Below are 49,513 nucleotides of genomic sequence, written 5' to 3'. Positions count from 1 at the left end.
TTCATTTTTTATCTGCCCGTGCGGCTCGCACCGTTTTTTGTTCGTCTCACTTTTCCGTTACTACACTCCCTCTAATTGGGAGTAGTCTCCGAATAGGAGAGTATGTGATTGGGGAGAAGATATTTTGTTCGTCTTTTCTCTATCTGCCCGTGCAACTCGCACCGTCTTTTATTCATTGTAGAGCCACTGTAGACCCACTGAAAAGCCTCTCATTGTTCAACTATCTTATAAGCTTTGTATAATCCTCTCCCAATTTCACCATTAACCATTAACCATTAACCATTAATCATTAACCATTTTTTTATCTTTTATTTCTTAAAAATATAGATTTTTCTTATTATAGTTGTACATTTAAAAAAAAGTCGTACTTTTGTCGGTTAATAAATGTCTTTTTTACGCACTAAAATACTCAAAATGAAGTCAAACAAAGTAACTCTTAAAGTTATTGTGAGCTATGTATTGCTCATCTGCGTGTCTATTGTAGCTGGATATGTAGTTTATAAAGAAATACAAAAACTCTCACACCAAGAAGAAATTAACCAGCAAGACAGAAATAAAATTATCCAAATTAGCAAGATACTCACCCTGATGAACGATACCGAAAGCGCAGGAAGGGTCGCTATACGTACCGATGATAGAGAAGCGCTTCAAGTTTTCTTAGAAAAGAATGTTACTTTACAGAATGAGGTACTAAAATTTCGTCGTGATATTACTTCCGAAAGACAGCTCTTAACTCTCGATACTATTACTTCTTTGCTAAATCTTAAAAGTGAAAACTTGCAGGAGTTAAAAGCTTTTCAAGAAAGCGACAGTACTTCTATCATTATTCGCAGTGCCATCAGTAAACTCTCAAGTTTGGAACCTTATTTAGGTTATGAAGTATATAACAAAACCTATTCTCGACGTAAAAATAGAGAATATACCCCTGTTCCCGCTACTGATATTGCTTCTATCTTAAAGAAATATAAGAACATCAAGATTCCAAAAACGTTCAAAAATACCAAATTCGATAAGGTAGTAATGGAAACGCTTACCTTGCTCAATAAGGTAAATGAAGATACGCAAGAGTCTAAAAGCCAAATTAATGAACGAATGCAAAGCCTTTGGCAAAACGATGTGCGTTTATCTCAAAAACTTGACGACCTACTACATAATTTTGAAGAAGAGGTATTGGCTAATTCACAAAAACTAAGTCAAGAGCGTCGAGCTATTTTTGAGAATAGTAAAAACCTATTGATGTTAGCCTTTTTGGTAGCTTTGGGCATTATTGCCATTTCTTCTATTGTGATTATCAATGATTTTGTTACCTCTCAACGTTATCGTCGCAAACTCGAAACCGCTAACCGGAAATCGTATAATCTACTGAAAAACCGTGAGCAACTCATTTCTATGGTAAGCCACGATTTGCGTACTCCATTGAGTTCTATTGTGGGATATTCCGAATTGCTTAGCAAACAGAAAATCTCCGATAAGGGTAAGAATTATCTTTCACATATCAAGTATTCATCAGAATATATTTCTAAATTAGTAGATGAACTATTAGATTATACTCGTATCGAGGCAGGAAAAATATCTGTTGAAAAAGTTCCTTTCAATACCGCCGAAATTATTGATGAGGTAGCCAATAATGTGAAGTCAGCTTATAAAACTAAGGAAATAAACCTTACCTTCACTTTTTCCGAAACGGTAAATAATCTAAACTTTTCAAGCGATGCTTATCGTGTGAAGCAGATATTGTATAACCTCATTTCTAATGCCTTTAAGTTTACCGAACGCGGGAACGTACACATACAAGCCGATGCACGTCCGTTAAGCAACGATGTGTATGAAATAGGTATTGCCGTTACCGATACAGGTATTGGTATAAAGAAAGAACAACAACAACACATTTTCGATGAGTTTACTCAAGCCAACGATGAGATTTCTAAGCGTTATGGAGGTTCTGGTTTAGGCTTGCATATCTCTCAAAAATTAGCGCATCTGCTCAGAGGTAAGATATATTTAGAGAGTAATGAAGGCAAGGGCAGTACCTTTACCTTACGCTTCTTAGCCGAAAAAGTAGTAGAGCGTACCAAAGCACCTCAAATTATAACCTCAAACAAGCCCGCCAATAAGATTTCAATTATAGTAATTGATGACGATTTCTCTATCCTTAGTCTCATTGAAGAACTCTTGAAGCAGAAGGACATTAACGCTATTACATTTAACAATGGTAAAGATGCGTTTACTCAAATGACTAACCATAATTTCGACTTGGTAATTACCGATATACAATTGCCCGAAATGAATGGCTTCCACTTTGTAACGCTCTTTAATGAACAGTATAAGAACAACCCGCTTCCTGTATTAGCCATTACAGGCAGACGCGACGTGCCCGAAAGTTTCTATATGAAGAGTGGCTTCTCCGGTATCCTTCCTAAACCGTTTACTCCTGAGCAGTTTTATGAGAAACTAAAAGTCTTTTTCCCTAAGCTCGACACCAAAGTAGAACAAAAGACAATTATCTTAACCGATAATGCTACCACAGGAGGATATACTCCTGAGGTGTTAGAAAACTTTATGGGAGATGATATAGAAGGTATTGTTAATATTTATCAACATTTCTTAGCCGAAACAGATACTAACTTGGAAAACTTAAAAATCTATGTTGATAATAAGGATTACAAAGGTATTAAGGCAATAGCTCATAAAATGACCAGTATGTTTGCACAGATAAATGCCAAGCGTGAATCCGAAATACTTATCTATTTAAATAAGGTAACTAATGAAAGCATTTCAGATTTACATTCTCAAATTCATAAGTTAGAACAGCTGTTTAACAATGAATGTAAACCAGCTATTGAAAGTTATTTAAAGAAAATAATGCAATAAGTTAAATATAATTAAGTAATAATATTTTAGAATTAAAAACCCACCATACTATGATTAAAGAATCTGAACTTATCTTGAATCCCGATGGTAGTATTTACCACATCAATTTGCGACCTGAACAAGTAGCCGATACCATTATTTTGGTAGGCGACCCTAACCGTGTACCTCGTGTGAGTGCTTATTTTGACAATATAGAATTTAGCACCCAAAAACGCGAATTCTGTACCCATACTGGTACTTATAAAGGCAAACGCCTCACTGTAATTTCCACTGGTATAGGTCCTGACAATATCGACATTGTGATCAACGAGCTCGATGCCCTTGCCAACATCGATTTACATACACGCCAGCCCAAAGAGCAGCTCACCTCGCTCAATATAGTGCGTTTCGGTACTTCGGGCTCTCTACAAGCTGATATACCTGTTGATAGTTTTGTGCTATCTTCTCACGGATTGGGTATGGACAATATGTTTCATTCGTATAAAGATAGTCCTAAGGTACGTGAACTCGCTATGGAAGAGGCTTTTATTGCTCATACAGGTTGGAATCCTCTCAAAGGTCGCCCTTATATCATCGCTTGCGGACAGGAACTCAAAAAACGCCTCCTCACCGATAGAGTATTTGAAGGTATTACAGGTACTGCTCCAGGCTTCTACGGTCCTCAAGGACGCGTATTGCGCTTACCAGTGCAAGACCCTGACCTCAATGATAAACTACACAGTTTTAATCATAATGGGCATCGTATGACGAACCTCGAAATGGAAACCTCAGCTATCTATGGGCTTTCTAAACTCTTAGGACACCAAGCTGTTTCACTCAATGCTATCATTGCCAATCGCCCTACAGGTACTTTCACCAAGGATACTAAAAAAGTAGTAGAAGATTTGATAGTATATGGCTTAGAACAATTGGCAAAATAGTCGCTATATAAAAAGTGAATATGACACCTCTCACAGGTCAAGAACTCCACAATTTAGCAATGAACATTGTAGGTGAAGCCTTACAAAAGGAACTACAATGGGAATTCCTATTGGTAAATAGTGAACTCAAGCGCGACCCTCAGTTTGTATGTGTAGATAAAAACAACCAAAAATACTTCATTATTGTGCGGGCTGTGCCTTATGGCGACGACCCTACCGAGTATGATATCGTATTTATGGAAGTGGTGCGCAAACACGCCGAAAAACACAATGCTCGCACTTTCTACGCTGGTGTAGGGCTTAGCAATGTAACAGATGAAACCCTCCCTCTATATAAAGATGAACCTTATAAACTCAACTTTCAAGGGCTTATCGAAATTTGCTAATTGATAAATTATTCGTATTTTTGCCACTCAAAATAAACTAAGTAACTAATGAAAATAGATGAATCATTGAACGTACATAGTAGCTTACTACAACTCATTGGTAATACGCCTCTTTTGGAATTACATAAAATTACCAAAGGGCTCAAAGGGCGTTATTTTGCTAAACTCGAAGCTTTCAATGTGGGTCATTCTGCTAAGGATAGGGTGGCTAAGTACATTGTAGAAGATGCCGAACGTAAGGGATTACTTAAACCAGGTAGTACCATCGTAGAAACTAGCTCTGGCAATACAGGCTACAGTTTGGCGATGATAAGTGCCCTAAGAGGCTACCGCTGTATCATTGCAATTAGCGATAAATCTTCTCACGACAAAGTGGAAATGCTACAAGCTTTAGGAGCTGAAGTGCATTTGTGTCCTTCAAATGTTGCTCCCGATGACCCTCGATCTTATTATGAAGTCGCAAAACGCATACACAGCGAAATCCCCGATTCAATTTACATCAATCAGTATTTTAATCCACTAAACCCAGAATCTCATTACCAGACAGGTCGTGAGATATGGGAACAAACTCAAGGCGAGATTACTCACGTGGTGGTATGTAGTGGAACAGGCGGTACTATTTCAGGTATTGCCCACTACCTAAAAGAGCAAAACCCAAGAGTGCAAGTATTAGGGGTAGATGCCTATGGTTCGGCTATCAAAAAGTACCACGAGACACGAGAGTTTGACCCTGCTGAAGTATATCCATACAAAATAGAAGGAATAGGTAAAAACTTGATTCCTACTGCTACTGATTTCGATGTTATTGATGAGTTCATCAAAGTAACCGATAAAGATGCAGCACTTATGGCTCGCAAATTAGCACGTACCGAGGGGCTCTTTATGGGCTACACCAGTGGGGCTGCAATACAAGCGGTAAAACAATATGCTGAGGCAGGTAAATTCGACGAAAATAGTATTGTAGTTGCCCTCCTCGCCGACCACGGTTCGCGCTATATGAACAAAATCTATAGTGACGATTGGATGAAAAAACAAGGATTTATAGACTAACAATTATCAATTAACAAAATAAGATAAAGAACGAATGAAAGATTTATTTGAGCATATTTATGCAAATAAAGGAAGTATAGGGCGCTGGTCAGACCACGCCGAGGGGTATTATGTATTCCCTAAATTGGAAGGGGAATTAGGCCCTCATATGAAATTTCAAGGAAAAGAAATCCTCAACTGGAGTATCAACGACTATTTAGGGCTTGCCAATCATCCTGAAGTCCGCAAAGTAGATGCCGAAGCAGCTGCCGAGTATGGTGCGGCTTACCCTATGGGGGCTCGTATGATGAGTGGGCATACTACTATGCACGAAGAACTTGAGAAACGTTTAGCCAAATTTGTACACAAAGAAGCTGCTTATTTACTTAACTTCGGTTACCAAGGAATGGTATCTATTATTGATGCTTTGGTAACTAAGAATGACGTTATCGTGTACGATGTCGATTCACACGCTTGTATCATCGATGGGGTACGTTTGCACTTTGGTAAACGCTATACCTATCAACATAATGATATGGAAAGCTTTGAGAAAAACTTAGAACGTGCTGCCAAATTAGCTGAAACTACAGGAGGCGGTATCTTGGTGATTTCAGAAGGCGTTTTCGGGATGCGTGGCGAACAAGGCAAACTTAAAGAAATCGTAGCCCTTAAAAAGAAATATCCTTTCCGTCTTTTAGTAGACGATGCGCACGGTTTTGGTACCTTAGGCCCTCGTGGAGAAGGAACTGGTGTTCACCAAGGCATACAAGATGAAATTGATGTTTATTTCTCCACTTTTGCCAAATCAATGGCAGGTATTGGGGCTTTCGTAGCTGGAAATGCCAAAGTAGTAGATTATCTTAAATACAACCTTCGTTCTCAAATGTTTGCTAAATCACTTCCAATGATTTATGTAAAAGGAGCTTTGAAACGTTTGGAAATGATGGAAACAATGCCCGAACTACAACAAAAATTATGGGATAATGTAAATCGTTTGCAAAACGGACTTAAAGAACGTGGATTCAACATTGGTAATACCAATACTTGCGTAACTCCTGTATTCTTGCACGGTAGTATTCCCGAGGCAATGGCTATGGTAAACGACCTACGCGAGCACTATGGTATCTTCTTGTCAATAGTAGTTTATCCTGTGATTCCAAAAGGAATGATACTCTTGCGTATTATCCCTACCGCTTCACATAGTAAAGAAGATATCGACCGTACTTTGGAAGCATTCTCAGCGATTCGTGAGAAACTCGAAACAGGCGTATACCGCGCTATGAATGCTGAACTTACTAAAGAAATGGGAGATATGTAATTCAGCTAACAATAATGATAAACTGAATATTTTATATAAAAAATACTTTGCCAAAGTGAGATAGCTTGTGCTACGACTAACTTTGGCAAAGTTTTTGTGTATGCCCACCTTGTTAAATTATTAATTGCCCATTGTTAATTGTCATTCCTACATATAACGAAATTGAAAATATAGAAGCTATCATAAAGGCAGTATTTGCCCAAAGTGATGAGTTTCATATTCTTATTGTAGACGACAATTCTCCTGATGGTACTTCCGATAAGGTACGCGAATTACAAAATATTTACCCTAACCGACTTTTTTTAGAGATACGCACAGAGAAAAAAGGCTTAGGAACAGCTTATATTCACGGTTTTCAGTGGGCATTAGCACGCGACTATGAATATATTTTTGAGATGGATGCCGATTTTTCTCATAATCCCACTGACCTCTTGCGACTTTATGAGGCTTGTCAGCAAGGTGCTGATGTTGCGATTGGGTCGCGTTATGTAAAAGGGGTGAATGTAGTGAATTGGCCCTTACAACGCATCTTGTTATCCTATGGGGCTTCTATCTATGTGAGGGTGATTACGGGAATGAAAATCAAAGACCCTACTGCTGGCTTTGTGTGTTACCACCGAAGGGTATTAGAGAGCATCGACCTGAATACTATCCGATTTGTAGGCTATGCCTTTCAAATAGAGATGAAGTATCGTGCTTACCTCAAGAAGTTTAAAATCACTGAAGTACCTATCATCTTTACCGATAGAACTAAAGGAAAATCAAAAATGAATAAAAGCATTATCCGTGAAGCTATCTTTGGCGTTATCGGAATGCGATTTAAAAAATAAATCAGCATAAAGAATTATGGAATTTATAAGAAAAAGACTCAAAAGCTTACAATATGTATTTCAAGGTTTGTTTTATTTAATAAAGAATGAACCCCCAGTGATGGTACACATCGTTATCTCTTTAGTATGGGTGATTTTAGGCTTTTGTTTCGGCATTACTACCAATGAGTGGATTGTACAACTGTTGTGTATCGCTATAGTGTTATCAGTTGAAGGACTCAATACAGCCGTTGAGAAACTCTGCGACTTCATCCACCCCGATCATCATAAAACTATTGGGATTATCAAAGATGTTGCTGCCGGAAGTGTAGGCTTTGCTGTGATACCTGTAAGCATTGTACTCTGTATCATCTATTATCCTTATGTAATGGAACTCTTTTAATTTTTACTATGAAAGATATAGTAAAAGGGTATTTAGCAGCTTTTATTTCAGCGGTTACTTATGGTATGATTCCGCTGTTTATGATTCCTATTAAGCAGCAAGGTTTTTCGGTAGATGCGGCACTTTTCTATCGCTTTATTACAGCGAGTCTTTTTATTATGTTTTATCTTTTCTACCGAAAAGAGACACTGCGCATTACCCCTCGTGAAGTGTTTATCTTCCTTATTTTAGGATTGCTGTACGCCCTTTCAGCTGAATTTCTCTTTCTTGCCTACGATTTGCTCTCTCCAGGCATTGCTTCTACTATATTTTTTATGTATCCACTAATAGTAGCACTTGCTTTGGGTGTTTTCTTCAAAGAACATATTACTTTTCCTACGATTTTAGCACTTTTTATTGTATTAATAGGTGTTTTCTTACTCAGTGTAAAAGATGTAACAAACTTTTCAATCAACTATGTAGGGGCAGGAGTATCATTACTTGGGGCAGTTTCGTATGCACTCTATATGCTCATTGTCAATAAGTCTAAAATATCGGCTTCAGGAATAAAAGTATCGTTTTATTCTACCTTATTTTCTTCAGTTTATTTTCTTGTAAAACTATGGGTTATAGGCACCCCTCTCCCCATTCCAGAAGTAAAAATGAGTTTACTGCTCACAAGTTTCGGTATAGTAACTACTTTGTTTTCTATCATCACCCTTATTTATGCTATCAGAATGATAGGTTCTACTCCTACGGCTATTATTGGGGTAATGGAGCCCATTGTAGCAGTAGCTATTAGTATTTGGATATTTCAACAAGAAAGTCTTACAACAAATCTTATTATAGGAGTGCTACTCATTATCATTGCAGTAATGATAGATATCTTAAAAAGAAAAAAGTAGAGTTACATTGTATCTCTACTTTTATAATATTCTTATTTTACTTCAGTACCATTAGTAATTCCATCGGCATCAGGATTGATGAAGGTGTATTTGCCTTCGGAATTTTCTACCATTAGTATCATTCCTTGGCTTTCTACACCGCGTAGTTTGCGCGGAGCAAGGTTTACCAATACAGTTACCTTTTTACCTATAATCTCCTCAGGAGCGAAACTTTGGGCTATACCCGAAACGATAGTACGTTTATCAATACCTGTATCTACTTTTAAAACGAGGAGTTTATCTGCCTTAGGCATCTTTTCAGCTTCCAAGATAGTACCAATGCGAATATCCATCTTTGCAAAATCATCGTAACTGATGAGTTCTTTTTGTGGAGCTACTTCAGTTTCAGCATTGGCTTGGGCTTCTTGCTTATTAGCTAATTTAGTGTTCTCTAAACGCTGTAATTGCTTTTCGATAGCGGCATCTTCAATCTTTTCGAAAAGAAGTTCTACAACACCTATGCGATGTCCTGCTTTTAGCAATTCGGTGGCGTTTGTTTTTAGACTCTCCCAAGTAATTGTCCCCAATTGCAACATACGTTTGAGTTTCTCGGAGGTGAAAGGCAAGAAAGGTTCGCTAGCAACTGCCAAAGCTGTTGCAATTTGTAAAGCTATGTACATTACAGTCTTTACGCGCTCAGGGTCGGTTTTGATGAGTTTCCAGGGTTCTTCATCAGCTAAATATTTATTGCCTAAGCGCGCCATATTCATCAGTTCTTGTTGGGCTTCGCGAAAACGGTAACGTTCTAATGATTGTTCTATCTTATCGGTAAGTTCTGTGATTTGACGAAGTGTTTCATTATCTACGTTATTATAAGTATCTGCTTGTGGTACTACTCCTTCATAATATTTCTGCGTTAGCACTGCCACGCGATTGATGAAATTCCCAAAGATAGCCACAAGTTCGTTGTTGTTACGCGCTTGGAAGTCTTTCCAAGTAAAGTCGTTGTCTTTGGTTTCGGGAGCATTGGCGGTAAGAACATAACGCAATACATCTTGCTGATTAGGAAAATCTTGCAAGTACTCGTGTAACCACACAGCCCAGTTTTTGGAGGTAGAGAGCTTGTTGCCTTCTAAGTTTAGGAACTCATTAGCAGGCACATTTGCAGGCAGTATAAAGCTACCTTCAGCCTTGAGCATTGCTGGGAAGATAATGCAATGGAATACGATATTGTCTTTCCCAATGAAATGCACCAATTGGGTATCACTGTCTTGCCAATAAGGACGCCAGTCTTTGCCTTCGCGTTCAGCCCACTCTTTAGTAGAAGAAATATAACCGATAGGCGCATCGAACCACACGTAGAGTACTTTGCCTTCAGCGCCTTCTACGGGTACGGGAATTCCCCAATCGAGGTCGCGGGTTACAGCACGCGGTTTGAGTTCGTCGTCTAACCAACTTTTTACCTGCCCATATACATTAGGTTTCCAATCGGATTTGTGACCTTCTAATATCCATTTTTCCAAAAACTCTTGGTAACGATTGAGGGGTAAAAACCAGTGTTTGGTAGCTTTTAGCGTAGGTTTGCTACCTGTGATTGACGATTTAGGGTCGATGAGGTCGGTAGCGTTGAGTGAACTACCACAACGCTCGCATTGGTCGCCATAAGCCTCAGGATTGCCACATTTTGGGCAAGTACCAATCACAAAGCGGTCGGCAAGGAATTGGTGAGCTTCTTCATCATAGAGTTGTTCTGATATTTCTTCGATAAAATCACCTTGTTCATACAATTTTTTGAAGAAATCGGAAGCTGTTTGGTGATGGATAGGGGCAGAAGTACGCGAATAGTTGTCGAATGAAATGCCAAAATCAGCAAACGATTGCTTGATAATCGCGTGGTATTTATCGATAATAGCCTGTGGGGTAGTACCTTCTTTTTTAGCTTTGATAGAGATGGCTACTCCGTGTTCATCGCTTCCGCAAATAAAGGCTACATCGTTGTTTTTTAAGCGTTGATAACGTGCAAAAATATCAGCTGGCACATATACTCCCGCCAAATGACCGATGTGAATAGGTCCATTGGTATATGGTAGGGCTGCCGTAATGGTATAACGTTTAGACATTTTTTGAGTTTTGAATTATATATTTTTGGGTGGCAAAGGTACGAATAAAAGTGAAAAGTGAAAAGTGAAAAGCGAAAAAGTATATTCTACGAGTGCGAGCGACGCGGGCAGATGGGGGAAAGACGAAGGAATGACGAACAATGAACGAAGAAAAGACAAACAAAAGACGAAGGAATGACGAAGAAAAGACGAACAATGAACGAAGAAAGGATCGGGATAAAGTGAATCTAACGCAAAGATAAGTTGGAGCAAATTTAATGTACTTGGGTCAGAAAAGTATTAAAAATTTGCTCAAATAAAAAAATAAACCATATCTTTGCCTAATGAATATTTGGAGACAAGTCGATTTTTAATAACCTTGAACAGAATTAATGAAAAAACTCAAATTCCCTACCCCTTACACCGTACTGATGCTGGTGATAGTGTTGGCTGCCAGCCTTACTTTCTTGTTGCCATCGGGTTCGTATAGCACTTTGCAATATGATAAGCAACAAGACTCTTTTGTGATACACACTGCAAATAATTCTTATACTGTACCTGCTACTCAAGAACAACTCGACGACTTGGGTATTCATATTCAGTTGATCAAGTTTAAAGATGAAAAGATTAAGAAGCCTATTTCGATACCTAATACTTATGTGCAGAGCATACCTCACCCGCAAGGAGCTAAATCTGTGCTTTTTGCACCTATACGAGGAATCTACGACAGTATAGAGGTGATTCTTTTCGTACTCATATTAGGAGGCTTTATAGGGGTGTTCAACAGTTCGGGAGCACTAAATATGGGCGTAGGCTATTTGGCACACCGACTCAAAGGGCGCGAGGGTATCCTTATCATTCTGCTCACTACCCTGTTGGCGCTCGGTGGCACTTCCTTTGGATTAGCCGAAGAGACGCTTGCTTTCTACCCTATGTTAGTGCCTATTTTTTTAGCAGCGGGCTACGACCTAATGGTACCCTTAGCGGTGATTTACATAGGTTCAAATGTGGGCTCTATGGCATCGACTACCAATCCGTTTGCGGTGATTATTGCCTCAGATGCCGCCGGGGTAGATTGGACGTCGGGGCTTAGCATACGTGTGATAGCCTTAGCGGTATGCGTGCTGATAAGTATTATTTATATCATTCGCTATGCCGAAAAAGTACGTAAACACCCCGAAAAGTCAATTGTGTATGGAGTAGTCCTTCCTGAAATCTACAATGCTAATACCCCAGAAAAGACCACTTCCTTAGAGCTTTCTACTAAAATAGAGCTCTTAGTATTTGCGCTCTCGTTTATAGTGATGATTGTAGGTGTGTCGCAATGGGAATGGTGGTTTCAAGAGATGACAGCTCTCTTCTTGGTAGCTGCTGTTGTGATTGCTATCTTACAACGTAGTAGTGAACAACAGTTTATTAGTCAGTTTATGGCAGGAGCACGCGATTTGCTGAGCGTAGCCTTCATCATAGGGATAGCCAGAGGGGTATCGTTTATACTGAATGACGGACAAATATCGGGTACGATTTTGCATTATGCCACCGATCTTGTACAAGGAATGTCGCCAATGGTCTTTTTGCCAATGCTGATGTTAGTATTTGGTGTACTGAGTTTATTTATAGCTTCTTCCTCAGGAATGGCGGTACTCACGATGCCTATTATAGGGTCACTGGCTTCGGTTGTGGGAGTAGAAGGACACAGTGTGGTGAGTGCTTATCTTTTTGGAATGGGTATTATGGGGCTTATCACCCCTACGGGACTTATCTTACCTTCACTGGCAATGGTGAATATTAACTACAAACAATGGTTGCAGTTTTGTATGCCATTGGTGATTATCTTTGCAGTAGTACTTACTATCTTATTGTGGATTTAAAATATAAAACTTATGAATATCACTTTTATTATCATTCTTCTTGCGACTATAGCAATGAGTTATTATGGATTTAACAATCCTACTTTTTTTAACCGTTATAAGTTCAATGTAGGAGCAGTGCAAAAGGGCGATTATGTGCGATTGGTATCCTCAGGCTTCTTGCACGCCAACTGGGAACACCTCATTTTTAATATGATTTCACTCTACTTCTTTCAAGATGTGATTATCAGTTCTATGGGGAACCTAATGTTCTTGCTTATCTATTTTGGTTCAATGTTCCTGGGGAGTGTGTTCAGTTTATACATTTACAAAAAACAGCCCTATTACTCCGCCATAGGGGCTTCGGGAGCTGTATCGGGGATTATCTTTGCAGCTATTGCTCTATATCCTACAGCATTGAGTGTAAACTTCTTGCCAGGATGGCTCTTTGGAGCATTATACTTTGGGTATTCGGTATTTATGATGTTCAACCCACAACAAGGATATAATTTAGGGCACGCAGCTCATTTAGGTGGGGCACTCTTTGGCTTGGCAGTAGTAATAGTCTACGCTCCTGAGGTAGTGATACGCCACGCTTTCTATTTGGGAATAATGGCATTGCCTTTGGGCTATATGGGAGTACGGTTGCTGAAGAAATGAGGGAATTAAAAGATTAGCAAATCATTATGAGTTATCTACAAGAAGTTATTACCGATGTTTTAGAAAACTATTCTGATAAGATAGAGCGTCTTGTGTTTGTTACTACGGGTAAACGCCCTGCACTCTTCCTCAAAAAACACTTTGCCGAGCAAGTAAAGCACGCTACTATTGCCCCTGAGTTCATCGGGATAGCCGACCTATTTACGCGTATTTCAGGGGTACAGCCTATCAGCAATTTGCCTTTGCTTTTTGAGTTTTACGATTGCTACTCAAAAACTTGTAAAGACACCCCCGATAGCTTTGAAGAGTTCCTCAGCTGGGGACAAACGGCTCTCAAAGATTTTAGTGAAATCGACCAATATTTGGTAAATCCCGATAAGATTTTTCCTTATATCCACGCCCTCAAAGAAGCTGAACACTGGTCGGGTATGGACGAGCTTAGCGAGATGCAGAAAAAGCACTTAGCTTTCTGGAACAGCCTCGGCGATTACTATTTTGCTCTCAACAGTAAACTCACCGAAATGGGTAAAGGTTATGGCGGTTTCATCGCTAAAAAAGCTGTCGAAAAACTCCCCGAATACCTGCAAACACACAGCAATAGTATTCATATATTCGTCGGTTTCAACGCCCTTTCCAAAGCCGAACAGCACGTAATTCAATCTATATTAATGGATATAGGCGGTGAAATTTATTGGGACGGTGATACTTATTTTTTAAACAATCCAGCTCACGATGCGGGTTTCTTCTTGCGTAAATATATAAACAGTTGGCGTTATTACCAAACCCATAAACCTAAGTTTATACAAAGCAATTACGAAAAAGAAAAAGAACTCTATCTCACGGGAGTACCTAAAAGCATCAATCAGGCGCATAGTGTAGCCGAACTACTCAAAAATACGTCTACCAAAGCATTGGAAAAAACCGCCCTCATCATCGCCGATGAGAATCTGCTCATCCCCGTACTGCAAGCTGTACAACCCAAAACAAGTGTGAACATCACTATGGGTTACCCCTTGCAACAAACTCCTCTTAACGACCTTTTTGTCGCCTATTTCCGCTTGCATCTTTCCAAGAGTTTTTACTATAAAGATATACTGAACCTGCTCTCTCAACCTTTCTTGCACACCTTGCTAAAAGAAGAAGTGGTGCGCCATATTTCGCAGTACATCAAAACGTACAACCTCACCTATATCACCCGTAAAAAGCTATTCGAGTCGGTAGATGAAACCGAACACGAGATGCTTACTTTGCTATTCCCCGATGCCAAAGGCAAAGCACTCATTACTACCCTTATCGACAATGCTATTACGCTTATCTATCGCCTAAAAGTACAAATCGACCCTGAGAGCAATACTCACCTACTCAATCAAGAGTATGCTTATCGTTTCTTTCAGTTATTTAATCAGTTGAAACAGTTACAAGAGCAATACAGCTATATCGATTCAGTGAAAACGCTTTATCATTTCTATTTAGATGTCTTACAGAAAAGTTCGCTCAATTTTCGCGGTGAGCCTTTGGAAGGCTTGCAAGTGATGGGAGTACTGGAAAGCCGTAGTTTGGATTTCGACCGCGTGATTATCACCTCAGTAAACGAAGGGGTACTTCCGTTAGGCAAAAGTGGTGATTCACTTATCCCTTACGATGTGAAGTACGAACTGGAATTGCCTACCTACAAAGAGCGTGATGCGGTGTACAGTTACAACTTCTACCGCATTTTACAGCGCGCCAAACAAGTACACCTTTTCTACGATACCGAGATGAATAGTCTGAAAAACAAGGAAAAAAGTAGGTTTATTCTCCAATTGTTGGCAGAGAAAATTCCCACTCACAAGGTAGTGCATCAAATTAAGGCACCTGAGGTATATCCTGCTGTGTTGCGACCTCTTAACATCAAAAAAACGACCTCTGTAATCGATACACTAAAGACACTTGCCGAGAAGGGCATTTCACCTTCAGCACTAACTACCTATATCCGCAATCCACTTACTTTCTACGAGCAACAAGTACTACAGGTATACGAAGAAAAAGAGGTAGAAGAAACTGTTGAAGTACGCACTTTTGGAAATATCGTACACGGCACTTTAGAAGATTTGTACACATCTTTCTTAAACGAAATACTCACCGAAGAGCACATCAAAAAAATGCAACCTTTGGTACTCCCCACTATCGAAAAACGCTTTGAAGAAGAGTACCGAAGTACTGATTTTAGGACAGGTAAAAACTGGCTTATTTTCAATGTAATAGAGAAGTATGTGCGTAGTTTTTTAACTTTAGAACTCAACGAAATAAAAAGTGGTACCGAAATCATTCCTCTGTATTTAGAACAGAAGATAAAAATACCTTTTCAAGCTTCTCACTTGCCTTTTCTTGTTAATTTCAAAGGGATTATCGACCGGGTGGATAGACGTGACGGAGTGTTGCACATCATCGACTACAAAACAGGAATTGTAGAAGAAACCGATGTGCGTATTAAAGATTGGGAGAATCTTATTACTGACATCAAGTATGGCAAAGCCTTCCAACTCCTCACTTATGCTTATATGATTACCCAGCATTTCAAGATTGATGAACCGATGATAGTTGCCAACCTATCGTTTAAGCGTTTGCAAAAAGGATTCTTGCGTTTCCACACCTATATCGACAAGGTAAAAGACTATGATGTAACCGCTCAAACTCTCGCTTTGTACAGTCAGTATACCGAGCAACTATTGCAAGAAATCTTTGATATAGAGAGACCTTTTTACGAGAAACTATAGTATTTATATCTTAAATTCCTTTTATACGTTTATCAGCTTAACATTTTCTGAGCTTTTTTTACAGCTTCTACAAAGGTATCTATTTCTTCAAAGGTATTGTAAACAGCAAAGCTGGCACGAACTGTACCTGGTATACAGTAGAAGTCCATAATAGGTTGGGCACAATGATGCCCCGTGCGTACAGCAATTCCCAATTGGTCGAGAATTACACCTACATCGTAAGGGTGAATGTTTTGTAAGTTAAATGATATAACAGCGGTACGCTTATTCAAATCATCATTACCGTAAAGAGTAATGCCTTCTATATTTTGTAATTTAGCGATAGCATATTCTAATAGTTTGTGTTCGTGTGTAGCAATAGCTTTCATTCCCAGTTGCTGTATATAGTCAATTGTAGCTCCAAACGCAATACCTCCACAAATATTAGGAGTACCTGCTTCAAACTTATAAGGAAGGTCGGCATAAGTACTCTCTTCAAAATGTACTTCTTTTATCATTTCTCCCCCTCCTTGATAAGGAGGTAATTGTAATAGTAATTCTTCTTTACCATACAACGCTCCTACCCCCGTAGGTCCGTACATTTTATGAGCTGAAACAGCATAGAAATCAACATCGAGAGTTTGCATATCGGGTTGCAAATGTGGGGCTGCTTGTGCTCCATCTACTAATACAACTGCTCCTACGCGGTGTGCTTTTTCTATAATTTCTTCTATAGGGTGAATATTTCCTAGGGCGTTCGATACGTGCTGTACACACACTATCTTCGTACGTTTATTTAGCAGTTGGTTATACACCTCTAAGTCCAAAATTCCTTTCTCATTCATCGGGATTACCTTTAGGGTAGCCCCACTCCGTTGACAAGCTAATTGCCAAGGTACTATATTGCTGTGGTGTTCTGAAGCCGAAATAATTACTTCGTCTCCCTCTTGCATCAGTGTGCCATAACCATTAGCCACTAAATTAATACCGTGTGTAGTTCCCGCAGTAAAAAGAATTTCAGAGCTTTTACGGGCATTGAAGTGGCGTTGTAGTTTCTTCCTCGCTTCTTCATAAGCATCAGTAGCTTCTTGGCTGAGAGTATGTACTCCACGATGTATATTAGCGTTTTGGTAACTGTAATAATGCACTATTGCCTCTATCACTTGTGTAGGCGTTTGCGAAGTTGCTCCATTATCAAAATAGATAAGAGGTTTGTTATGAATAGTACGTGAGAGTATAGGGAAGTCCGTTCTTATTTCAAGAATACTTTTCATTGTTCGTTATTTTGGGTGCAAAGATACAACATTTTTATTGTATTACCACAAACCTAAAATCAAACGGATTAAAGTCTTTTATTAACTCAGGAATGAGTTCTTCTCCTTTCATCAAATAGAAATCTGTGAAGTTAGCAAAACGCTCCTGTAAGGCTCCGTTAGGAAAGAGTTCATTTTGTAAAAAAATAGTCTGTTCCAATTCCTCTGCAAACTTCCTTTTCTGGGCCTTTAAGAGGCGTTTTTCCAGTTTGTCTAACCCTTTCAGCTGTCTTACTTCTTGTGCTTTTACAGCGTTCTCAAAAGTAACATCAGTGCGTTTAGCTAACTCATATAAATGTTTAAACTGCTTGTGTAGTAATTCTTTTTCAGGAGTAAAATCTATAGGAAATTCGCTTAACTGTCTTACTTTCTTGTTTTTTAAATCTTCTGGTTTTAGAAATAAGTCTTCTACTGAAAGTTTTAGTTTTTGTAGTTTTTCGGCTTGTCTTTGCGAAATAAGCATTGCTGAATTGCGCAACATTAGTATCGGGAAGGGTACTTTCTCCTTATTGAAAAATCCTTTTAATTCCAGCCAATAGGCTATTTCACCGCCTCCTCCAATATATGCCAAATTGGGTAATATTACCTCTTGATATAAAGGTCGTAAGATTACATTGGGTGAAAATCGTTCTGGATAGGTGTGTAGTTCCTCTAAAATCTCCTCCTCGGAAAAACGAATATCCGTACCGTGTACCTCAAAACCGTCCGCACTGCGCACAAAGCGATGTCTTCCTCCTTCTGTAAGATAAAACATATTCACCTCACGAGGGTTCACTTGCACGGGATAAGAGCTATTTACAGTCTGTAAAACCTTAATACTTTCAGTAACCTCAGTATGTGCTACACTGTGCAGTAAATCATCGCTTATATAAGGGATAAATTGCCTTTTTAGGGCTTTATCGTTGCCATCTATTACTACAACTCCGTATGTTTCGAAGAGAGCATTTACTAAGTAACGAGTGGCAGAGGCTAAATCTTTATTTTTCAGATAACTATCGTGGAAGAGTGTGCGCAAAGTATTAGCATTTTTGCCTAGACCTATGGCTTTGTCAAAAGTCTGAAACACCGCTTCAAGTGTGTCAGTAGCAAAGTTGCCTGTGGCTCCTGTTTGGTCGCTATTCCAGCAAATTGTGCGATTGTTGAAGTGAAAGTGGTTAATCTCCTCAAAATCGTGGTCTTCTGTAGCCATCCAATATACAGGTACAAAGTGCTTATCAGGGTACTTTTCGGCGAGCTGTCTAGCAGTATTAATTACCGAAATTATCTTGAAAATGAAGTAAAGATGTCCTGTAAAAAGACTTAATTGATGTCCCGTAGTGATGGTAAAAGTATTACTTTTGGATAAAAGTTCGATATTTTTAAGTACTTTCGGAGTAGTTTTTACCTCAGCGTATTGTTCTTTTAAACTACTGACCAAAATATGGCGTTTCTCCTCGGTAAAATCAAGAGCTTTTTCTTCTATTTGCTTTTTAAATTCTAACAATGAAGGGAAATTATGATAAAAAGAACGTAATTTTTTATTCTCACCTACATAATCAGTGATGAGTTTAGAGAAAAAACGAATATTTTGATAAGGAATATAAGCGGTAATCATACGCTTTTTAGTGTTTTATTATTCGTCGTCTAGTGAAGAGTCATCAGGTATATCTAAATTGCTTACACTCATATCATCTTCTTCGTTATTCATAAAGTCATCATCTTCGTCGAAGTTTTCCATAGTGTCAGCTAAGCGGGTACTTACTTTCACTAAATATATAGTGTCATCAGTACGGACTTCCAAGGCATCAACTGTTTCATTTTTAGCATTCTTAAAACGAATCACATCTGCATCTGTATACCCTTCGGGGTATTTCTCTACCAACATTGAGAGAATCTCATTAGTTAGTTTGTTGTAGTCTACTATTACACGTTTCATATTAATATTACTTTTCACGGGGCGAAAGTAAGTCAATTTTTATAATTACAAAATAAAAAATCTACTTTTTTTTATTTTGTTGTATCTTTGTCCCGCAATAAAGCCCATTTTTTCTAAGAAAATAAAATTATGAGTATACAATTATTTTTCCACTCCAACCTTCATTCAAGTAGCACAAATTGCTTTTTTGATAAGGAAGAAAGCCAACATATAGTAAAAGTACTGCGCAAAAAAGCAGGCGATATACTCCATATTACCAATGGTAAAGGACTTCTTTTTGAAGCAAAATTAGACTTCGCTACACCTAAACAATGTGAGGTGTCTATACTGAAATGTACTCCTCAGCTTCCCCGTCCTTACTACTTACATTTGGTGGTAGCACCTACCAAGATGAATGAACGTTATGAGTGTTTTTTGGAGAAAGCCACCGAAATAGGCGTTGATGAAATTACTCCTATTATCTGTGAACATTCTGAGCGTACCACTATCAAAGTAGAACGTTTTGAAAAGATACTCCTTTCAGCAATGAAACAGTCGTTGCAATGCTATTTGCCTAAACTGAATACGCCTATTGCATCAGCTCAGTTTTTCAAAACGATGCTGACAGATAGTTCAGCTAAATATATAGCTCACTGTCAAGAAAATGAAAAGCGCTTGCTCTCTCGCGCCCTCAAGCCCTTTCCTGAGCGTATTACCGTGCTCATAGGTCCTGAAGGCGATTTCTCTACTAATGAGATAAACACCGCTTTGCAACAAGCATTTGTGCCTATCTCATTAGGAGATACTCGCTTACGCACCGAGACAGCAGCCATAGTAGCCTGTCATACCGTTGCGGTAATAAATGAACTGACTAACATTAGTTCAACTTAATATCCTCTTAGGTCTGTCATTCCTTCGTCTTTTGTTCGTCATTCCTTCGTCTTTTGTTCGTCATTCGTTTGTTCGTCTTTTTCCTATCTGCCTATGCGTCTCGCTCTATCTGCCTGTCGTGCTACGACCTCGCACCGTCTAAGAGATAAGTAAAAAATAAGATGAATTATAGTTATACTTCGTGTTCGCCTTTGATGTCTCTGTGCTCGTAATCAGCAATCATCAGTTTTTCGTAATCAGTCTTAGTTCCTTTGCCGAAACGTCTGCCAATATTGTCGAAAATAAGGTATACCAAAGGCACTACAATAAGTGTTAAGAACAATGAGGAAATAAGTCCACCTATAATTACAATCGCCAAACCATTGTTCACTTCGGCACCTGCTCCATTAGTAATCGCAAGCGGAATCATACCTGCTACCATTGCGATAGTCGTCATCAAGATAGGGCGCAAACGGGCGTGGTTTGCTTGTATTAATGCAGTTACTGTATCTTCTCCTTCTTGCTTGCGGTGGTTGGCGAAGTCTACTAACATAATCGCATTCTTAGCAACCAACCCGATAAGCATAATGATGCCCAAAAGAGTAAAGATATTGAGTGACATATTAGCCAATGCCAAAGCTACTAAAGCTCCAATGAACGAAAGTGGTATAGAGAACAATACCACAAAAGGTCGTGAAAAACTGTCGTATAATACTACCATTACCATATAAACTAAGAGAATAGCTGCAAAGAGCGATATAAACAAGGTGCCAAATCCTTCGTCTTGCATCTCTTGGTCGCCTGTAAACACAAAGTGTACGTTAGCAGGTTTTTCTAATTGGTCTATCTTAGTTTTCCATTCTGAAACTATAGTACCTGTAGGACGACCTACCGATTGAGCTTTTACGGTTACCGAAGGTGATTTGTCATAACGTTCTAGCTGTGTAGGTCCTGAAGCATAAACAATATTAGCAAATTGTGATAGTTTTACCTGTTGTCCCACTGAGTTGATAAACATCATATTTTCTATATCGTCTATAGACTGACGGCTACCTTCTTCAAACACTATATTAATATTGTATTCTGAATCTCCTGTACGGAACTTACTGTCGTCATTACCATTAAAAGCGGTTCGCATCGTTCCCCCTACAGTAGCAATATTAAGCCCTAACATTGCCATCTTATCGCGGTCTATCTGCACATTTATTTCGGGATTACCAGATTCTGAGGAAAGTTTAATTTCAGTAGCACCTTCAACAGTTTTAAGAAGCTCAGCTGTTTTCTCAGCGTACTGTTGGGCTACTTCCACATTGTCAGAAGTAACTACCAAAGCAATTGGGGATTGTTCGGCTCCCATCATTCCTACCGGTACAGTCTTCACTTTAGCTTCTACTAAATACTGACTCAGTTTGCGTTTCAGCTTTGCCGCAATTACGTTAGTCGATTCATTACGTTCTTTCTTATCAATAATAGTAAGCTGTATTTCCGATTTATAAGGGGTTGCTTGTGAAGCTCCCATACCACTGGTAGACTGTCCTACAGTAGTAATCATACTCTCTACCAAAGGTTTATTGGTACCCTCTACTTTTAAGCTACGAAGATAATTTTCAGCTTTTTGGGTCATAAAGTTAGTCTGCTCTAAGGAAGCATCTTTATTCAATTCAAACTGTACTAAAAACTTTCCTCTATCCATATTAGGCATAAACTCAGATCCGATAAATCCAGTAGGAATCAATGAACAAGAACCTGCAAAAAGGAAAAATACCAAAATAATAGTTTTCCATTTATTGGCAAATACCCATACCAATAAGTCAGAGAAGAACTGTGTAAAGCGTTTGAGGTATCCTTCAAAGCCTATGGTTAGTTTTCCTAAAAATGAATTGGGATTTGCGTGTTCTAATTTTCCAAACCTAGAGTACAACCAAGGGACTACTGTAAAAGACATCAATAATGAAAGCATTGTAGCAATAGCTACAGTCAAACAGAACTCACGCAATACTTTTACTACAATAGCATTACCTAATGAAATAGGAACGAACACTACAACAATTACTAAGGTAATTGCCATTACAGTAAGCACAATTTCCTTAGAACCATCAAAAGCAGCACGCACTTTATTCTTACCCATCTCCATATGGCGGTGAATGTTTTCTAATACTACAATAGCATCGTCCACCAAGATACCTACCACCATCGAAAGGGCAACAAGGCTCATCAAGTTCAGTGTAAAACCAAAGAAATACATACCTATAAAAGTAGCGATGAGAGAAGTAGGTATAGATACCATTACAATAATAGCATTACGTAGGCTGTGGAGGAAGAAGAACATCACTACTGCTACCAATACAATTGCCAATATCAAATCGGACATTACAGAGTTGGCTGCTTCTAAGGTAAACTCACTGGTATCTTCTGCCAATAACATTTTTACACCTTCATTTTTATAAGTCTGCTCTACTTGCGCCATCTTCTTGCGTACCAACTCACTCACCGATACAGCATTAGCATCGGTTTGTTTCAATACTTGTAACAAGAGAGTATTTTCTTGGTCTATACGCGCTATTTTAGTAGCTTCTTCTTCGGTGTCTTGCACATCAGCTACATCCGAAAGTCGTATCTCTACTCCATTCTGTGAAGCAAGTATAAGGTTGCGCAATTGTTCTACATCTTGTAATTTACCAAGTAAACGTATAGAAGTACTATTCTCACGAGTTTTAATTTTACCCGCAGGAATTTCCATATTCGAAGCTGCAATCAATTGTTGTACTTGAGCTATAGAAAGACCATAACCTTCTAGTTTTTTAGCGTCAATACTCACGCGTATTTCGCGTTTGCGACCACCTATTATATTTACTTGTGCTACTCCTGGAACACGTGATAACTCTGGCTGTATTTTTTTATCTACCAAGTCGTACAATTCTTGTGCCGATAACTTAGAAGTTACTCCAATAGACACAATAGGCAAATCGGAAAGAGAGAATTTACTCAATGATGGCTCTTTAGCATCATCGGGTAAATCAGCTCTTATTGCATTAATTTTGCGCTGTGCCTCATTAAGAGTGTTATCTACATTCGCATCGTTAGTAAGTTGTACTACTACCACCGAAAGACTTTCATACGAATATGATTGTATCTTTTTGATATTTTCCAAAGCCGAAACAGCATCCTCAATTTTCTTTGTCACGGTGCTCTCAATCTCCGAAGGAGAGGCTCCTGCATACACAGTAGAGATCGTAACTACATTCACCTCAAACTTAGGAATGAGTTCGTAGTTCAATAACTTATACGAATAGAAGCCGCCAAGTAGCAACAACAAGAGCATCACAATAAGTACACTGGGACGCTTAATAGAAAGTTTAATTAAATCCATCTTTTGTTTGTTCTAAATCGGGGGCAAAGGTACGATAAAAAACTTAATAAACAAAAAAAGTTTCCATATTTCAGGAAACTTTTATTATAAGTAAGTATTTAAATAATTTATGAGACTTACTGTTTTGGAGGATATTTTTCTAATATTTTATTTACGAAATTATTAATAGCTTCTTCTTTGCGTTCTGTTGTTTGAGGTAGGTTACCTATACCTTTACCTTGCCAAATAAGTTCACGTTTATGAGCGTCTATAATTTCAATATAAAGAGAACCTTCTGTACTTCGAGCTACATTATAGGTTGCGCCTCCCCAAAAAGGTCCCCAACCCATTCCCCAGCCCCAATAGTATGGAGAATTGTTATATACATCTACATTTTCTTGTTCACGTGTAAAGATATTTACTAAAACGTCTGGTTTTTCAGAAAGTGTTATTCCTTTAGAAGTTAAATTACGCTCAATAGCTCGTAGAATACGTTTCTTATCTAAATCTGAGATAGGAACTTTATCAATACCTTCTTTAAAGAAAGCAAATGATTTGTATGCAGAAAAATCGGCCTGTTGGTCATAATCTGTAGCTACATATACACTAGCACAAGAACTAAGAACAACAGCCATAATTAGGAGTATAAAAAAAGTTGTTTTTTTCATATCATAAGTTATTTAAAAAGTTTTGAAATCTTGTTTTATAAGCACAAAATCTATACCGTTTTATATTTTTCTATCCATTAATTGTAGGGCAAAAGTTCTGAGGTATTCTCGTTTATCATCTCCTATAGTTATTTTCTCTAATATCATAAGAGCTTTTTGAGTATAATTTTCTATCAGCTGGCGAACTGCTTTGTCTGCATTTGTTATCTGAAAAATCTCTCTTACTCTTGCTATTTTATTATCAACTTCATTTAAAGCATATGCTCTCAATAGTTCTTCACGTTGTTTTTCATTGCTTAGGGCTAAAGATTTTAAATAGAGTATAGTTTTCTTATTCTCTATAATATCACCTCCTATTTTTTTACCAAATGAAGCATCTCCAAAAGTATCCAAATAATCATCTTGTAACTGAAAAGCTATTCCTAAATTTAAACCGAAATTGTACATATTTATTTGGTTTTCCTTAGTGGTTTCAGAGATAATACTACCCATTTGTAAGGCAGCTCCTATAAGAACTGAAGTTTTGTATGAAATCATTTGCATATATACCTCAATACTTACCTCTTGTAGCTTTTCAAAATCCATATCCATTTGCTGTCCTTCACATACTTTAAGGGCTGTTTCACTTAATGTTTTTACTAATTCTTGAAATATTTTTGAAGGATAATCCTCTAATAATTTATAGGCAATGATAAGCATAGCATCTCCTGAAAGTATACCTACATTTGTATCCCATTTTTGATGTACAGTAGGTTTGCCACGCCTTAGAGAAGCATTATCCATAATATCGTCGTGGATAAGTGAAAAGTTGTGAAAAACCTCTATAGCAGTAGCTGCATTAAGTGCTTTGTGATAGTCTTTACCAAAAATATCGGTTGCAATAAGGGTAAGTATAGGGCGAATACGCTTTCCCCCTAAGTTAAGAATGTACTGAATAGGTTCATAGAGGTGAATAGGCTCTTTGGGAGTAAAAATTTTTTCTATATGCTGTAAAAAAGCTGTTTTATACTCTTCAATGGGAAGCATAATAATTTATTATTAGTTTAGAAAGTTAATACTTGTCTGTTTTTTATCCTTTTCTTAAAAGCTCTATTGCGTGATTACGAGCTGATTCGCCACTATTTTTTCCTTCAAGCATTTCTGAGAGTTCTGAAATGCGTTCCTGTTCGGTAAGCATTTTAAGATGGGTAGTCGTCTTACCAGTTATATCTTCTTTAAACACTTTAAAATGATAAGCACCCTTAGCAGCTATTTGCGGTAAATGAGTAATAGCAAAAACCTGTCTGTTTTTGCTCATTTGTTTCATTATATCTCCCATTTTTTGAGAGATTTCCCCTGATACTCCTGTATCAATTTCGTCGAACATAATAGTAGGGAGTGCTGTATGTGCTGCCATTATTGCTTTTACAGCTAACATTATACGTGATAATTCTCCTCCTGAAGCTACTTTCTTTAATGGTCCAAAATCTCCTCCTTTATTGGCAGAAAATAAAAATGAGAGCTCATCATTTCCGTTATTAAAAAAATGTGAAGTAGATGTTAGCTTGATATCAAAACGCCCATTGGGCATTCCTAATTCGTGCATAAAGCTCTCTAACTGTTTAGTGAGAGTAGGAACTACTTTTTCACGAGTTTTGTGTAACTCAGTTGCTTTTTTAGAAGTTTCTGCTTGATGTTTTGCAACTAACTCTTGTTGTTCTTTAAGGTCGAAATCTGCGCTTTCAGTTTTAGAAACAGCCTTCTCTAAACGTTCTTGAATACTCATCAACTCTTCAACGGTTGTTACTTTGTGCTTTTGTTGAAGTGAGTAGATTTTATTGAGTTGCTTAGATATTTCCTCTAAATTTTCTGGGTCTGTTTCTATGTTTTCATCAATGTCTGCTACATCTCTACTCAAATCTTCTAAATCTAAGAAAGCTGAGTCAATGCGTTCGTATAATTCGCGGTATTGCTGTTTGTATTCTGTAAGATTTGAAAAAGCGCGACGCAGTTCACGCAAATTATTCAAGATACCTATATTCTCATCGTTGAGCAAATATAAACTTTCAGCTACACTTTCTTTTATCTCTTCGATGTTAGAGGCTTCTTCATAGCTTTCTTCCAATTCCTCCAAAATGCCTTCTCCTAAAGTAACCGATTTCAGTTCTTTGAGTTGGTGCAGATTGTAATCGTATTCTTTATTAGCTGTCTGTTGGAAATCTATGAGCTTTTGTAGTTTTTTTTGTTCGTTTTTAAGTAGTACTAAAAGGCGTTGGTATTCCTCTAACAAAGATTTATTCTCAGCCATTGCATCTATAATTTCAAACTGAAAAGCTGTGTCACTTAAAGAAAGTGTCTGATGCTGAGAATGAATATCTACGAGTACTTCACCTAAACGTGAAAGCACGTCTAATGTTACAGGAGAATCATTCACGAAAGCTCGAGATTTTCCCGAAGGAAGAATTTCACGACGTATAATAGTTTGAGGGTCATAATCTATTTCCAGCTCATTAAAGAGAGATTGAAATTCATAATTTTGCAAAGAAAATTCGGCTTCAATTACACATTTTTCATCTTTATTCCTCAAAGCAGACATATCGGCACGTTTCCCCAATACTAAGGAAAGAGCGTCAAGCATTATAGATTTTCCTGAACCTGTTTCGCCTGTGATAATAATAAAGCCTTTAGGGAAGTCAACTTTTAGGTCATCAATTAATGCATAATTTTTTATAGATAGAGTGTTGAGCATATTCCTTATTTTATTTCATTCCACTTAGTTACTTGGGTGGGAGCTAATTTCATTAAGGCTTCTTTTAGCATTTTGGTATTAAAAATCATTCCACCTGAGTAAATAGAGGCAATTTCATCAGTTTTCGCATTAAAAAACAATATCATTGCATAGGAGCTCAACCGTAGGCTCGGTATTTTTTCAAGTAAAATAATAGCATTCTGGATAGCTTCTTTTCCGCCTTTCTCATCGGTGCTCATTATATCTAAGCCCAAACGATGGTATTGGTATAAAGCTTTGTGATAATCAGTGTAATTTTCTGAAATGAGCTCATTTATTAACAAGAATCGGTTGTTTTTACCATTATCTGCCCAACCTGTATAACTACTGTTTTGTGCTATATTAGCAATTTGTTGTGCCTTTAAGAAATAAGGTCTCCCTGCATTTTCAGCAAACGTATCAGCATCGAACCCTAATAGCAAATAGGCATAGTAAGCTATTACCGACGTGAGGTTCGACTCAAAGGCATTTTCATTGAAGGTAAGAGGAGCAAACTCTTGATAGTCAAAAGCTATTTCTTTATCTTGCAAGTTAAATACAGGAGATTGATAAGCGGAATTGTATACAGGACGAGAAGATTGCACCAAAAGACTTGCTTCATAATGCGAATTTTCAAACTTATTAATCACCAGAGTAAAACTACAACGGATACGTTCGTTTTCGCGCACTTTTAAATCTGTCCAACGGGTTTGATTGATAAATTCTTGCAAAGATTTTTCTAAGGTCTTAAAGACTGAGCGATTACTTAAATTTACCTGTTGCGTATTGACCGTTACCACGGCATTCAACTCTTGTGAGAAAGAAAATGAGCTGGCAATTAGGGCTAAAAAGAGTGTTATTTTTCTCATAATAATATGTGTCATATAATTATTTCCTATCTTCCCATTCTAATTAATACGGTATCTCTTCCGTAATTTCAAGACCGTAGCCTGACATTCCTACGTAATTAGAGGCATTTTTAGAGTTGGTAAGTAATCGAAGTTTTCTAATACCTAAATCGTTGAGTATTTGAGCTCCCATCCCAATATCTTTGGTATCTTTACCTACTTGAGGAAGAGGGTGCCCTGTTTGGTGTTCTTTGATTTCGGTAATGTGCTGTAACAACGTTTTCGAATAACCCTCTTTATTAATTACTATCACAGCTCCTTTGCCTTCCTCATTAATTTTTCTGAAAATGCGCTCAAGAGGGTTGTCCTTATCTCCTGCTATAACTTCCAGAATATCATTGCTGATAAACGATGAATGAACGCGCGTAAGCACAGGTTCATCTGCTTTCCAATTGCCTTGTGTAAAGGCTAAGTGTATTTGCTTGTTAGTAGTTTGTTCATAAGCGCGCAAGCGGAATTCTCCATAAGGGGTTTGCAACAAGAAATCTTCTTTCTTTATTACAAGTGTATCTTTGCGCATACGATAAGCAATAAGGTCTTCAATAGAAATGATTTTAAGGTCGAATTTCTTAGCTACTTCCACTAACTGAGGTAATCGTGCCATCGTACCATCTTCATTTAAAATTTCTACTAAAATACCCGCAGGTTTTAGTCCCGCAATACGAGTGAGGTCAATAGCTGCTTCTGTGTGTCCTGTACGGCGAAGCACTCCGCCTTCTTTAGCGCGTAAAGGGAATATATGTCCAGGACGCCCTAAGTCGAAAGGAGTGGTCTTTGGGTCTACTAATGCTTGAATAGTTTTTGCCCGGTCGAAAGCTGAAATACCGGTAGTGCACCCCTGACCTTTTAAATCTACTGAAACAGTAAACTGAGTTTCGTGTAGTACGGTGTTGTTTTGCACCATCATCGGAAGGTCAAGCTCAGCACAGCGTTTTTCAGTAAGAGGAGCACAGACTAACCCGCGACCGTTGGTAATCATAAAATTAATCATCTCAGGAGTTACCTTTTCAGCAGCAGCAATAAAATCGCCTTCATTTTCGCGGTTTTCATTATCTACTACAATAACGACCTTTCCTTTTTTTATATCTTCAACAGCATCTTCAATGCTGTTTAGTTTGATATTGTTCATCTTTATCAATTGATTTTATACAAAATGAACACGAGTGTATCACTCGTGTTAAAATTATAAATAGTTATTAATCTTCGTTCAACTTAAAAATTAACTGTAATACGAGCGATTTTGGCACTTTCCTCAATATCTCCTTCTGAGATATTATCGGTAAGGTCAAAAGCTGTTTTAAGAGCCGATTTATCAAAAGTAAAGTAGTAATTCTTTCCTTTTGGAGTAACCATTACGCTACTGATAGAGGGCTCAATTTCTAAATCGGGGTATTTGCTCTTTACGTCTTTAAAAGTACTCTGTAACGAAATCCCTTTTTCGGTAGCGTATTTATCGCACAATATTAATACACTTTCTACTATTTTGTCCCCCTTATCATTGGTAGTGGGAGTGATTTCAAGAAGCTCTTTACCTTCTTTGTCTAAAATAGTAATGCGTTCAGCACTTGCATAACGCAACTCTCCTTCCATAGTCGAGTTTACTATGGAGTCTTTAGCAAAGATAGAATCTAACTTTTGTATGGGAGTGTCTTTTTGGAGGACTCCTACACTGTTATTAGTGATGAGGAACTCATTCTTTTTATTGTTACACGCCACAATAGTTAAAAGAACAGTAATGATGATAAAGTATTTTTTCATTATTTCTTGATGATTTTATTTAATATTCCTAAAACACCTCTCACGAACGACGCACTTGTAACCATTTTTATCAAAGGATTAGTACCCGAACGCTTAGTAGTGGTTTTTTGTGTAGTGGGCTTAGGAGTAGAAGCTTTTTCGGCTTCCTTAGCTTCTTTTTGCTTCTCTTCCTCTTTCCGCACGTCCTCTATTTTCTTATTTAAGATTTCATAAGCGCTTTCACGGTCGATAACTTCGTTGTATTTGTGCACTAACTCCGAACGCCCTACCAACGCTTCAATTTCACTATCACTAAGGATATCCATTCTACTCATCGGTGCGCGCATCATTGTGTCTACCAATGGGGTAGGTATTCCTTTTTCGTTCAGTACTGTTACGAGTGCTTCTCCTGTTCCTAAGGAAGTAAGCGTATCGGTAGTGTCGTAAAATTCTGATGAAGGATAATTCTCTGCAATCAGCTTAATGGCTTTACGGTCTTTAGCAGTAAAAGCACGCAGAGCGTGTTGTACCTTCATACCCAGCTGAGAGAGTACCGCATCGGGGATATCGGTAGGGTTTTGAGTACAGAAAATAAGTCCCACACCTTTTGAACGTATGAGCTTTACAATGTTCTCTAATTGGTTGAGAAGCGTTTTGGAAGCCTCATTGAAAATAAGGTGTGCTTCGTCGATAAAGATAACCAACTTAGGTTTCGACATATCGCCTTCTTCGGGGAAAGTAGTGTAAATTTCAGCCAAAAGACTCAACATAAAGGTCGAGAACATCTTAGGACGGTCTTGAATGTCTGTAAGGCGAATGATGTTTACATAACCTTCGCCCTGTGCATTGGTTCTCATTAAGTCAGCTGGTTCAAAACTGCGCTCGCCGAAGAAAAGTTCAGCACCTTGATGCTCTAATTCCACAATTTTACGCAAGATAGCACTTGTTGAGGACTTAGAAACCGCTCCGTACTCTTTCTCAAAGTCGGTCTTTCCTTCATCAGTGGCATATTGAAGTATTTTCTTTAAATCTTTCAGGTCTAACAAGGGTAGTGCGTGGTCATCGCAGTATTTAAAAACTACTGCCAAAACACCTTCTTGCACATCGCTTAGGTCTAAAATGCGTGAAAGTAACACAGAGCCAAATTCTGATACAGTAGCACGCATACGCACACCCTTTTGCTCCGAAATGGTCAGTAGTTCGGTGGGGAATGCCTGTGGTTGAAAGTCTAAGCCTATCTTACCTAAACGCTCTAAGATAAAAGGCTTTACTTCACCAGATTCAGCAATACCACTGAGGTCGCCTTTTAAGTCCATTAGCAATACAGGAACGCCTTTTTTAGAAAGGTTTTCGGCGATAACTTGCAGAGTTTTAGTTTTACCTGTACCCGTAGCTCCTGCGATAAGCCCGTGGCGGTTAAGTGTTTTTAAAGGTAAATTTACCAATACGTTTTCAATAGGTTGCCCTTCGTAGATAGCCCCTCCTAAGGTAATGTAATCACCTTTAAACGAGTATCCAGCGAGCATTGTTTCTTTAAAAGAATCTATTTTAGCCATTTGTTATTAGTTTTAAGCTGTTAGTAGTGTTTTACTTATTCGATAGGTAGTTGGCATTTTCAAGGCACAAAGGTAGAAAAAAAAGTTGAAAACCCAAAATTTATTAGGTAACAAATTTATTTTTAGTGCAATAAAAAGGTTTGTTAATAACCTTATGAGACTTACAGACTAAGAGCAAACAACGGTCTTTCCTTTCGTTTTACGTCGCTTTATTTCCCTCAAAACTACGGTTTTTTATTAACTCTTAACTCCTCATTTTAAATTATTTATATAGCTATTCTATACCAATCGTCCAAGATTCGTGTATAAGCTTCCTATAAGCTCTCTATAAGCTAACTCCGCTTCCTATAAGCTCTCTATAAGCTAACCATACACATTCCCCTCTCTTAACTCCTCATTTTTAACTATTTACACCCCCTTTCTATACCAATCGTCCAAGATTCGTATAATCCTTTTCTATACCAATCGTCCAAGATTCTGCTTCCTATAAGCTCTCTATAAGCTAACCATACACATCTTCCTATAAGCTCTCTATAAGCTAAGCATACCCTCCTAATAACCTTTTTTCACCAAAGTCCCCTTCAATCATCTTCCGAACCTCTCCGTTATCTTTCGTTTCTTCGTGACCCTATCACTAAGCCATCAATCTCCATTTGCTAATTTACTAATTTTTCACATTTGCTAATTCATTTTTTTTTGCATACCTTTGCACTTGTAAGTAGACCGTAAGTTATGCAAATACCTAACACTTTTAACCTTAAAGTTCAAGCTGAAAAATATATTCCTATCCATAGCGAAAAGGAACTCATCAGTGCGTTACAAGAGTATCACAATCCATTTGTTTTAGGGGGTGGAAGCAATATGCTTCTCACTAAAAATATTACGCAACCTGTGTTTCACATTTTGCTTAAAGGCATTAGCACTGTAAAAGAAACTGATGAATACATATGGCTTAAAGCACAAGCAGGAGAGAATTGGCACCAATTTGTGCGTTATACTTTACAACAGGGCTATGGTGGACTTGAAAATCTTTCGCTGATCTACGGCAATGTAGGTACTACTCCTGTACAGAACATAGGGGCTTATGGGGTGGAAATAAAAGATGTGATGGAGAGTTGTGAGACTATTGAGATTCATACACTGCAAAAACGCATATTCACAAATGCAGAATGTGCTTTTGCTTATCGAGAATCTATTTTTAAGGGGAAAGAGAAGGGCAATTACATCATTACTTCGGTTACTTTTAAACTTACTAAAAAGAACCACCAATTGCACACGCAATACGGAGCTATTCAGCAAGTCCTTTCAGAGCGAGGAATTACCAAACCTACCCCCAAAGAGTTGTCCGATGCGATTATTACCATTCGCGAAAGTAAATTGCCTAACCCTAATGTTTTGGGTAATTGTGGCAGTTTCTTTAAAAATCCAATTATTCTAAAAACTGATTACGAAAAACTACAACAGCAATATCCTGAAATTCCTTGTTATCCAGTAAATGAAACCGAAGTGAAAGTGCCAGCAGGTTGGCTTATAGATCGCTCAGGGCTCAAAGGTTATCGGAAAGGAGATGCAGGAGTGCACAAGCATCAAGCATTGGTATTGGTGAATTATGGTGAAGCTACAGGTGAAGAAATTTTAGCGGTGGCTAATTATGTAAAAGCTCAAGTGCAAGAAAAGTTTGGTATTGCCTTGGAGTTTGAAGTGAATATATTTTAATGGATATACTTTATTTACATACAACTCAATTCAACTCTTGATTCACATTATTTCAATATCTTTATCTAAAAAAATAATTATTGATGAAAAAAGAATATCATAAAGAAAAATTACAAACTATTGTACTTTCTAATAAGGGAGGTATGGAAGTAACCGTACTTAATTTTGGTGGTGTGATTAGCTCTATTAAAGTGCCTATAAAGGGGAAAAAAGTAGAGTGTGTATTGGGATTCGACACGTTTGAAGAGTACGTAAGTGAGGCTTACCGCAAAGAGTATCCGTATCTTGGTGCGATTATAGGGCGTAACGCAGGTCGTATAAAGTACGGAAAAGTTATTATCGATGGCAAGGAAGTACAATTGAACTGCAATTTAGGAGAAAATCAAATACACGGAGGCTCAGTAGGCTTTGATAGTGTCTTTTGGGACGTAGTGGCAGTAAATAGGGGAGAAGATAATTCTTCAATAACCCTACAATATGTTTCTAAAGACGGCGAAGAGGGTTACCCAGGTGAGGTAACGGTGCGTGTAACCTATACGCTTACTTCCGATAACCGTTTGCGCATTGATTATCACGGCACTACCGATGCACCTACTATTTTAAATCTCACTCAGCATACGTATTTTAATCTCAATGAAAGCAATACCGATGTGCTTAACAATACCTTACAAATAAAAGCCGATAAGTACGTACCGTTAGAAGAAGGGTTCTTTACTCCTACAGGTGAACGCCCTCCTGTGGCTGGTACACGTTTGGATTACCGAAAAGGGCAAAAGGTATATGCTCATACTGATAATTCGTTTGTACGTGAGATTCCCTCTGAGGAAGTAATGGCTACACTTACTAACGGAGAAGGTTCATTGGCAATGGAAGTGCGTACCAATCACCCTGTGTTACATATCTATGCAGGATATTATTTACCTGAGTTGCAACCACCTCATCGCAAAACTGTAGGGCAAAACAGAGGGATTTGTTTTGAAGCACAAGGTTATGCCGATGCTACTAAACATCCACAGTTCGATAATGTAGTGTTAAGACCTAAAGAAGAATACAATTTCTTTACTGAATTTAAGTTTATACACCTTTCGTAGAAGGAATATAAGATAGATAGAAGCATAAAAAAAAGAGTCTGATATACAGACTCTTTTTTATGCTATTACCATTTAAAAATTAGCTTTTTTGTTCTTTATTGAAGTACACCAAATAGTAATACATTTGTTTTTCTTCGTCCCAACCTTTCTCAATAAACTTATCAGCTGATTCTGGATTGATAAAGTCCATACGTATCTGGATATTAGTGTCTAAATCAATCACATTTTTAATTTTTTTGCGCACATCCGATACAGCCTTATTAACAATCGGGAAGGTTGATACATCTTCTATTTGGTACTTAGGTCCTTTCTCTACTTTGTAGTGCTTAAACTCTGGTATCAATTCAGGATTTTCAAACACTTCATTCATAAACGAGGTTTCTTCAAAATCATCATTCTTAGCGAAGTAATTAATCGCACGGTTCATAAACAAAACCTCTTCTTTTTTATCTTCAGCAGGCAAGATTACATCTTTGGCAAAGTCTTGGCTGAATTTTAAGTACTTTTTAGTATAGAAATTATCGTCTATTAACGCATCGACATTTAGAAAGTTCTCCAACCAATACTTAGTGTCATAACGATTGCTATCGATGGAAAGTATTTTGTATCCGTCCTCTTTATTCACATTAAAGATAATACAACCTTTATCCAATCGGTGAATGTTCACTCCCTCTTGGATAATCATCTCCAACTGGTTAGCCTGTTCTTCAAACTGCAAAAAGCTGTTCCTCATCTCCGATTTGAAGATACCTACTGCTTTTACCTTTTCATTATCTAAATAACTGTCGTGAAGAAGCGCTACATACACCTCTCCGCTTTTGATATGTGGGTGATTAGACTGATTGTACAAGTGTTGCGCAATCTTCTTAGATTGCTCGTGAATAGAGCTCTCGTCCTCAAAAATAGGAGTTACCAGCTGGTAAAGTTCATTGAACTCAACATCGGTATCGTGTACTAAGTGAAAGTAGTTTTCTTCTTTTTCACGGAAAGGTTTAAAGAAGTATTCTTTCAGTAGCCCTATAATCTCATCGTTTAGTGCATATGGTTTTTCTGAAAGGAATAGAGGTTCTCCTTTGCTTAGATTACCTACCCTGTGAATAGAAAGTGTTTCAATGTTTGTTGTATATAAATTTAGCATAGTTACTTGTTATCTGTTACTATTACGTAATTAGTAGTATTCTTCTTCTTCACTGAAACTTCCATAATCGTCTTCGTCGAGGTCAAAATCGTTAAATTCATCTTCAAACTCATCAAAATCATCAGCTACGAATGATTTCTCGGGAGCTTCAGCAGGAATAGAACCGTGAGCGTATATCAAAGCAGGATAAGAGGCGCCTGTTTCTTCTTCATCAATCTCTACTAATTCTACGAAGAACGTCCACATCGACATAAAGTCGTATACGTACAATAGTTTAGGCTCTTCTTCACTTACTACCGATTCGATGGTTGTCTCTTCCATCAAGCGCATTTCTCCACTTTCTGATACATCAAAAAAGGTGATTTCTTCTCCCTGATTCCAATCCTCGTCGGTAAGATAGAAAGAAGCCATTTCGTCACCAGCAAAGCCAAATGATTGGTTGATTACATTGTGTAAATCTTCCAAAGTAGCTTCTCCTTGAATGATAATATCTCTAAAAACGTCTTCTTTAACGTCGAGTATCACTCTGAATTTGTATACCATTTTTAGTTTTTAGTTATTTTAGTTGTTAGTAAAAAACTTTGTCAAAGGTCGTAGCACGACAGGCTGTTAGAGACTTTGACAAAGTTTGTATATCCTTATTTTCTATACTTATTTAGCTATATCTGTAATTTCAATATCGAAAATAAGGTCGCTATTAGGTGGAATCACATCGCCAGCACCTCTTTCGCCATATCCTAAAGCAGCAGGAATAAATACACGTATTTTATCACCTACTTTCATTGTAAGTAAAGCATCTCTGAAGCCTGGTATAAGTTGTGCAGAAGTGTTGTAAGGCATAGGGAAAGCTTGGTATCCTCCTTGTTGTTCACGTAATGAGTCGTACTTACCATAAGCCTCTTCAATTTCTTTTACGTTAGAATCGAAAAGGGTTCCGTTTTTCAAATAACCTGCGTAGTTTACCATTACTTGATGTGTGTGATTAGGTTGTTTGCCTTTGCCATCAACTAACTTAAAGATTTTTACTCCTGAAGGAAGTGCTTTAGCTTGTGGTTCCTGTACTTTTACTTCTTCTAAGAACTTAGCTGCAGCGGCTTTCGTCTTAGCCTCTCTTTCTCGTTCTCTCTTGTTAATTTCTTTGAAGTAATCTTCAAAAACTTTTACAGCATTGAAGTTTTTAGCATCTTTACCATTAGCAATAATAGTAATCTTATTGATTTTGATATCCTTTTCTGGCTTGTCGTTCATTACTGTTTTAGTATTAGCAATAGCATCTATTACTTCTAAACCTTTCACCGTTTCGCCAAATACTGTGTGACGACCATCTAAATGAGGAGTAGGCACTTGGGTAATAAAAAACTGACTGCCATTGGTAGCTGGTCCTGCGTTTGCCATTGACAAGATTCCTTTTTTATCGTGTTTTAAAGTAGGCACTATCTCATCTTCAAATCGGTAACCGGGTTCTCCCATTCCAGTGCCGGTAGGGTCACCTCCTTGTATCATAAAATCCTTGATTACTCGGTGGAAAATTGTTCCGTTGTAAAACGGTTTACCTTTGTATTCAGCTTTTACGAAAGTGTTTTTACCTTCTGCCAAAGTAACAAAGTTGGCTACTGTTACAGGAGTTTCTTTGTAGTTTAGTTTTACAATAATATTTCCTTGAGTAGTTTCGATATCCGCAAATAAGCCATCGCCTAAATCTTTATAGGCTTTCTTTTGCGAATTGCAACTGAAAAATACAAACATTGCAGAAAGCAATGCGATAAAATTGAGTCGTCTCATATATAAAATTAATTAAAATTTCTACTTATTCAGGTTGTGGTTCTATTTTCTCTTTGTTCTTTTCAATTTTAAAAACCTCTATCTTGGCAATAATAGGCTGGTTGAAAGTTATTTTATCTTTATCACCACGATAACCATAGGCTACGCTCGAGGGGAAAAAGAAAACACCACTTTCTTTCTCTTTTAGCAATTTTAGTGCTGAACGCAACCCTTGGAATACCTCTTCTTTATCTACATTATACTTATAATCACCATCAGGTTTCTCTTGGTAGAGTTCGTTACCCCGCAAATCCGAAAGACTGTAATCATAGGTTACGATATCGCCAAACTGTGCTGTGTAGTCAGTATTAGGATTTTGGTTTAGGTAATAGAATTTAAAACCGTGTTGTGAATCTATAAAGGTGTGGAGCGTATCTTTTTTGATAATAGAATCAATAAGAGCTTCTTCTGAAGCTAATAGCGCTTTATTTTTCTTAGCCGATTCCTTTAAAAAGGTACTTGTTTTCTTGGTTACAGGGTGGCGTGCTTGTCGGTCGGCACAGCTTATGAAAACTATGCCAGCAACCATTATTATTGCTATTTTTTTGAGTATATTCATTGTATTTTAAATATTCTTGTGAATAAAATCTGGCAAAACTTGTTTAAAATAAGTTACTGCTTCTTCCATTGTACCGTCAAACCTACCTCCTGCAGCATTGATGTGCCCTCCGCCATTAAAATATTTGCGTGCAAACAGATTTACATCGTTATTATCTTTGGAACGCAACGACATTTTTATAAAATCACCTTCTTGAATGAAGATTACTGCCAGCTTGGTGTTCTTAATGGTAAGCCCATAATTTACGAAACCATCAGTATCTCCTTTTTGGCAGTCGTATTGTTGTAGTTCTTCGGAACTAAGCGTTGTGTAAGCCGTGTCGTACTCTTTTAAATACATCATATTTTTCAGAACTACACTCAGTAATTGCAATTTGTTAAATGAATTATTATCAAACACATTACTGTTAATCTGACTGTTTTTAGCTCCTTTTTCGATAAGAAAAGCAGCTATTTTTAGCGTATTGCTAGTAGTGGTGGGGTATTTAAAATTTCCCGTATCGGTCATTATTCCTGTGTACAAACAAGTAGCTATTTCTCTATCTATTTGGTTTTTATCGCCCATTGCATCAATAAACGAATATACCATTGCGCAGGTAGAGCTGGCATTGGGGTTAGAGAAAGTTATTTTGGCATAAACCTCAGGCGCTTGATGATGGTCAATCATCACAAACGTAGCTGCCGAGCTTTCTAATAAAGGTGTAAGCCCATCAGCGCGTTTAAGCGAATTGAAATCAAGCGTAAAGATGAGCGTAGAGTTTTCTATCTGTTTTTTTGCCTTTTCAGGAGCATTGTCATAGATGAGAATCTCATCGGCTGAGGGTAACCATTTTAAATAATCAGGAAAATCATTGGGCGACACCACCGTTACATCTTGGTGCAATTGCTTTAAATACAAGTATAGTCCCAAGCAACTCCCTATGGCATCTCCATCAGGGCTTTTGTGAGGAATGATACTTATTTTCAGCTGTTTTTTAAGTAGTAGCTTAACGTTTTCTATATCATATATATTCATAGGGTGCAAAAGTACAACATTAATTTGTTCTTAATGTTTTCATATCTGAAAAATTTTAAAATTGAAAAAGAAATGATTAATTTGCAGGACAAAGGTAGTAATTAATTTTTAATGACAAAAAAATAATTTTGTTTTTTAATGGATATTCGTTGATAATGAACTCTTAGCGATAATAAGTAATTATCAGTTGATAGCAACTAGTTCCGCTGGTGTAACAAATAATTATCAATTGATGATAAAGAGGAAACAGAGTAGGGGATAGGATTATTGTAGAATTACAGAAATATTACACGAAGAACTATTGTATAGTATTCTTTCTGCAAAAGCTATATAAAGAGCCCCACCTAATTATTTATTAGATGGGGCTGTTATTATTTGCTTGCGGAGGCTCTCCGCTATTTTACTTCTTCGAAATCTACGTCTTGAACGTTGTCTGTATTGACGTCTTGTGCCCCACCAGTGTTAGGTTGCTCTTGTGTGGTAGAGCTACCACCTCCTTGTTGAGCTTTGTAGATGTCCTCAGAGGCTTGTTGCCAAGCAGTATTAATTTTGCCCAAAGCAGTCTCAATAGAGCTGAGGTCTTTGCTATCGTAAGCTGTTTTAAGTTCGCTAAGAGCAGTCTCGATAGCGCCTTTCTTGTCGGATGGGATTTTATCGCCAAACTCTTTGAGTTGTTTTTCAGTTTGGAATATCATCGCATCAGCTTCGTTGAGCTTATCTACTTTTTCTTTGGCTTTCTTATCAGCTTCGGCATTGGCTTCGGCTTCGCGTTTCATCTTCTCGATATCTTCTTTTGAAAGTCCAGAAGATGCTTCTATACGAATATTGTGAGACTTGCCTGTACCTTTATCAGTTGCCGATACGTTAATAATACCGTTAGCATCGATATCGAAAGTAACCTCAATTTGTGGTACGCCACGTGGGGCAGGCGGAATGTCATCTAAGTGGAAACGACCGATAGTCTTGTTGTCGTTTGCCATAGGTCTTTCACCTTGCAATACGTGAATTTCCACACTCGGCTGATTGTCGGCAGCAGTTGAGAACACTTGCGATTTCTTAGTAGGAATAGTGGTATTGGCTTCTATCAGTTTAGTCATCACACCTCCCATAGTTTCGATACCCAAAGAAAGAGGAGTAACGTCCAAAAGCAATACATCTTTCACATCACCAGTAAGTACGCCTCCTTGAATAGCGGCTCCAATAGCTACTACCTCATCAGGGTTTACGCTCTTATTAGGTTTTTTGCCAAAGAATTTTTCAACGGCTTCTTGTACGGCAGGAATACGAGTAGAACCACCTACTAAGATTACTTCGTTGATATCACTTACGCTGAGACCTGCATTTTCTAACGCTTTTTTGCAAGGTTCAATTGTGCGTTTTACTAGGTCGTCGATGAGTTGTTCAAATTTAGCACGGCTGAGCTTGCGCACCAAGTGTTTAGGACCTGAAGCTGTAGCAGTGATATAAGGCAAGTTGATTTCGGTTTCAGTAGTTGAAGAGAGTTCAATCTTAGCCTTTTCAGCAGCTTCTTTAAGACGTTGCAATGCCATAGGGTCTTTACGAAGGTCGATTTGTTCTTCTTTTTCAAACTCTTCAGCAAGCCAGTTGATAATTTTTTCATCTACATCATCACCTCCTAAGTGGGTATCACCATCAGTAGCGAGTACTTCAAACACGCCGTCGCCAAGTTCCAAGATAGACACATCGTGAGTACCACCACCAAAGTCGAATACAACAATCTTATGGTCGCTATGGTCTTTATCCAAACCATAAGCCAATGCAGCGGCAGTAGGTTCGTTGATGATACGTTCTACTTTCAATCCTGCGATTTCACCTGCTTCTTTAGTAGCTTGACGTTGAGCGTCGTTAAAGTAAGCTGGTACAGTAATTACCGCGCTTGTTACGGGTTGTCCTAAGAAGTCTTCTGCAGTTTTCTTCATTTTTTGAAGAATCATAGCTGAGATTTCTTGTGGAGTATACAAACGTCCGTCTATATCCACACGAGGAGTATCGTTGTCGCCACGTACTACTTTATAAGGTACACGAGCGATTTCTTTTTCCAATTCAGAAAACTTGTTCCCCATAAAACGCTTGATAGAATATACCGTGTTTTTAGGGTTGGTAACTGCCTGACGTTTAGCAGCGTCACCTACTTTTATTTCGCCACCTTCGGTAAAAGCTACCACTGAAGGGGTTGTGCGTTTACCTTCGGCATTGGTAATCACCACGGGGTCATTACCTTCCATTACAGAAACACAAGAGTTTGTGGTTCCTAAGTCAATACCTATAATCTTACTCATATTAATATTATCGTTTTTTTAAGTTCAACATTATTTTTGTAAGTCTTACGCTTACGTAGTTAGTAGCAGTCAATGATTGTGCCAAAGGACTAAAAACTGACAAATTGTCATTTTTAGTCATTAGTTGTTAGCAAGCGACTAACAACTAATTTCTATTTTTTATCTTCTGATGTTTGATTTCTAAATACCAATTGGTTATCAAAAGCATCTAATAAGATGACAGCATCGCGTTGTACTGTGCCACTCAAAATTTCTTTAGAAAGCTTGTTAAGCACTTCTTTCTGAATGATACGTTTCACTGGACGAGCACCAAACTGAGGGTCAAAACCTTTTTGTGCTAAGTAATCAATAGCCTCATCGGTAGCATCGAGCAAGATACCTTCTTTGGCAACCATACGGAACACTGATTGCAATTGCAAACGCACAATGCTACGGATATCCTTGGCGTTGAGCGGTGTGAACATTATAATGTCGTCTATACGGTTCAAAAACTCAGGGCGTACAGTTTGTTTGAGGAGTTGTAACACCTCGTCACGTGACTCGTCGATAGCGCGCTCGGTATCCTTAGGATATTTTTCAAAAGTTTCCTGAATGATATGGCTACCCATATTAGAGGTCATAATGATAATCGTATTCTTAAAGTCGGCAGTACGACCTTTATTGTCAGTAAGACGACCTTCGTCGAGTACTTGCAACAAGATGTTGAATGTATCGGGGTGAGCTTTTTCAATTTCATCCAAAAGGATTACAGAATACGGACGGCGACGCACAGCTTCAGTAAGTTGACCACCTTCGTCATATCCTACATATCCTGGAGGCGCACCTACCAATCGGCTCACAGCGTGTTTCTCTTGGTATTCGCTCATATCTATACGCGTCATTGCATTTTCATCGTCGAATAGATACTCGGCTAAGGCTTTGGCAAGTTCGGTTTTACCTACCCCCGTAGTTCCTAAGAAAAGGAAAGAACCTATAGGACGACGTGGGTCTTGCAAACCAGCACGACTACGACGTATGGCATCGGAAACTGCCTCGATGGCTTCTTCTTGACCTACTACACGACGGTGCAATTCTTTTTCTAAGTTTAAGAGTTTTTCGCGTTCGCCTTGTAACATTTTAGCTACAGGTATACCTGTCCATTTTGCTACTACTTCAGCGATGTCTTCGGCGGTTACTTCTTCTTTTACAAGAGCATTTTCGTGTGATTTGCTGTCTAAATTCTTTTGCAATTCTACTAACTTGTCTTCCGCTTCTTTGATTTTTCCATAGCGCAATTCGGCTACTTTACCATAGTCGCCTTCACGTTCAGCTCTATCGGCTTCCAAACGGTATTTCTCAATAGCTTCCTTAGTAGTTTGCACTTCATCAATTACGCTTTTTTCACTCTGCCATTTAGCATTGATAGCGTTACGTTCTTCTTTAAGATTTGCCAAATCTACATATAGCATTTTGAGCTTATCTTCGTCTTTCTCACGTTTGATAGCCTCAATTTCTATTTCGAGTTGCATTATCTTGCGGTCGAGTACGTCTAACTCTTCGGGTTTAGAATTGATTTCCATACGGAGCTTGGCAGCAGCCTCGTCCATTAGGTCTATTGCCTTATCGGGCAAAAAACGATTAGTGATATAGCGTTCAGAAAGCTCTACTGCCGCGATAATCGCCTCGTCTTTGATACGCACTTTGTGGTGGGTTTCGTACTTTTCTTTGATACCTCGAAGGATAGAAATTGCACTTTCGGTATCAGGTTCGTCTACCATTACCTTTTGAAAACGACGTTCGAGAGCTTTGTCTTTTTCAAAGTACTTTTGGTACTCATCGAGAGTAGTGGCACCAATGGCACGGAGTTCACCACGAGCTAAGGCAGGTTTTAAAATATTAGCAGCGTCCATAGCACCTTCGCCTCCTCCTGCTCCCACAAGGGTGTGGATTTCATCTATAAACAGAATGATATTGCCATCGGATGAGGTTACCTCTTTCACTACCGATTTGAGTCGTTCTTCAAACTCACCTTTATACTTCGCACCTGCGATAAGAGCCCCCATATCGAGGGAGTAAATTACCTTGTCTTTTAGGTTTTCGGGCACGTCACCTTTTACAATACGGTGCGCTAAGCCTTCGGCTATAGCCGTTTTACCTACCCCAGGTTCACCCACCAACATAGGGTTGTTCTTGGTACGACGTGAAAGAATTTGCAATACACGACGTATTTCCTCATCACGACCAATCACAGGGTCGAGTTTCCCACTATCGGCTAACTGATTGAGGTTTTTGGCGTATTTGTTGAGCGAATTGTAAGTATCTTCAGCTGAAGCCGAAGTTACGCGTTCGCCTTTGCGCAATTCTTGAATGGCTTTCTCCAACTCTTTTTCACTCACGCCTTGGTTTTTGAGGGCTTGGGCGATTTTACTGTTTGATTTGAAGATAGCCAATATAAGGTGTTCTAAGGATACATATTCGTCGTTCCATTTTTTAGCGATGTTAGCAGCTTCGTTGAGCATAGTGTTTGCTTCGCGTGAGAGCCCCATATCGCCACCGCTGACTTTGGCAAAGCCTTGCAAAGCAGTTTCTAACTGTTTATTTAATTGCTCGCGGTTGATATTCAATTTTTTGAATAGGAAAGGCAATACGTTCTCATCTACCTGCTCAATTGCTTTGAAGAAATGTTCGTTTTGCAATTCCTGGTGCCCATACTGTTGGGCTATTTGCTGAGCGGTTTGTACCGCTTCTTGCGCTTTGATAGTAAAGTTATTAAAATTCATATATTTTCAATTTAGTGTGTTCAACATTTTATGATTTGTTCACTCCCAATAGGGCAAGAGTTGTGCCAACAGCTTTTAACTGACAAAAAGACAGTTTTTTAAAAGAATTTTTATACCAAATAGAATATTAAATAGGAATCTAAAAATAATTAACAATCTGATTATTATTTAATAATAACTACTTGATAAGAAATGTGTAACAAGTGACAAAATGTCGGTGACTAATTGAATCTCTGTTCATTAACGGGTAGGTGCTGATACCTATCTATTTTTGAAGCTAAAAAGTAATAGTGCATCTGCTCCAAAACACTTACCGAAAATATGGGGAGGAATGAAAACAGTTACTTGGCAGGTTGGAGGTTTCGGAAGATAACGGAGGGATTCGGAAGAGAAAATTTAGGTAAAAGGTAAAAAACAAGAGGTAAAGTAGCTGTTGAGAGGGTGGAGTCTTAGCTTATAGAGAGCTTATAGGAAGCTTATACGAATCTTGGAAGATAGATATAGAAAGGGTATATAAGTAGTTAATAATGAGGGGTTAAGAATGAGTAGAAAAAAGAGATTTAAGCAGATTTAAAGTAGAATAAAAACGAAAATAAGAGAAAGAAGTAATCTTTTTAAAAGGAGATTGTGGCGATACAAAAATGTGAGATGAGCAAAGGTAAATAGAAAAATAAACATTCTTCAAGAGAAAAAAGTATAGATAGCTATTAGACTAAAAGACAAGGCTTACTAGAAGAAAGCGCAAAGACAAATTTAATACCACAATACCCAAAATACTAATAATACCAAATTAATGACGAGTTGCGAATGGCGAATGACAAGGTTGCAGGGAAGTAGCACGGGGAAACAAAATATAAAGCCTTTATATTGTGAATTGATATTTTTTTGTACCTTTGCACCAAAATATAGACAAAATGAAAGTAGCTGTGGTAATGGGAAGCAAGAGTGATTTGCCTGTGATGCAGGACGCTATTGATATTCTCAAGTCCTTTGGTATCACAACTGTGGTAGACATCGTATCGGCGCATCGCACGCCTGAAAAGCTGATGGAGTTCAGTCAGAACGCTCATAAAAAAGGTATTCAGGTAATTATTGCGGGAGCGGGAGGTGCAGCTCATTTACCTGGTATGGTCGCCTCGATGTCGCCTTTGCCTGTGATAGGTGTGCCGGTGAAAAGCAGTAACTCTATTGACGGTTGGGATTCTATCCTTTCTATCTTACAAATGCCTGGCGGAGTGCCTGTGGCTACCGTAGCTTTAAATGCTGCTAAGAACGCAGGTTTATTAGCCGTGCAAATATTGGCAAGTGCCGACGCTGAGCTCTTGCAAAAAATGATTGATTATAAAGAAAATTTGAAACAAGCGGTGCTTACTGCCGCAGCAACCCTCGACGATGAATAAAGATACTTTTCAAGGCTCACGTCTTTTATTATTAGACTTTGGCTCGCAATACACCCAACTTATTGCACGCCGTGTGCGCGAATTGAACGTGTATTGCGAAATGCACCCCTACAACCATTTGCCTGAGAACTTAGAAGACTTTTCGGCAGTGATACTCTCAGGTTCGCCTTATTCGGTGCGTAGTGCAGAAGCCTTACACCCAGACCTATCAGCACTGAAAGGTAAAATGCCCCTTTTGGCAGTATGTTACGGAGCACAGTATTTGGCACACTTTGGCGGTGGTGAAGTAGCCCCTTCGAACATACGAGAGTACGGGCGTGCTCACCTCACCTATATTAAGCCTAATGAACCTCTTTTTGAAGGGATTGCAGAAGGAAGTGTAGTATGGATGAGCCATAGTGACACTATCAAACAATTGCCTACTGGGGCGGTTTGTTTGGCGAGCACTCCTGATGTGGTGAACGCGGCTTATCGCATAGAAGGAGAAGAAACCTACGCGATTCAGTTTCACCCCGAAGTGACCCACTCAGCCGATGGAATGAAGCTATTAGCTAACTTTCTTTTCAAAATAGCGAAACTTACCCCTAATTGGACGTCCGACAACTTTGTAGAGATGACGGTTGCCCAGCTAAAAGCACAAGTGGGTAATGAGAAAGTGATATTAGGCTTATCGGGAGGAGTAGACTCTACGGTAGCTGCTGTATTACTTAACAAAGCGATTGGCAAGCAATTACATTGTATTTTTGTAAATAATGGACTCTTGCGCAAGAACGAGTTCGAAAACGTACTGAAACAATATGAGGGTATGGGACTGAATGTGAAGGGTGTAGATGCCTCAGCGCGTTTCCTTACTGCCTTAGCAGGCAAAACCGACCCCGAGGAAAAACGCAAAACCATAGGGCGCGTTTTTATTGAAGTGTTTGATGATGAGGCTCATAAAATTACCGATGCTCAATGGTTGGCGCAAGGTACTATCTATCCTGACGTGATTGAATCACTATCAGTAAAGGGACCTTCGGCGACTATCAAATCACATCATAACGTAGGAGGCTTACCCGACTATATGAAATTGAAAGTAGTAGAGCCTTTGCGTATGCTCTTCAAAGATGAAGTACGCAGAGTAGGACGCAGTTTGGGCATCAGTGATGAACTATTAGGCAGACACCCTTTTCCAGGACCTGGATTGGCTATCCGCATTTTGGGAGATATCACTGCCGAAAAGGTAGCTATTTTGCAAGAAGTAGATGCCATATTCATCAATGCATTGAAAGAAAATAACCTATACGACAAAGTGTGGCAAGCAGGGGCTATCTTACTGCCTATCAACAGTGTGGGAGTAATGGGAGACGAACGCACCTACGAACGTGTAGTAGCCTTGCGCGCCGTGGAAAGCATAGACGGTATGACGGCAGATTGGGTAGACTTACCTTATAAATTTCTGCAAAAAGTGTCTAACGATATTATCAATAAGGTGAAAGGCGTAAACCGTGTGGTGTACGATATCAGCAGTAAACCGCCTGCCACGATAGAATGGGAATAGACAAGTAACAATTTAGAATTATCAATTAACACTAAAAAATTAAATCATAAGACAATATTATGAAACAACTTTTTACATTAGCTTTGTTATTGTGCTTAGGAGTTGCCTATGCACAACCGCAAACGTACACAGCAAATAACTATGAAAGTATTGAAAATATAGCTAAAACCTATCGCTTTTCGCCTGCTGACATCTTAAAACTCAACCCAGGGCTTAAAGATGGAGTACAAAAGGGAATGACCATTAATATTCCTATCAGTAAAGTGAAGCATTACAACACCCAACGTCCTGTAGGGTTTACGACTCACTTGGTAAAAGGAGGTGAGACTTTCTTTGGTCTGTCGCAAAAATACAACATCACTATTGATGATTTAAAGCGCTATAATTTAGACCTCTATATAAGAGAGTTACAAGAGGGTGAGCGCATTACTATTCCGCTATTTAGCAAAACAGCTGAAATGGTACAAAAAAGTGTACAAGGACAAAAACGGTACGTAGTAAAACCACAAGAAACACTTTGGCGCATCGCTAAAAATCACAATGTGAGTGTAGAGGAATTGGAAAAGCTGAACAAAAACGAAAAAGGTTTCAACCCTAATAGTATAAGAGAAGGGCAAGAAATCTGGGTGCCAGCCTCTTCTACTGATAGTACAGAGCCTGAACCACCAGCTCGTCCTAATACTAAGAAAGAAGTGGTGCTTTACCTTGTAGAGAGAGGGGAAGGATTTTACAGCTTAGAACGCAAGTTCGGTTTATCGGAAGCTGAGCTTGTAAAACTAAATCCTAGTCTTAAAGATGGATTGAAAAGCGATGCACAAATATGGATACCCAAAGAGAATTATGAACAATATAAAAGTGCTTCACTGAATAATACAGCAAACTACAACTTTCAGAATTCTAACAATACCTTGCGTTCAGCATCTTCACCAGCCAATGTGAAGGAGATATCTTATATTTTACCTTTTAAACTATCGGATGTTAGCACTGGACAAATTGCTATTATAAAATCTCGACTTACAGAAAATAAACTAACTCCTGTGGCTACCGATTTCTATTCAGGAGCCCTAATAGCTTTGGACTCCCTTCAAAAAATGGGATATAAGTTTAAAGTGAATGTATACGATAGTGAAGGTGACTTAAAGAAGATAGCTTCTAATGCCTCAGTACAGAACTCACAAGTGGTAATAGGTCCTTTTACCACCAAATCGTTTAATACTTTAGCGTCATTGGTTACAAGTAATAATACTATATTATTAGCCCCCTTATCTAATAAGAATATAACTCTCAATCCTAATGTGTATCAGACCTTACCGAACGATGAGGTGTTGCAAACGCAAATGATTGACTATCTGAACAAAAACTATTCAGATGAGAATATGATTATCTTAGCTGATAGCAAGAATAGTTCTTTGCGTGAGAAATTAGAGCGTTCATTCCCTAATGCTAAGGTAGTAACCGAAATGTCGGCTAATGGATTTGTTAATGCTCTAAACTACAACAAGGAAAATGTGGTATTATTACAGTCGAATGATATAGGTTACGTGTCGATGGCGGTGCGTTTGTTGCACAATGCGCTTAAATCTAAAAGGAACAACACTTTCCCTAAGATTATGTTGGCGACTGTGGATAGAGGTTCAGTATACGATTCTAATAATCTTTCTAATAACCAGCTATCCGATTTGCGTTTTACTTATCCTACTGTAAATAAATATTCTAATGGTACAGATAGTTTTTCTGCGCGATATTTAAAGACTTATGGTATTCTACCTAATAAGTATGCTATTCGTGGATTTGACCTTACTATGGATGCTGTATTGCGTTTGGGAGTATCGGGCAATCTTACCAGTGCCAATACACGTATAGGAGAGACTTCTTACTTAGAGAATAAATTTGCTTACCTAAAAAATTTCTATAAAGGTGGTGGCTATGAAAACCAAGGCGTATATATTGTACAGTATGACAATATGGAAGTAAAAGAATTAAAATAAAACTAAATTGTAATTAAAATGAGAGTAGCAGTAGTAGGCGTTACCGGAATGGTAGGTAACGTGATGTTAGAAGTGCTTGCAGAACACAAATTTCCTGTAACCGAATTAATTCCCGTAGCATCAGAGAAGTCAGTAGGGAAGAAAATTACTTTTCAAGGAACTGAATATACTGTGATAGGCTTACAACAAGCCGTATCGCTCAAACCCGATTTAGCTCTTTTTTCAGCAGGAGCTACCGTCTCTAAAGAATGGGCACCTAAGTTTGCCCAAGTAGGGACAACAGTGGTAGATAACTCATCGGCGTGGCGTATGGACGACACTAAAAAATTGGTAATTCCTGAAATCAATGCCGATGTGCTTACGAAAGACGATAAGATTATTGCAAACCCTAATTGTTCTACGATACAGATGCTCGTAGCTTTAGCCCCTTTACAAAAGAAATACGGTATCAAGCGTGTGGTAGTTTCTACTTACCAGTCGATTACAGGAACAGGAGTGAAAGCCGTACGTCAGTTAGAAAACGAATACAAAGGAGAAAAAGGCGAGATGGCTTATCATTACCCAATACACCGCAATGCGATTCCTCACTGTGACGTGTTTGAAGATAATGGTTATACCAAGGAAGAAATGAAATTGGTACGTGAAACTAAAAAGATACTCCGAGACGACAGTATTGCAGTAACGGCTACAGCGGTGCGCATACCGGTAGTAGGCGGACATAGTGAAGCGGTGAATGTAGAATTGAAAAAGGATTTTAATATTGATGAAGTGCGTGCGCTCTTAGCACAATCACCTGGAATTAAGGTACAGGATAATACTGATACGAATACTTACCCTATGCCACTGTACGCTCACGGCAAAGATGACGTATTTGTAGGACGTATCCGTCGCGATGAGTCGCAACCTAATACTCTTAACTTATGGGTAGTAGCTGATAACCTGCGCAAAGGAGCTGCTACTAATACCATACAGATTGCTGAGTATCTCATCGCACATAAACTGTTGTAGTAATGATGTATTTGAAAAGTATTAATGCTTAGAAAATATTAAAAAGTGTTACATTGATAATAAGAAAATAAAATATATAAAATTTTACAAATCTTATAATCAACCACTTACTAAAACACATAAAACTTTTTCAAAAAAAATTGTATAAAAATTTTGTAGGTAAATAAAAAGGTTATACCTTTGCACCCGCAAAAG

At 38.3% G+C, this 49,513-nt stretch carries 37 protein-coding genes; 18 read left to right on the top strand and 19 right to left on the bottom strand.

Annotated features, from left to right (window positions below):
- Nucleotides 1-414: 414 nt before the first annotated feature.
- The 8 genes from HMPREF9078_RS00370 to HMPREF9078_RS00335 all read left to right on the top strand — a co-directional run bounded on the left by HMPREF9078_RS00370 (nt 415) and on the right by HMPREF9078_RS00335 (nt 8,620).
- Nucleotides 415-2,871 carry an ATP-binding protein gene (locus HMPREF9078_RS00370; RefSeq protein WP_232305269.1) on the top strand — a complete coding sequence of 819 codons (2,457 nt, stop codon included), beginning with the start codon at nt 415-417 and terminating at the stop codon, nt 2,869-2,871.
- Nucleotides 2,872-2,921: 50 nt separating this feature from the next.
- Nucleotides 2,922-3,791: a nucleoside phosphorylase gene (locus HMPREF9078_RS00365; RefSeq protein WP_009418729.1), complete on the top strand. Its 870-nt coding sequence runs from the start codon at nt 2,922-2,924 to the stop codon at nt 3,789-3,791.
- Between the two features lie 20 nt (nt 3,792-3,811).
- Nucleotides 3,812-4,177, top strand: a complete 366-nt coding sequence (locus HMPREF9078_RS00360) for a hypothetical protein (RefSeq protein WP_009418728.1) — start codon at nt 3,812-3,814, stop codon at nt 4,175-4,177.
- Between the two features lie 48 nt (nt 4,178-4,225).
- Nucleotides 4,226-5,227 (top strand): PLP-dependent cysteine synthase family protein, encoded by a 1,002-nt coding sequence (locus tag HMPREF9078_RS00355; RefSeq protein ID WP_009418727.1) that lies wholly within the window; start codon nt 4,226-4,228, stop codon nt 5,225-5,227.
- Nucleotides 5,228-5,261: 34 nt separating this feature from the next.
- On the top strand, nt 5,262-6,524 hold the full coding sequence (locus HMPREF9078_RS00350) for an aminotransferase class I/II-fold pyridoxal phosphate-dependent enzyme (protein WP_009418726.1): 1,263 nt from the start codon (nt 5,262-5,264) through the stop codon (nt 6,522-6,524).
- A 131-nt stretch (nt 6,525-6,655) separates the two neighbouring features.
- Nucleotides 6,656-7,354 (top strand): polyprenol monophosphomannose synthase, encoded by a 699-nt coding sequence (locus tag HMPREF9078_RS00345; protein WP_009418725.1) that lies wholly within the window; start codon nt 6,656-6,658, stop codon nt 7,352-7,354.
- A 16-nt stretch (nt 7,355-7,370) separates the two neighbouring features.
- The gene (locus tag HMPREF9078_RS00340) at nt 7,371-7,736 is read left to right on the top strand and encodes a diacylglycerol kinase family protein (protein ID WP_009418724.1); all 366 of its coding nucleotides are present in this window, start codon (nt 7,371-7,373) and stop codon (nt 7,734-7,736) included.
- Between the two features lie 8 nt (nt 7,737-7,744).
- On the top strand, nt 7,745-8,620 hold the full coding sequence (locus tag HMPREF9078_RS00335; protein ID WP_009418723.1) for a DMT family transporter: 876 nt from the start codon (nt 7,745-7,747) through the stop codon (nt 8,618-8,620).
- A gap of 32 nt (nt 8,621-8,652) precedes the next feature.
- On the opposite strand, the gene metG is transcribed toward HMPREF9078_RS00335, so the two are convergent.
- Complete coding sequence (gene metG / locus HMPREF9078_RS00330) at nt 8,653-10,719, bottom strand: methionine--tRNA ligase (RefSeq protein WP_009418722.1); 2,067 nt, start codon at nt 10,717-10,719, stop codon at nt 8,653-8,655.
- Nucleotides 10,720-11,090: 371 nt separating this feature from the next.
- Here metG and HMPREF9078_RS00325 point away from each other — a divergent pair, with 371 nt between their 5' ends.
- From HMPREF9078_RS00325 to HMPREF9078_RS00315, 3 genes are read left to right on the top strand one after another with little or no spacing between them, the layout of a single operon-like run.
- Nucleotides 11,091-12,569 (top strand): YfcC family protein, encoded by a 1,479-nt coding sequence (locus HMPREF9078_RS00325; protein WP_009418720.1) that lies wholly within the window; start codon nt 11,091-11,093, stop codon nt 12,567-12,569.
- A gap of 12 nt (nt 12,570-12,581) precedes the next feature.
- On the top strand, nt 12,582-13,208 hold the full coding sequence (locus HMPREF9078_RS00320; protein ID WP_009418719.1) for a rhomboid family intramembrane serine protease: 627 nt from the start codon (nt 12,582-12,584) through the stop codon (nt 13,206-13,208).
- 26 nt (nt 13,209-13,234) lie between these two features.
- Complete coding sequence (locus tag HMPREF9078_RS00315) at nt 13,235-15,964, top strand: PD-(D/E)XK nuclease family protein (RefSeq protein ID WP_009418718.1); 2,730 nt, start codon at nt 13,235-13,237, stop codon at nt 15,962-15,964.
- A gap of 32 nt (nt 15,965-15,996) precedes the next feature.
- Here the strand turns inward: HMPREF9078_RS00315 and HMPREF9078_RS00310 are convergent, their stop codons facing one another.
- From HMPREF9078_RS00310 to HMPREF9078_RS00300, 3 genes are read right to left on the bottom strand one after another with little or no spacing between them, the layout of a single operon-like run.
- A complete protein-coding gene (locus tag HMPREF9078_RS00310; RefSeq protein WP_009418717.1) occupies nt 15,997-17,217 on the bottom strand; it encodes an aminotransferase class V-fold PLP-dependent enzyme in 1,221 nt (406 codons plus the stop codon).
- A gap of 34 nt (nt 17,218-17,251) precedes the next feature.
- Nucleotides 17,252-18,850, bottom strand: coding sequence for a bacillithiol biosynthesis cysteine-adding enzyme BshC (bshC, locus tag HMPREF9078_RS00305; protein WP_009418716.1), 1,599 nt, complete (start codon nt 18,848-18,850; stop codon nt 17,252-17,254).
- 18 nt (nt 18,851-18,868) lie between these two features.
- Nucleotides 18,869-19,171 carry a hypothetical protein gene (locus HMPREF9078_RS00300; protein ID WP_002671767.1) on the bottom strand — a complete coding sequence of 101 codons (303 nt, stop codon included), beginning with the start codon at nt 19,169-19,171 and terminating at the stop codon, nt 18,869-18,871.
- 129 nt (nt 19,172-19,300) lie between these two features.
- On the opposite strand from HMPREF9078_RS00300, the gene HMPREF9078_RS00295 reads away from it, so the two are divergent.
- The gene (locus HMPREF9078_RS00295; protein WP_009418715.1) at nt 19,301-20,041 is read left to right on the top strand and encodes a 16S rRNA (uracil(1498)-N(3))-methyltransferase; all 741 of its coding nucleotides are present in this window, start codon (nt 19,301-19,303) and stop codon (nt 20,039-20,041) included.
- A 172-nt stretch (nt 20,042-20,213) separates the two neighbouring features.
- On the opposite strand, the gene HMPREF9078_RS00290 is transcribed toward HMPREF9078_RS00295, so the two are convergent.
- From HMPREF9078_RS00290 to HMPREF9078_RS00255, 8 genes are all read right to left on the bottom strand, one after another.
- Nucleotides 20,214-23,390, bottom strand: a complete 3,177-nt coding sequence (locus HMPREF9078_RS00290) for an efflux RND transporter permease subunit (protein WP_009418714.1) — start codon at nt 23,388-23,390, stop codon at nt 20,214-20,216.
- Nucleotides 23,391-23,506: 116 nt separating this feature from the next.
- Nucleotides 23,507-24,037: a DUF4136 domain-containing protein gene (locus tag HMPREF9078_RS00285; RefSeq protein ID WP_009418713.1), complete on the bottom strand. Its 531-nt coding sequence runs from the start codon at nt 24,035-24,037 to the stop codon at nt 23,507-23,509.
- Between the two features lie 60 nt (nt 24,038-24,097).
- A complete protein-coding gene (locus HMPREF9078_RS00280; RefSeq protein WP_009418712.1) occupies nt 24,098-25,063 on the bottom strand; it encodes a polyprenyl synthetase family protein in 966 nt (321 codons plus the stop codon).
- Between the two features lie 43 nt (nt 25,064-25,106).
- Nucleotides 25,107-26,765 (bottom strand): DNA repair protein RecN, encoded by a 1,659-nt coding sequence (recN, locus tag HMPREF9078_RS00275; RefSeq protein WP_009418711.1) that lies wholly within the window; start codon nt 26,763-26,765, stop codon nt 25,107-25,109.
- A gap of 5 nt (nt 26,766-26,770) precedes the next feature.
- Nucleotides 26,771-27,667: a DUF4835 family protein gene (locus HMPREF9078_RS00270; RefSeq protein ID WP_009418710.1), complete on the bottom strand. Its 897-nt coding sequence runs from the start codon at nt 27,665-27,667 to the stop codon at nt 26,771-26,773.
- A gap of 28 nt (nt 27,668-27,695) precedes the next feature.
- Nucleotides 27,696-28,820 (bottom strand): 3,4-dihydroxy-2-butanone-4-phosphate synthase, encoded by a 1,125-nt coding sequence (gene ribB / locus HMPREF9078_RS00265; protein WP_009418709.1) that lies wholly within the window; start codon nt 28,818-28,820, stop codon nt 27,696-27,698.
- Nucleotides 28,821-28,903: 83 nt separating this feature from the next.
- The gene (locus HMPREF9078_RS00260; RefSeq protein ID WP_009418708.1) at nt 28,904-29,449 is read right to left on the bottom strand and encodes a hypothetical protein; all 546 of its coding nucleotides are present in this window, start codon (nt 29,447-29,449) and stop codon (nt 28,904-28,906) included.
- A complete protein-coding gene (locus HMPREF9078_RS00255; protein ID WP_009418707.1) occupies nt 29,449-30,984 on the bottom strand; it encodes a helicase HerA-like domain-containing protein in 1,536 nt (511 codons plus the stop codon). Before HMPREF9078_RS00255 ends, HMPREF9078_RS00260 begins: the two co-directional genes overlap by 1 nt.
- Nucleotides 30,985-31,716: 732 nt before the next feature.
- On the opposite strand from HMPREF9078_RS00255, the gene murB reads away from it, so the two are divergent.
- A complete protein-coding gene (gene murB, locus HMPREF9078_RS00250; RefSeq protein WP_009418706.1) occupies nt 31,717-32,700 on the top strand; it encodes a UDP-N-acetylmuramate dehydrogenase in 984 nt (327 codons plus the stop codon).
- 83 nt (nt 32,701-32,783) lie between these two features.
- A complete protein-coding gene (locus HMPREF9078_RS00245) occupies nt 32,784-33,791 on the top strand; it encodes an aldose epimerase family protein (RefSeq protein ID WP_009418705.1) in 1,008 nt (335 codons plus the stop codon).
- A 79-nt stretch (nt 33,792-33,870) separates the two neighbouring features.
- On the opposite strand, the gene HMPREF9078_RS00240 is transcribed toward HMPREF9078_RS00245, so the two are convergent.
- From HMPREF9078_RS00240 to clpB, 7 genes are all read right to left on the bottom strand, one after another.
- Nucleotides 33,871-34,929 carry a nucleoid-associated protein gene (locus HMPREF9078_RS00240; protein ID WP_009418343.1) on the bottom strand — a complete coding sequence of 353 codons (1,059 nt, stop codon included), beginning with the start codon at nt 34,927-34,929 and terminating at the stop codon, nt 33,871-33,873.
- A gap of 30 nt (nt 34,930-34,959) precedes the next feature.
- Nucleotides 34,960-35,472, bottom strand: coding sequence for a hypothetical protein (locus HMPREF9078_RS00235; RefSeq protein WP_009418704.1), 513 nt, complete (start codon nt 35,470-35,472; stop codon nt 34,960-34,962).
- Between the two features lie 108 nt (nt 35,473-35,580).
- Nucleotides 35,581-36,711: a peptidylprolyl isomerase gene (locus tag HMPREF9078_RS00230; RefSeq protein ID WP_009418703.1), complete on the bottom strand. Its 1,131-nt coding sequence runs from the start codon at nt 36,709-36,711 to the stop codon at nt 35,581-35,583.
- A 25-nt stretch (nt 36,712-36,736) separates the two neighbouring features.
- On the bottom strand, nt 36,737-37,309 hold the full coding sequence (gene gldI, locus HMPREF9078_RS00225) for a gliding motility-associated peptidyl-prolyl isomerase GldI (RefSeq protein WP_009418702.1): 573 nt from the start codon (nt 37,307-37,309) through the stop codon (nt 36,737-36,739).
- A gap of 6 nt (nt 37,310-37,315) precedes the next feature.
- On the bottom strand, nt 37,316-38,323 hold the full coding sequence (locus tag HMPREF9078_RS00220; RefSeq protein ID WP_009418701.1) for a bifunctional oligoribonuclease/PAP phosphatase NrnA: 1,008 nt from the start codon (nt 38,321-38,323) through the stop codon (nt 37,316-37,318).
- Nucleotides 38,324-38,718: 395 nt separating this feature from the next.
- Nucleotides 38,719-40,623, bottom strand: a complete 1,905-nt coding sequence (dnaK, locus tag HMPREF9078_RS00215; RefSeq protein ID WP_009418700.1) for a molecular chaperone DnaK — start codon at nt 40,621-40,623, stop codon at nt 38,719-38,721.
- A 152-nt stretch (nt 40,624-40,775) separates the two neighbouring features.
- Nucleotides 40,776-43,382 (bottom strand): ATP-dependent chaperone ClpB, encoded by a 2,607-nt coding sequence (gene clpB / locus HMPREF9078_RS00210; protein ID WP_002671804.1) that lies wholly within the window; start codon nt 43,380-43,382, stop codon nt 40,776-40,778.
- 914 nt (nt 43,383-44,296) lie between these two features.
- Between clpB and purE the strand changes: the two genes are divergently transcribed.
- The 4 genes from purE to HMPREF9078_RS00190 are packed head-to-tail and all read left to right on the top strand — an operon-like array spanning nt 44,297 to nt 49,318.
- A complete protein-coding gene (gene purE, locus HMPREF9078_RS00205; RefSeq protein ID WP_002671807.1) occupies nt 44,297-44,782 on the top strand; it encodes a 5-(carboxyamino)imidazole ribonucleotide mutase in 486 nt (161 codons plus the stop codon).
- Nucleotides 44,775-46,322, top strand: coding sequence for a glutamine-hydrolyzing GMP synthase (gene guaA / locus HMPREF9078_RS00200; RefSeq protein ID WP_009418698.1), 1,548 nt, complete (start codon nt 44,775-44,777; stop codon nt 46,320-46,322). The genes purE and guaA overlap by 8 nt, the downstream gene beginning before the upstream one ends.
- Nucleotides 46,323-46,381: 59 nt before the next feature.
- The gene (locus HMPREF9078_RS00195) at nt 46,382-48,310 is read left to right on the top strand and encodes a LysM peptidoglycan-binding domain-containing protein (RefSeq protein ID WP_009418697.1); all 1,929 of its coding nucleotides are present in this window, start codon (nt 46,382-46,384) and stop codon (nt 48,308-48,310) included.
- A gap of 18 nt (nt 48,311-48,328) precedes the next feature.
- Entirely contained in the window at nt 48,329-49,318 is a 990-nt protein-coding gene (locus tag HMPREF9078_RS00190; RefSeq protein ID WP_009418696.1) for an aspartate-semialdehyde dehydrogenase, read from the top strand.
- The last annotated feature ends 195 nt before the right edge of the window (nt 49,319-49,513 follow it).

Origin of the sequence: Capnocytophaga sp. oral taxon 380 str. F0488 (genome assembly GCF_000318255.2) — a bacterium.
In the GTDB taxonomy this organism is placed as follows: domain Bacteria; phylum Bacteroidota; class Bacteroidia; order Flavobacteriales; family Flavobacteriaceae; genus Capnocytophaga; species Capnocytophaga ochracea.
Note: the sequence above shows the minus strand (reverse complement) of the source record. Positions and strands in the feature narration are given on the sequence as shown.

Bases quoted from the DNA above. Each gene is read 5' to 3' on its own strand.
- murB (WP_009418706.1), top strand. From the start codon at position 31,717: ATGCAAATACCTAACACTTTTAACCTTAAAGTTCAAGCTGAAAAATAT.
- purE (WP_002671807.1), top strand. From the start codon at position 44,297: ATGAAAGTAGCTGTGGTAATGGGAAGCAAGAGTGATTTGCCTGTGATG.
- HMPREF9078_RS00290 (WP_009418714.1), bottom strand. From the start codon at position 23,390: ATGGATTTAATTAAACTTTCTATTAAGCGTCCCAGTGTACTTATTGTG.
- HMPREF9078_RS00340 (WP_009418724.1), top strand. From the start codon at position 7,371: ATGGAATTTATAAGAAAAAGACTCAAAAGCTTACAATATGTATTTCAA.
- gldI (WP_009418702.1), bottom strand. From the start codon at position 37,309: ATGAATATACTCAAAAAAATAGCAATAATAATGGTTGCTGGCATAGTT.
- bshC (WP_009418716.1), bottom strand. From the start codon at position 18,850: ATGATTACCGCTTATATTCCTTATCAAAATATTCGTTTTTTCTCTAAA.
- HMPREF9078_RS00255 (WP_009418707.1), bottom strand. From the start codon at position 30,984: ATGGCTAAAATAGATTCTTTTAAAGAAACAATGCTCGCTGGATACTCG.
- HMPREF9078_RS00360 (WP_009418728.1), top strand. From the start codon at position 3,812: ATGACACCTCTCACAGGTCAAGAACTCCACAATTTAGCAATGAACATT.
- HMPREF9078_RS00295 (WP_009418715.1), top strand. From the start codon at position 19,301: ATGAGTATACAATTATTTTTCCACTCCAACCTTCATTCAAGTAGCACA.
- clpB (WP_002671804.1), bottom strand. From the start codon at position 43,382: ATGAATTTTAATAACTTTACTATCAAAGCGCAAGAAGCGGTACAAACC.
- recN (WP_009418711.1), bottom strand. From the start codon at position 26,765: ATGCTCAACACTCTATCTATAAAAAATTATGCATTAATTGATGACCTA.
- HMPREF9078_RS00335 (WP_009418723.1), top strand. From the start codon at position 7,745: ATGAAAGATATAGTAAAAGGGTATTTAGCAGCTTTTATTTCAGCGGTT.
- metG (WP_009418722.1), bottom strand. From the start codon at position 10,719: ATGTCTAAACGTTATACCATTACGGCAGCCCTACCATATACCAATGGA.
- HMPREF9078_RS00235 (WP_009418704.1), bottom strand. From the start codon at position 35,472: ATGGTATACAAATTCAGAGTGATACTCGACGTTAAAGAAGACGTTTTT.
- HMPREF9078_RS00365 (WP_009418729.1), top strand. From the start codon at position 2,922: ATGATTAAAGAATCTGAACTTATCTTGAATCCCGATGGTAGTATTTAC.
- HMPREF9078_RS00325 (WP_009418720.1), top strand. From the start codon at position 11,091: ATGAAAAAACTCAAATTCCCTACCCCTTACACCGTACTGATGCTGGTG.
- HMPREF9078_RS00300 (WP_002671767.1), bottom strand. From the start codon at position 19,171: ATGAAACGTGTAATAGTAGACTACAACAAACTAACTAATGAGATTCTC.
- HMPREF9078_RS00315 (WP_009418718.1), top strand. From the start codon at position 13,235: ATGAGTTATCTACAAGAAGTTATTACCGATGTTTTAGAAAACTATTCT.
- HMPREF9078_RS00355 (WP_009418727.1), top strand. From the start codon at position 4,226: ATGAAAATAGATGAATCATTGAACGTACATAGTAGCTTACTACAACTC.
- ribB (WP_009418709.1), bottom strand. From the start codon at position 28,820: ATGAACAATATCAAACTAAACAGCATTGAAGATGCTGTTGAAGATATA.
- HMPREF9078_RS00280 (WP_009418712.1), bottom strand. From the start codon at position 25,063: ATGCTTCCCATTGAAGAGTATAAAACAGCTTTTTTACAGCATATAGAA.
- guaA (WP_009418698.1), top strand. From the start codon at position 44,775: ATGAATAAAGATACTTTTCAAGGCTCACGTCTTTTATTATTAGACTTT.
- HMPREF9078_RS00320 (WP_009418719.1), top strand. From the start codon at position 12,582: ATGAATATCACTTTTATTATCATTCTTCTTGCGACTATAGCAATGAGT.
- HMPREF9078_RS00285 (WP_009418713.1), bottom strand. From the start codon at position 24,037: ATGAAAAAAACAACTTTTTTTATACTCCTAATTATGGCTGTTGTTCTT.
- HMPREF9078_RS00220 (WP_009418701.1), bottom strand. From the start codon at position 38,323: ATGAATATATATGATATAGAAAACGTTAAGCTACTACTTAAAAAACAG.
- HMPREF9078_RS00270 (WP_009418710.1), bottom strand. From the start codon at position 27,667: ATGACACATATTATTATGAGAAAAATAACACTCTTTTTAGCCCTAATT.
- HMPREF9078_RS00370 (WP_232305269.1), top strand. From the start codon at position 415: ATGAAGTCAAACAAAGTAACTCTTAAAGTTATTGTGAGCTATGTATTG.
- HMPREF9078_RS00260 (WP_009418708.1), bottom strand. From the start codon at position 29,449: ATGAAAAAATACTTTATCATCATTACTGTTCTTTTAACTATTGTGGCG.
- HMPREF9078_RS00190 (WP_009418696.1), top strand. From the start codon at position 48,329: ATGAGAGTAGCAGTAGTAGGCGTTACCGGAATGGTAGGTAACGTGATG.
- HMPREF9078_RS00245 (WP_009418705.1), top strand. From the start codon at position 32,784: ATGAAAAAAGAATATCATAAAGAAAAATTACAAACTATTGTACTTTCT.
- HMPREF9078_RS00310 (WP_009418717.1), bottom strand. From the start codon at position 17,217: ATGAAAAGTATTCTTGAAATAAGAACGGACTTCCCTATACTCTCACGT.
- HMPREF9078_RS00230 (WP_009418703.1), bottom strand. From the start codon at position 36,711: ATGAGACGACTCAATTTTATCGCATTGCTTTCTGCAATGTTTGTATTT.
- HMPREF9078_RS00240 (WP_009418343.1), bottom strand. From the start codon at position 34,929: ATGCTAAATTTATATACAACAAACATTGAAACACTTTCTATTCACAGG.
- HMPREF9078_RS00195 (WP_009418697.1), top strand. From the start codon at position 46,382: ATGAAACAACTTTTTACATTAGCTTTGTTATTGTGCTTAGGAGTTGCC.
- dnaK (WP_009418700.1), bottom strand. From the start codon at position 40,623: ATGAGTAAGATTATAGGTATTGACTTAGGAACCACAAACTCTTGTGTT.
- HMPREF9078_RS00350 (WP_009418726.1), top strand. From the start codon at position 5,262: ATGAAAGATTTATTTGAGCATATTTATGCAAATAAAGGAAGTATAGGG.